Annotated in this window: 50 protein-coding genes and 2 pseudogenes (1 of these 52 only partly in view); 28 read left to right on the top strand and 24 right to left on the bottom strand. The window is 68.1% G+C overall.

The window, feature by feature from the left end:
• Both RUMESO_RS04090 and RUMESO_RS24910 read left to right on the top strand, forming a co-directional pair.
• A partial coding sequence (locus RUMESO_RS04090; RefSeq protein ID WP_169791129.1) for a calcium-binding protein occupies positions 1-1121 on the top strand: 1121 nt, incomplete at its 5' end.
• 660 nt (positions 1122-1781) lie between these two features.
• Positions 1782-1943, top strand: coding sequence for a hypothetical protein (locus RUMESO_RS24910; protein WP_156362673.1), 162 nt, complete (start codon positions 1782-1784; stop codon positions 1941-1943).
• Between the two features lie 163 nt (positions 1944-2106).
• On the opposite strand, the pseudogene RUMESO_RS28345 reads toward RUMESO_RS24910, so the two are convergent.
• Positions 2107-2723: pseudogene (locus RUMESO_RS28345) on the bottom strand (TIGR03032 family protein).
• 797 nt (positions 2724-3520) lie between these two features.
• Between RUMESO_RS28345 and RUMESO_RS04105 the strand changes: the two are divergent.
• From RUMESO_RS04105 to RUMESO_RS04130, 7 genes are all read left to right on the top strand, one after another.
• Positions 3521-5311, top strand: a complete 1791-nt coding sequence (locus RUMESO_RS04105) for a PAS domain S-box protein (protein WP_037278201.1) — start codon at positions 3521-3523, stop codon at positions 5309-5311.
• A 179-nt stretch (positions 5312-5490) separates the two neighbouring features.
• The gene (locus tag RUMESO_RS04110; RefSeq protein WP_051521008.1) at positions 5491-8034 is read left to right on the top strand and encodes a PAS domain S-box protein; all 2544 of its coding nucleotides are present in this window, start codon (positions 5491-5493) and stop codon (positions 8032-8034) included.
• Between the two features lie 577 nt (positions 8035-8611).
• Positions 8612-9037, top strand: coding sequence for a TadE/TadG family type IV pilus assembly protein (locus tag RUMESO_RS04115; RefSeq protein ID WP_082483349.1), 426 nt, complete (start codon positions 8612-8614; stop codon positions 9035-9037).
• Entirely contained in the window at positions 9022-10521 is a 1500-nt protein-coding gene (locus RUMESO_RS04120) for a pilus assembly protein TadG-related protein (protein WP_156362675.1), read from the top strand. Before RUMESO_RS04115 ends, RUMESO_RS04120 begins: the two co-directional genes overlap by 16 nt.
• Before the next feature lie 21 nt (positions 10522-10542).
• A complete protein-coding gene (locus tag RUMESO_RS04125) occupies positions 10543-11058 on the top strand; it encodes a hypothetical protein (protein ID WP_037278204.1) in 516 nt (171 codons plus the stop codon).
• A 206-nt stretch (positions 11059-11264) separates the two neighbouring features.
• Positions 11265-11396, top strand: a complete 132-nt coding sequence (locus tag RUMESO_RS27675; RefSeq protein WP_281177528.1) for a hypothetical protein — start codon at positions 11265-11267, stop codon at positions 11394-11396.
• 546 nt (positions 11397-11942) lie between these two features.
• Positions 11943-12647 carry a hypothetical protein gene (locus tag RUMESO_RS04130; protein ID WP_037278205.1) on the top strand — a complete coding sequence of 235 codons (705 nt, stop codon included), beginning with the start codon at positions 11943-11945 and terminating at the stop codon, positions 12645-12647.
• Between the two features lie 90 nt (positions 12648-12737).
• Here RUMESO_RS04130 and RUMESO_RS26125 read toward each other — a convergent pair whose 3' ends face one another.
• The 14 genes from RUMESO_RS26125 to RUMESO_RS04195 form a co-directional block, all read right to left on the bottom strand.
• Positions 12738-13289 carry a recombinase zinc ribbon domain-containing protein gene (locus RUMESO_RS26125; RefSeq protein ID WP_211262779.1) on the bottom strand — a complete coding sequence of 184 codons (552 nt, stop codon included), beginning with the start codon at positions 13287-13289 and terminating at the stop codon, positions 12738-12740.
• A gap of 349 nt (positions 13290-13638) precedes the next feature.
• Positions 13639-13980: an FAD-dependent oxidoreductase gene (locus tag RUMESO_RS27680; RefSeq protein WP_281177529.1), complete on the bottom strand. Its 342-nt coding sequence runs from the start codon at positions 13978-13980 to the stop codon at positions 13639-13641.
• 19 nt (positions 13981-13999) lie between these two features.
• A complete protein-coding gene (locus RUMESO_RS27685; RefSeq protein WP_281177530.1) occupies positions 14000-14530 on the bottom strand; it encodes an NAD(P)/FAD-dependent oxidoreductase in 531 nt (176 codons plus the stop codon).
• Positions 14520-14975 carry an Rrf2 family transcriptional regulator gene (locus tag RUMESO_RS04145; protein WP_037278206.1) on the bottom strand — a complete coding sequence of 152 codons (456 nt, stop codon included), beginning with the start codon at positions 14973-14975 and terminating at the stop codon, positions 14520-14522. Before RUMESO_RS04145 ends, RUMESO_RS27685 begins: the two co-directional genes overlap by 11 nt.
• A gap of 896 nt (positions 14976-15871) precedes the next feature.
• Complete coding sequence (locus RUMESO_RS04150; protein ID WP_037278208.1) at positions 15872-16615, bottom strand: SDR family NAD(P)-dependent oxidoreductase; 744 nt, start codon at positions 16613-16615, stop codon at positions 15872-15874.
• A 15-nt stretch (positions 16616-16630) separates the two neighbouring features.
• The gene (locus tag RUMESO_RS04155; protein ID WP_037278209.1) at positions 16631-17392 is read right to left on the bottom strand and encodes an SDR family NAD(P)-dependent oxidoreductase; all 762 of its coding nucleotides are present in this window, start codon (positions 17390-17392) and stop codon (positions 16631-16633) included.
• On the bottom strand, positions 17385-18878 hold the full coding sequence (locus tag RUMESO_RS04160) for an FGGY-family carbohydrate kinase (protein WP_037278211.1): 1494 nt from the start codon (positions 18876-18878) through the stop codon (positions 17385-17387). Before RUMESO_RS04160 ends, RUMESO_RS04155 begins: the two co-directional genes overlap by 8 nt.
• Positions 18879-18912: 34 nt before the next feature.
• Positions 18913-19248: a carboxymuconolactone decarboxylase family protein gene (locus RUMESO_RS04165; RefSeq protein ID WP_037278212.1), complete on the bottom strand. Its 336-nt coding sequence runs from the start codon at positions 19246-19248 to the stop codon at positions 18913-18915.
• Positions 19245-20498, bottom strand: coding sequence for an alpha/beta fold hydrolase (locus RUMESO_RS04170; protein WP_037278213.1), 1254 nt, complete (start codon positions 20496-20498; stop codon positions 19245-19247). Before RUMESO_RS04170 ends, RUMESO_RS04165 begins: the two co-directional genes overlap by 4 nt.
• Complete coding sequence (locus tag RUMESO_RS04175) at positions 20495-21469, bottom strand: alpha-ketoacid dehydrogenase subunit beta (RefSeq protein ID WP_037278214.1); 975 nt, start codon at positions 21467-21469, stop codon at positions 20495-20497. The genes RUMESO_RS04170 and RUMESO_RS04175 overlap by 4 nt, the downstream gene beginning before the upstream one ends.
• 5 nt (positions 21470-21474) lie before the next feature.
• Positions 21475-22527 carry a thiamine pyrophosphate-dependent dehydrogenase E1 component subunit alpha gene (locus tag RUMESO_RS04180; RefSeq protein ID WP_051521009.1) on the bottom strand — a complete coding sequence of 351 codons (1053 nt, stop codon included), beginning with the start codon at positions 22525-22527 and terminating at the stop codon, positions 21475-21477.
• A gap of 8 nt (positions 22528-22535) precedes the next feature.
• Entirely contained in the window at positions 22536-23528 is a 993-nt protein-coding gene (locus RUMESO_RS04185; protein ID WP_037278216.1) for an ABC transporter permease, read from the bottom strand.
• On the bottom strand, positions 23525-25033 hold the full coding sequence (locus RUMESO_RS04190; RefSeq protein ID WP_037278218.1) for a sugar ABC transporter ATP-binding protein: 1509 nt from the start codon (positions 25031-25033) through the stop codon (positions 23525-23527). The genes RUMESO_RS04185 and RUMESO_RS04190 overlap by 4 nt, the downstream gene beginning before the upstream one ends.
• Positions 25034-25107: 74 nt before the next feature.
• Positions 25108-26055 carry a sugar ABC transporter substrate-binding protein gene (locus RUMESO_RS04195; protein ID WP_037278219.1) on the bottom strand — a complete coding sequence of 316 codons (948 nt, stop codon included), beginning with the start codon at positions 26053-26055 and terminating at the stop codon, positions 25108-25110.
• A gap of 207 nt (positions 26056-26262) precedes the next feature.
• On the opposite strand from RUMESO_RS04195, the gene RUMESO_RS04200 reads away from it, so the two are divergent.
• The 8 genes from RUMESO_RS04200 (at position 26263) to RUMESO_RS04235 (ending at position 34663) form a co-directional block, all read left to right on the top strand.
• The gene (locus RUMESO_RS04200; RefSeq protein ID WP_037278344.1) at positions 26263-27237 is read left to right on the top strand and encodes a sugar-binding transcriptional regulator; all 975 of its coding nucleotides are present in this window, start codon (positions 26263-26265) and stop codon (positions 27235-27237) included.
• Between the two features lie 191 nt (positions 27238-27428).
• Positions 27429-28439: an autoinducer 2 ABC transporter substrate-binding protein gene (locus RUMESO_RS04205; protein WP_037278346.1), complete on the top strand. Its 1011-nt coding sequence runs from the start codon at positions 27429-27431 to the stop codon at positions 28437-28439.
• A gap of 52 nt (positions 28440-28491) precedes the next feature.
• Positions 28492-29982, top strand: coding sequence for a sugar ABC transporter ATP-binding protein (locus RUMESO_RS04210; RefSeq protein ID WP_037278220.1), 1491 nt, complete (start codon positions 28492-28494; stop codon positions 29980-29982).
• Positions 29979-30968 (top strand): ABC transporter permease, encoded by a 990-nt coding sequence (locus RUMESO_RS04215; RefSeq protein WP_037278222.1) that lies wholly within the window; start codon positions 29979-29981, stop codon positions 30966-30968. Before RUMESO_RS04210 ends, RUMESO_RS04215 begins: the two co-directional genes overlap by 4 nt.
• On the top strand, positions 30965-31996 hold the full coding sequence (locus RUMESO_RS04220; RefSeq protein WP_037278225.1) for an ABC transporter permease: 1032 nt from the start codon (positions 30965-30967) through the stop codon (positions 31994-31996). The genes RUMESO_RS04215 and RUMESO_RS04220 overlap by 4 nt, the downstream gene beginning before the upstream one ends.
• Positions 31993-32994, top strand: a complete 1002-nt coding sequence (locus tag RUMESO_RS04225) for a dihydroxyacetone kinase subunit DhaK (RefSeq protein WP_037278226.1) — start codon at positions 31993-31995, stop codon at positions 32992-32994. Before RUMESO_RS04220 ends, RUMESO_RS04225 begins: the two co-directional genes overlap by 4 nt.
• Complete coding sequence (locus RUMESO_RS04230; protein ID WP_037278228.1) at positions 32991-33599, top strand: dihydroxyacetone kinase subunit L; 609 nt, start codon at positions 32991-32993, stop codon at positions 33597-33599. The genes RUMESO_RS04225 and RUMESO_RS04230 overlap by 4 nt, the downstream gene beginning before the upstream one ends.
• Positions 33599-34663 (top strand): aldo/keto reductase, encoded by a 1065-nt coding sequence (locus RUMESO_RS04235; RefSeq protein WP_037278230.1) that lies wholly within the window; start codon positions 33599-33601, stop codon positions 34661-34663. Before RUMESO_RS04230 ends, RUMESO_RS04235 begins: the two co-directional genes overlap by 1 nt.
• Positions 34664-34665: 2 nt before the next feature.
• Here RUMESO_RS04235 and RUMESO_RS04240 read toward each other — a convergent pair whose 3' ends face one another.
• Genes RUMESO_RS04240 through RUMESO_RS04265 form a run of 6 tightly spaced genes read right to left on the bottom strand, consistent with a single transcriptional unit; the run spans position 34666 to position 41322 of the window.
• The gene (locus RUMESO_RS04240) at positions 34666-35778 is read right to left on the bottom strand and encodes a RuBisCO large subunit C-terminal-like domain-containing protein (RefSeq protein WP_037278231.1); all 1113 of its coding nucleotides are present in this window, start codon (positions 35776-35778) and stop codon (positions 34666-34668) included.
• Positions 35775-36776, bottom strand: coding sequence for a transketolase family protein (locus RUMESO_RS04245; RefSeq protein ID WP_037278236.1), 1002 nt, complete (start codon positions 36774-36776; stop codon positions 35775-35777). Before RUMESO_RS04245 ends, RUMESO_RS04240 begins: the two co-directional genes overlap by 4 nt.
• A gap of 1 nt (position 36777) precedes the next feature.
• A complete protein-coding gene (locus RUMESO_RS04250) occupies positions 36778-37707 on the bottom strand; it encodes a transketolase (protein ID WP_037278237.1) in 930 nt (309 codons plus the stop codon).
• A gap of 50 nt (positions 37708-37757) precedes the next feature.
• Complete coding sequence (locus RUMESO_RS04255) at positions 37758-38807, bottom strand: substrate-binding domain-containing protein (RefSeq protein WP_211262780.1); 1050 nt, start codon at positions 38805-38807, stop codon at positions 37758-37760.
• A gap of 23 nt (positions 38808-38830) precedes the next feature.
• Positions 38831-39820: an ABC transporter permease gene (locus RUMESO_RS04260; RefSeq protein WP_037278242.1), complete on the bottom strand. Its 990-nt coding sequence runs from the start codon at positions 39818-39820 to the stop codon at positions 38831-38833.
• Positions 39817-41322 (bottom strand): sugar ABC transporter ATP-binding protein, encoded by a 1506-nt coding sequence (locus RUMESO_RS04265; RefSeq protein ID WP_037278245.1) that lies wholly within the window; start codon positions 41320-41322, stop codon positions 39817-39819. Before RUMESO_RS04265 ends, RUMESO_RS04260 begins: the two co-directional genes overlap by 4 nt.
• Before the next feature lie 132 nt (positions 41323-41454).
• On the opposite strand from RUMESO_RS04265, the gene mtnK reads away from it, so the two are divergent.
• Both mtnK and mtnA read left to right on the top strand, forming a co-directional pair.
• Positions 41455-42633 (top strand): S-methyl-5-thioribose kinase, encoded by a 1179-nt coding sequence (gene mtnK / locus RUMESO_RS04270; protein ID WP_245639137.1) that lies wholly within the window; start codon positions 41455-41457, stop codon positions 42631-42633.
• Positions 42634-42706: 73 nt separating this feature from the next.
• Complete coding sequence (gene mtnA / locus RUMESO_RS04275; protein WP_037278247.1) at positions 42707-43819, top strand: S-methyl-5-thioribose-1-phosphate isomerase; 1113 nt, start codon at positions 42707-42709, stop codon at positions 43817-43819.
• Here mtnA and RUMESO_RS04280 read toward each other — a convergent pair.
• On the bottom strand, positions 43816-44745 hold the full coding sequence (locus RUMESO_RS04280) for a sugar-binding transcriptional regulator (protein WP_245639138.1): 930 nt from the start codon (positions 44743-44745) through the stop codon (positions 43816-43818). The genes mtnA and RUMESO_RS04280 overlap by 4 nt on opposite strands.
• A 118-nt stretch (positions 44746-44863) precedes the next feature.
• Between RUMESO_RS04280 and RUMESO_RS04285 the strand changes: the two genes are divergently transcribed.
• Positions 44864-46927, top strand: coding sequence for a bifunctional aldolase/short-chain dehydrogenase (locus tag RUMESO_RS04285; RefSeq protein ID WP_037278250.1), 2064 nt, complete (start codon positions 44864-44866; stop codon positions 46925-46927).
• Between the two features lie 152 nt (positions 46928-47079).
• Here RUMESO_RS04285 and RUMESO_RS04290 read toward each other — a convergent pair whose 3' ends face one another.
• Positions 47080-47880, bottom strand: coding sequence for a PfkB family carbohydrate kinase (locus tag RUMESO_RS04290; protein WP_281177534.1), 801 nt, complete (start codon positions 47878-47880; stop codon positions 47080-47082).
• Positions 47881-47916: 36 nt separating this feature from the next.
• Entirely contained in the window at positions 47917-48930 is a 1014-nt protein-coding gene (locus RUMESO_RS04295) for an SIS domain-containing protein (RefSeq protein WP_037278258.1), read from the bottom strand.
• Positions 48931-49190: 260 nt separating this feature from the next.
• On the opposite strand from RUMESO_RS04295, the gene RUMESO_RS04300 reads away from it, so the two are divergent.
• The 8 genes and pseudogenes from RUMESO_RS04300 to RUMESO_RS28350 form a co-directional block, all read left to right on the top strand.
• Complete coding sequence (locus tag RUMESO_RS04300) at positions 49191-49880, top strand: GntR family transcriptional regulator (RefSeq protein WP_037278348.1); 690 nt, start codon at positions 49191-49193, stop codon at positions 49878-49880.
• 108 nt (positions 49881-49988) lie between these two features.
• A complete protein-coding gene (locus RUMESO_RS04305; protein ID WP_051521017.1) occupies positions 49989-51329 on the top strand; it encodes a M20 family metallopeptidase in 1341 nt (446 codons plus the stop codon).
• 1 nt (position 51330) lies between these two features.
• Positions 51331-52095 (top strand): ATP-binding cassette domain-containing protein, encoded by a 765-nt coding sequence (locus tag RUMESO_RS04310; RefSeq protein WP_037278261.1) that lies wholly within the window; start codon positions 51331-51333, stop codon positions 52093-52095.
• Positions 52092-53105, top strand: coding sequence for an ABC transporter permease (locus tag RUMESO_RS04315; protein WP_037278263.1), 1014 nt, complete (start codon positions 52092-52094; stop codon positions 53103-53105). Before RUMESO_RS04310 ends, RUMESO_RS04315 begins: the two co-directional genes overlap by 4 nt.
• 32 nt (positions 53106-53137) lie before the next feature.
• The gene (locus RUMESO_RS04320; RefSeq protein WP_037278264.1) at positions 53138-54085 is read left to right on the top strand and encodes an ABC transporter substrate-binding protein; all 948 of its coding nucleotides are present in this window, start codon (positions 53138-53140) and stop codon (positions 54083-54085) included.
• A gap of 76 nt (positions 54086-54161) precedes the next feature.
• Positions 54162-55112: a substrate-binding domain-containing protein gene (locus RUMESO_RS04325; protein ID WP_037278266.1), complete on the top strand. Its 951-nt coding sequence runs from the start codon at positions 54162-54164 to the stop codon at positions 55110-55112.
• Positions 55113-55196: 84 nt separating this feature from the next.
• Positions 55197-56645, top strand: a pseudogene (locus RUMESO_RS04330) (hydantoinase/oxoprolinase family protein); the annotation flags it as partial.
• 230 nt (positions 56646-56875) lie between these two features.
• Positions 56876-57003: the beginning of a hypothetical protein gene (locus RUMESO_RS28350; protein WP_425414868.1), read on the top strand. The gene runs 244 nt beyond the window's last position; 128 of the gene's 372 nt are visible here — the first part of the coding sequence; it begins with the start codon at positions 56876-56878; its stop codon lies beyond the right edge, outside the window.

Consider the following 57003-nt stretch of genomic DNA (forward strand, 5'->3'; position numbering starts at 1 on the left):
CCGACACCCGGCACGTGCAAGTCACGGTGCACATGGAGAACAGCGCCGGCAAGCACATCCGCAACCTGGACCGCACGATGGTGGATCTCGGCTTCAACGCCGCCGCCAAGGCGCACAAGTACGACATCACACTCACCGGCAAGAGCGCGGTCTTCCGGGTGGACGGCGGAGCGGTGGCCACCTTCGACGCCTCCGACATGCCCGGCGGCGTCTGGTACAGCGGCAACCTGCGCAGCGTCGTCAACCTGTGGGCGGGCGACTCGCGCTACAACACCTGGTCCGGCGTCTACTCGCCTCTGTCTTCACCCATCAAGGCGCGCATCGTCGACGCCAGCGTGCGCGATGGCGACGTGTCCAGCACGCCACCGTCGCAGGGCACCAGCGGCGCCGACATTCTCAAAGGCACCAACGGCAACGACGTCTTGAGTGGGTTGGGTGGCAACGACTCGCTCGCCGGCGGCCTCGGCAACGACAAGCTGTATGGCGGGGCCGGCAGCGACAAGCTGAGCCTTGATGATGGCAGCGATTACCTCGACGGCGGCGCGGACAACGACTGGCTGGTCGCCGCAGGCAGCACGGGCGTGACGGTGAACCTTGGCGTGACGACCGCGCAAGGGACGGGACGGGGCTGGGATACCATCCGTGGCATCGAGGACGTTGAAGGGAGCTCGGGTGCGGATACGCTCCTCGGCAACAGCGGTGGCAACTCCCTCAAGGGCGGGGCCGGAAACGATGTCCTCCGCGGTCAGGCCGGCGCCGATACCCTCAACGGCGGTCTAGGACGCGATGTCCTGTCGGGTGGCTCGGATTCGGCGCGCGACGTGTTCGTCTTCAACGCGGTCGCGGAAAGCGCCCTCGGAGCAACGCGGCACGATGTCATCAACGATTTCAGGCGCGGCGTTGATGACATCAGCCTGAGCGGCATTGATGCCAACACCCACGTGGCCGGCAACCAAGCTTTCCAGTGGGGCGGCAGCACCGCCAAGGCCTATGGGCTCTGGACCGTCGACAGCAGCAGCAGCATCCTGCTCAAGGGCGATGTGACGGGCGACCGCGTGGCCGACTTCGAGATCCAGGTCAACGGGATCCATGCCCTGGACACAGGCGACCTCCTGCTCTGATCGGGCGGGCGGCCGAGAGGGGTGGCTGCCCTGGGCCACTCCCGGTCGTCTGACCGGGAGTGGCTCTTCCCATTAGGCCGCCAGCACCGTCAGCAGAAGGATCATGCCGCCGACCACGAACAGGACAAGCTTCACCCAGACCTCCACAGGCGGCCCAGCACCGAGCGGGTCCCACGTCCGGGGACTATAGACCAAGGGCAGGGTTTGCGGACAGGGTGTCCACCCGGCCTGTCTGGGAGGCCGGGACCGGGCATTCTGACCTAAAAGGGCGTAGGCCCAGTGCTCCCGCATACCACGAGCTGCATGCAGGTCGCCGATGGGCCGAGCGAGTCCGTTTGTCTGCTGAGCATCAGCGGCACGCGTCAGGCGGATGCAGACGATCAAGACTCACTCGCCGACAGCCGCGCGACCTCTATGTGCCGATCGTGAGGGTCCGTGGTCCCCTCGCATGGTGATGTCCAAGTCGCATTCCCTTGGATGCCGCCACAGACTCCTGCGCTCAGAACACTGGGGCGCGGGGGTCTGGCTCTCCGGGGGCAGGAGGGTCGGCGTCGGCGATCCGCTGACAGCCAGCAGAGGGTCCGTCGAGCGAATCGACCAAAAGGCGCTGACGCGCTATCCTCACGAGGGCGTGAGGAACCCGGACAGGGAGAAACCAACATGGGACGCAATCGTCTCGTCACGATCATCGTGGCCGTTGTCATCGTGCTGCTTCTGCTTTGGCTCTTTGTAGGCATTGGCGATGAAGCGGCCGAGACGGCGACCGAGGGGGTCGATGCCACGGCACCCGCGGCAGAGGGAGCGGCCGAGCCGGCCGACTAGACACGCACTCCGGAACAGCATCGCGCGATCGATCGGCCAGTTCAGCGGACACGCTGTCCGCCATGCCTGTCGGTGGTGCCTTCCCTCAGCCCATGAGCCGGAGTGCGTTGGTGGAGGCCTGTGCCCCCGGCATCTGTGCCTCTGACCTCTGGTCGCCTGTGGCTCACTCGGGCAGCTCGCTGTCGACGGAGAGGACGCGGCGGATCTCGTCCGAGCGGAAGCCGATCATCGAGGGGGTGCGGCGTCCCGGCAGGAGGGCCACGTCGTAGAGCTCGCGCACGACGCCCTGGAGGCGCAGCCAGTGCACGACGTCGCCGGTGGCGAGGTCCACCACCATCAGCCCGCACCGGGGCGCCACCCGCTCCCGCTCCAGCCGGTCCTGGAGCGGCAGGCCCGCGAAGGTGCGGTTCTCGCGCGGCTCTGAGAGGCCGACCACCGCGCAGCCCCCACAAAGGCCAGCCCGCGCAGGAAGCCGGGCAGGAAGGCCAGGGGTGTGAACCGTCCCGCCGCCAGATCCACCCAGCCGAACTCCCCCGTGCCGGAGTTGAGGACGTAGAGCCGCCGCCCGTCGGTGTGCCACCGCGGCGAGTGGGGCATGGAGAGCCCTTCGCAGACCACCTCGCCCGAGGGCACCTCCAGGACGACGCCGCCCTCGGTGCGGTGCTCGCGCCAGCCGTCGGTCACGTTGGTGGTGGCCACGGCCGTGGCGTAGGCGGGGGCGCCGTTGCGCAGGGCGAGGCCGTTGAGGTGGCAGCGGTCCTCGGCCGCCAGGCGCGACAGGAACGGCGGCTTCCAGAGCGCGGTGAAGCTGTGGGTCTCGCTCGCCCGCGCTGCCCTTGGGCGCGCTTCACCAGCAGGTGCGCCCGCTCGAGAGGATCACTGGCCTCGGTCAGGGCCGCGTCGCAGGCGAGCAGGCGTGCCGTGGAGGATAGGCCAAGAGGCGTCAGGCAGGTCCCTGGAGCGTCGGCCAGAGCGGCTCCAGGCCCCGAGGAAAGGACAACAAGAGAGAGAACACAGCGCAGGACCTTGGGGGTAAGCATCGACAGAACCTCGCATGGGCCCGGCCAGAGTAGATGCCGCTCCCAGTGACGCAAGCCACCGTTGGGTCCCAAGCTGTGGAGACGCAAGCGGGTAGCTTGGCCGCCACCCTGCTCTTTTGGGGTCGTGGTTGCTGCCGTGAGGACTGTGTGACCGGAGGCGAACATCTCCGGCACGCGAATTGCAGGACTTGGAATCTCCCCACGTCGCCATGGTTGAGGCGCTGAGGGAGTTTGGTCGCCCCCTCGTCGCGGCAGGACCACCGGGAGTCAGCTCCTCTCAGCCCGGAGCCGCGGCCCCTGCCCCTCGCACCGTCGTATTCAGCTGAGCACGGGGGACAGGGGCCTGAACCAGCATGAATGTGCAAGCTGGTACCCAGGGTCTCACGGCACCCTTGCAACCATTTCCTGCCTGAGGAGTTGCTTCAGATTACGCCTCTTCGGTCGGAAGGACGGGGCCCGGCGCGAGCCGAGGGGTTTGGACAGGTGGAGCAGGTGGCTCCCGGGTTTGGGGCAACGACATTGTCGCAAAGCGATTCGATGGCTGGGGCGGGGCTGCTGGCCGCGTTGCCGGTCCCCGTCTACACGACGGACCCCGAAGGGCATCTCACGTTCTTCAATGACGCGGCGGCCGAGCTTTGGGGCCACCGGCCGGAGATCGGCTCGAGCCGGTGGTGCGGATCGTGGAGGCTGTTCCGGCCCGACGGGGAGCCACTGGCGCACGAGGATTGCCCGATGGCGGTGACCTTGAGGGAGGGCCGCCCCGTGCGCGGCCTCGAGGCCGTGGCCGAGCGGCCGGACGGCACGCGGGTCCCGTTCAGGCCCTATCCGAGCCTGCTCAGGGACGCGGATGGGCGCGTCACCGGCGCCATCAACCTCCTGGTCGACCTCACCGAGCAGAGGCAGGGCGTCATCGCGTCCGAGCGGCTGGCGGCCATCGTCTCGTCGTCCGACGACGCCATCATCAGCAAGACGCTGAGCAGCGAGATCACGTCCTGGAACGCGGGCGCGACGCGCATCTTCGGCTATGAGCCCGAGGAGATGATCGGCCAATCCATCCTTCGGCTCATTCCTCCCGACCTGCAGCACGAGGAGGCGGAGATCCTGTCGAGGCTCCGCCGTGGCGAGCGCATCGACCACTACGACACGGTGCGCGTCACCAAGGACGGACGGCGCATCGACGTCTCGCTCACGGTCTCTCCCGTGCGGGACGGCGCCGGCGTGATCGTCGGGGCGTCCAAGGTGGCCCGGGACGTCAGCGACAGGAAGCGGCACGAAGAGATGCAGCGTCTGCTGTTCGACGAGCTCAACCACCGCGTCAAGAACACGCTGGCGACGATCCAGTCCATCGCCAGCCTGTCGCTGCGCCGGTCGGCCAGCCCGAGGGAGTTCGTCAGAAGCTTCAACGGCCGGGTGCAGGCGCTGGCCAAGGCGCACGACCTGCTCGTGCAGGGCAAGATGCGATGCGCATACCTCCATGACCTCGTGCGCGAGCAGGTGACCCTCGGCTCAGCCGACGCGAGCCGCATCAGCCTCGCCGGACCGGTCGTGAAGCTCGATGCCCGGTCCGCGGTCCAACTGGCCCTGGTGCTGCACGAGCTGGCCACGAACGCGCACAAATACGGTGCCCTCTCCGTGGCGAGCGGTCATCTCGCGATCGGCTGGCAGCTCCAGGCGGGCGCGACGCCGCACCTCGGCCTGGACTGGACGGAGACAGGGGTGCCCGGCGTGGGCGCGCCGACCAGGCGCGGGTTCGGCAGCACGTTGATCGAACGCTCCCTGGAGGCCCTCGAAGGCCAGGCGGCCATTCGCTACGGTGCCGATGGCCTCGTCTGCGAGATCAGGATGCCGCTGGCGGAGCTGGACGAGCGGGCGCCCGGCGACGAGGAGTGGAGCCGAGGCGCGACGGACAAAGGGGCGGGCCTGTCGCAGAGGCGGACGGCCGAACTCCAGGGCACGCGGGTCCTCATCGTCGAGGACGAGCCGCTGGTCGCCATCGACATGGAGGAGCAGTTGAGCGCCTGCGGCGCGGCGATCGTCGGCCCAGCCGCATCGGCCGACCAGGCGCTGCAGATCATTGCGGAGTCGTCGTTCGACGTGGCCCTGCTCGACGGGAACCTGGGCGGCCATGGCGTCGACGAGATCGCGGCCGCCCTGACCAGGAGGAACATCCCCTTCGCCTTCGCGACAGGCTATGGCGCCGAGGGGCTGCCGCGATCGTTCCAGCAGGTCAGGGTCCTTGCGAAGCCGTTCAGCGAAGAGCAGTTGATCAGCATGGTTCTGATCCTACTGGAGGAGCGCCAAGGTCCGCTGCGGGTGGTCTCGGGATAAAGGCGGTCCTGATGCCTGGGTCTATGCCACTCTAACAGGCGCCCCCGAGAGGGTCATGGTCGAGCCACAAGAGGTCACTGGCAGCCTCCCTTGGAAGGTACTTCACTTCAGTCCAAGGGAGACTGAAGCTGACCCCTGGCGACAGCTCCACCGCAATCGGATCGTCAGGAACTCCGATATTGACCGGCCGCGGAGGCGAGGGTTGGGTGATCTTGGGGGAATTCGGGGGCACCATGACGGAGCGATTGCATCCGGCCATCACCGGAGCTGGTCAAGATGGGCTGGAGCCGGCTCTCCAGACCATACTGGATGCGCTTCCCACGATGGCTTTCATCACGGATGCGGAGGGTGCGGTCCTTTACGCGAACCGACTTTGCCGGGACTACGCCGGTCTCTCGGTCGAGGCGCTGGCGGGAGAAGGGTGGAAGCCTCTCGTCCACCCTCATGACCGCGAGCGGGCGGAAACTGCATGGGCTGCGGGTTTGGCCCTCGGCGCACCGGTCGAGATTGAGTACCGCCTTCGGCGGGCCGACGGCGCGGAGCGCTGGTTCCGAGGTCGTCTGGCGCCACAGGCCGACAGCAATGGCAACGTCGGGAGCTGGCTGGGCACGCTGTCCGACATCCACGACCTGAAGATAGCCGAAGCCAAGGCACGTGAGGCAGAGGCTTGGCGGCGCCTAGCGCAGGAAGCCTCGGGGGTGGGCACATTCGACTGGAACCCCATCACACAGGAGCTTCGCTGGTCGGCCGAATGCAAGACCGTCTTCGGCTTCCCAAGCGAGGCGGAGATCACCGATGGGCTGTTCCTGTCCCGCCTGCATCCCGAGGATCGTCCTCTGGTCGTCGAACGGATCGAGCGTGCATTCGATCCGGCGGGCTCGGGTGAATACCGTAGCCAGCATAGGTCGCTCTGGCCTGACGGCACCATCCGCTGGATCGAGGCGCGCGGTGGCGTGAGCTTTGAGGAAGTGGATGGCCAGCGTCGCGCCGTCCACTTCATCGGCACCGTCCTCGACATCACCGAGGCCAAGCGCATCGAGGAGACGCTGGCGCGGCAGCGGCAAGAACTCCAGATGCTGACCGATGCCCTGCCGGTGCTGATCTCCTACATCGACGCCGATCACCGTTACCAGTTCGTCAACAAGGTCTACGAGAGCTGGTTCCCGCGGCGGCGGGAGGAGGTCATCGGCCGACCCGTGCGGGACATCATCGGCGAGGCGGCCTATGCCTTGGCCGCGCCTCACATCGACGCAGCCTTGCGTGGCGAGAGGATCCGGTTCGAGCAACTGATGCCGTACGCCGATACAGAGCCTCGCCACATCGAGGTGGAATATGTGCCACGGGTCGGTGTCGATGGGAATGTCGAAGGCATCTATGGCCTGGTGCAGGACATCACCGCCCGCAAGGCCAGCGAGGCTGCCCTCCAAGATATCAATGATGTGCTCGAGCACCGGGTGGCCAATGCTATCACCGAGCGCGAGCAGGCGGAGGAGGCGCTCCGCCAAGCCCAGAAGATGGAGGCCATCGGCCAGCTCACCGGTGGGATCGCGCACGACTTCAATAATCTGCTCACGCCCATTGTGGGTGGGCTCGACGTCATCCGGCGACGCGTCACGGACGAGCGATCTCAGCGCCTCATCGAAGGAGCTCTTCAATCCGCCGAGCGGGCCACCACTCTGGTCCAGCGGCTCCTTGCTTTTGCCCGCCGTCAGACCCTGCAGCCCCGTGCCGTGTCTGCGGCGGGGCTTCTCCAGGGCATGCAGGAGCTGATCGACCGTAGCCTCGGCCCAACAATCGAGGTGCTGGTCGACGTCCCTGTTGACCTTCCACCGGTGCTCGTGGATCCCAACCAGCTCGAGCTCGCGCTCCTGAACCTTGCGGTGAATGCCCGCGATGCGATGCCGGAGGGCGGACGGCTCACGATTTCAGCCCAGGCTCTACCGGCCTCGGACTGCCGGGTCCCGGGCTTGTCGCCAGGAACATACGTGCGCCTGTCGGTAACTGATACCGGGGAGGGAATGGACGAGGCCACACTGAAGCGAGCGGTCGAGCCCTTCTTCAGCACCAAGGGCACTGGTAAAGGCACGGGGCTCGGACTCTCGATGGTTCATGGCCTCGCCGCTCAGTTGGGCGGGCTCTTCAAGCTGTCGAGCCGCGTGGGCGAGGGCACCATGGCCGTGTTATGGCTCCCAGTGGCAGAAACGCCGGCCCAGTCTCAGATCTCGAGAGAGGACGTGGCCCCAGGGTCCTCGCAGCCTGCGATGATCCTTGTGGTCGATGACGAGGAGCTGGTGCGCCAGTCTGTCGAGGAGGGGCTGCAAGAGCTCGGGTATAGGGTCGTTCCAGCGAATTCTGCCGAGAAGGCCCTCGAGTTGGTGCGGGCCGGACTTCGGCCGGATGCTCTGGTGACCGACCACATGATGCCTGGGATGTCGGGGGCGCAGCTCGCCTCGGAACTCCGTAGGTGCTTACCTGGGCTTCCCGTGCTCCTGATCACGGGGCTACGACTGAACCCTTCCCCCGCGCAGGTACGAAGGGCTTGTTGTCCTTGCCAAGCCGTTCCGCCACGGCGATATGGCGGTGCTGCTAGCGGAGATGCTGACAAGGGACAGCACCGTCGTGCCGCTCCGAACGTCTGTCAATGCAGGCTCGAATGTAGGGTCCGCGGGATCGACGTAGGCCATGTCCGACGGAGCTGCCCGCCTGGGGCATACCCTAACTGACCCAGGACCTACTATCCGAGACCTGGTTCCGTTGGTGCAAAAGGTGCCGAGAGACGCACGTCGATCGGCATGACCTTCGGCCCGGGCCGAGTTGGCTTGGGCGATTGTGATGCAGTCACTTGCGGCAGGCGAATCGCCTCGGTGCAGTGTCCTTGGCCGGCCCAGGCCTGCCGGCTGCAGCCCTCAATCCGGCTGAAGCATTGTTCCACAGTTGTAACCATTATCTTGCGTGAGTTGGCAATAAGACCATCGATGCAACACAGGCGAATTTCTCCACCGCAGGTTGCAGTTGTTTCAGGGATCTCAGTCAGCTGTTCGCCGATCTCAATCAATCCGTCATTGCTCGAAAGCAGAGACGAAATTCTAGCTCAGATTGAGTGGATTGCGCCCAAAACTCGCGCCGAAGTTGAACGACGTAACGCCCGGATGACAACGCTAGGGCTTTGTATCAGCGTCTAGAACAGTCCTGGGGTATGACCACGGGTGGCACCCTATGACGGGCCTTTACCGCTGGGAAGACGGCCATAAAAAGGCAATACCATGACAGGCAGTCGGTCACCCCAAAAGGAAGTCAGACTTGCGAGAACCATGTGTTTGCCTGACCCGCTTCGCCAGACGGTTTGCCCGTGACGAGAATGGCGCGGTTACCGTCGAGGCGGTTATCTGGATCCCGTTCTTCTTCTTTATCCTGATGCTGATCACGGATGCCTCGCTGGCCTTCTTCAGCCGAGCTGAAGCCTTTCGCATCGTCCAGAACTACAACCGGGCCTACTCGGTCGGTGACCTCACCAAGACAGGTGATGTTGAGACCCGGATCGAAGGGGCGTTCACGCGAAGCAAGAACGACGACGCCACCACGACCGTGAGCGCGGACAAGACGGTCGTTACGACGCAACTGAGCTACCCGATTGGGGATGTGATGGTCTTCACCACGCTGGGGCTGCCGAGCACCTGGAGGATCTCGGTGAGCTCGGAGCATTACGTGGAGTGGCCCAATCCATGAGTTTGCGTCGCGCTCTGTCCGCTTCTGTTCGCCGGCTTGGTGGCGACGAGCGGGGTGTCATCAGTGCCTTCAACCTTTTCCTGACAGTGGCCTGCTGCGCCGTCGGCGCGGCGGCGGTGGACGTCACCCACTTCTATGCCGCACAGACCCAGCTCCAGGTGGGTGCGGACCTCGCCGCGCATGCGGCGCTCTACACGCGTCGCTACGGCCGGTACGAGGGTGGGACCTATTACGCGCTCACCGACGACCAGGCCAAGACGGCCGCGGTCGATGCCGTGCAGCACGGAATGCCGACCCAGGTCTATGGCACGGTGGTGGCCGGAGCGGACATCGTCTTGGGTCGTCTGAACTTCGAGACGGGCCAGGTCATCGCCGATGCCGCCAACCCGGAGGCGGCACAGGTTCTCACCCACCGTGCAGGTGCGAACCCGGTGGGCAGCTTCCTGTTCCGGATCGTCGGCATCGACTCGATGAACGTGAACACCTCGGCGGTGTTCAGTCTCGGACCGGGAGAATGCCGCATGGATCAGGGCTTCTTCTCCCAGACCCAGGTGGCCATCAACGGGGGCAACACCTTCTATCCGGGATTCTGCATCGGCACGCCCAAGTTCTGGGTGCGGAACCAGAACTCCTTCCGGCCGGGCATGACCACCTTGATCCCGAATGGGTCGGGGCTGGATCTCTCGGGATCCGACGTCGACAAGCACAACCCGGGCCTGATGCAGTCCGTCCAGTATGGCGCCCTGGACCTGGCGACCACGCTGAACCTCGTCAACAACGACAATCATTCGCTGAACACAAACCTGCAGCACTTCCAGTCCCATGATTATGCGCGCTGGCTCCTGACCCAGCCCGACTGGACGCAGGTGGTCACTGATCTGACCAGGACGAACCCGATCACCGTCACCTCGAACAAGGCGACCTTCCGTCCGGGCGACCTGGCGACCAACACGGTCCACGTCATCCGATGTCCCTCCGACAAATCCAGTATCGTCCTGCGCGACAGCTCGTCAGCCGACACCTTCCGCAATATCGTCATCCTGACGAACTGCCCCGTGAGCTTCGACGGCGACGTCAAGCTCGAGGACATGGTGCTGTCCTCGACGTACATCGACAAGAACAGCGCCTCGATCACCGCCCCGTCGAGCAGGAACGGTCTGACCATCGGCAAGAACGACAACTGCGCCCCGGGAGGCGGGGCGGCGTTGATCACGCGGGGCCGCTTCGATGCGGCCGCCAAGGTGAACTTCTACGGCGCTCAGATCCGGGCCGGAACCGAGGTGGACTTCCAGTCAAACGCCACGGGACAAGGGGTGTCCATCATCGCAGGAGATCGGGTCCGGACCAACTCCAACGCAGAGATGCAGGTCTGCGGTCCCACCCGGGGGCGCTGCCGCGGAACGTGTCCCTCCGGCTCGTCCGGTAGCGAGCGGCACCCCTTTCCGTGCCGGGGCGGAGCACCCGGAACCTTAACTACGACTTGAGATCAACAGGAGATAGACGGGATGTGGACGAGATCGTTGGCTGCTGCAGCTCTGGTGGCGTTGGCTGACACCGCTAGTGCAGCGGCCATTTCGACCCTGAATGACGCAAGCGGTCAGGCCATCTACTGGGGTCTGACCAACACCCCCACCTACGGCCAGACCGTGACCCTGGACCATGCAGCCACGCTCCATACGTTTGAGTTCCGAGCCGACGACAACGGCGCACCGGTCAGCTATGAGTTCCAAGTCTACGCCTGGAGCGGCAGCAGCGTGACAGGCCCGGCCCTCTACACGGGCTCCGGCCAGACCCAGGGAGTTCCGGGCTTCACGGACTATGCCATTGATGTCGGCGATCTGTCACTCGACCCGGGGCAGTACGTGCTGCTCCTGGTGGCCACCTCGGAGGGTGCGGTCGCGTTTGCCACCTCGGAGGGCACCTACAGCGAAGGGTCATGGGTCTACCAGGACGACGCCTGGCATGTTGACGACCAGATCGACCTCGGATTCGAGGTCACCTTCGACGGCGAGGGTAGTTGAGCGCCAGACAGGCGCCTTGGTGGTCGTCCTCCGACCATACTGATCGCCTGCAAGGCCTCGAACTCGGGGCTGAAGCCGGTCCGACAACGGAGGTTTGCTGAGGTCCGCCCTCTTGTCGACCCAATGCAGCCATCACGCCGCGAGAGGGTCGAGCCGACCTGCGGTTGACGCAGTGCGGCTCACTCGTCCTGTTGTGAGGCACCCGAATGTATCAGATCCAACGCACCCTTGAGCGACTGCTCGATCTTTCCTCGGCCCACATCACCGCCACCAGCGCCGTGGTCTTTGTCGGCAGCATCGTGGCTCTCTGGGTCGTCTGTAACGGCTGGGGCAAGTAGGCAGCCCCATCGTGCCAGCAGGGCATCGTGGTCCAGGTTCAGCTCGGTCCTGAGCCCTTCCTCAAGGTTGCGGAACCCGATCTCGCGTTGTCGAACCCAGGACCCGGATCGAGCGTGCCCTCAGGCCTGTGCGCCAGGGCGACACCAAAGCGCCCTGGCTTGTCCCACCTGAGGCCGCAATCGTCGGTCTACCTCCATCTTGGCACTGCACGTCGAGGGGAGGGGGCCCGAGGTTGAACAGGCCGCGTGGTCCTCTCCTCATCACCTGTGTCTTGCGTCCGCCTGTCGGGCTCGACGGCATCTGCGGAAGGTGGTCCGTGCCTGCCCGACGGCGCCTGCCGGGCGCAGATCTTCAAGCCTGACCGTTGGCTCCAGACAGCTGAACAGGACCGACGATCAGAAGATCTCCCGTCGGTTGAACCGGTTGCCTGGCGCCGAACCGATTGTCCGCGGACGGCGGGGGACGGATCCGCCCAGACGGGGGTATCATCGGCCCCGCCGCCCATGACGGCGGCACGTAGGTCTGAGTAAGAGGGAATTGCTGCCATGCTCCGCGCCAAGGACACACCTTTCGACCTGCGGCTCAACCGCCTCAGCCGGGTGAGCCAGGAGGAGGCCAAGGTGGTCCGGGTCCAAGTCGTGGACGGCGTGCTGGTCCGGTTCGAAGAACCGCCCGACACCGCTGGCCGGACCAGTCTCAGCGATATGTCATCGGCCCGGTTCATTGAGGCGGGCCTGCGACACGTGTCGATGCTGGGCCTCAACGGCGACGCCGATGCCGTCGTCATCACGCCACAGTGGCCACCCCAGGAGAGTCCTCTCTCGAATCCGTCGCTATCGCTGGATGTGCAGGTCGTGGAGAGATCGGCCGTCGCGCCTGAGCGGCCCGGGATGGGGCCCTCTCCCCTCTCACCAAGCTCCAAGGATATGAAGGGCGACTACCCCACCGAAGCGTGCCTCAACGCCTTAACAGCTCTGGTGGGGTTGGGAGGTCTGGCTGCCTTGATCGCCGCCTTCAGCCTCGGGGATCAGGAGCCGGGTCTGAGTGTCTTCGGTGGGGCCACTGGGCTCATCCTGGCCAGCGTGCTCTTGGTGGCCGTCGAGCTACGGCGTACCATCCGCGGCCACACCCGAGGGGTCGTCAGGCCAGGTCGTGGTCATCGCGGTCTCGCCCAGAGGGACCAGACCCGCAAACCTGCAATACTTGGACACAGGAACCCTGCCACTGGTCACGAGACCTGGTCATGCTGACCAAGGCTAGTTGCCCGTAGGGTAAGATGGCAGCAGTCTCTTGTGATCTGGGTTACTTGCTTCGGTTTTCAGCTACAACAGGCCGTCGGCTCAGGGCGAGCAGCGAAGCTTCTGGACGAAGTCCCAAGTCGGCCACGCTGTCGCTCTCAAACTGCAAGAATCCTCAGGCGTGGGCGCGACCGATCGCGGGCGGTGCGCGGCGATACGGGCCCAAATCTCGTCGCGTTCGGCCTCGCGCCTGGTGAGGCGGTCCAGGAGGAGCGGCCTCGGGTCGTCCTCGATCTGGTCGAGGAGTGACTCGATCCGCCTCTCCACTTCGGCGAGAGCAGGCGCGAGGTCGCTCGTTTGCGCCTCGGCCTCCGCCTCGTGGGCAGCCAGGAGGCGGCCCACCTCGGCCGCGAAAGCCTGGGCCAGCTCGGGCGTGAGCAGCCCCCGGCGCACGCGGCGCAGGACGCGCTCCTCGAGCTTGAAGCGCGAGACGGTCTTGCCGTTGCCGCAGACCGAGGTGCCCTTGGACCTGTGGGTGAAGCAGCCGTACCGGTCCTTGCCGACTACGGTGTAGCCGCCTCCGCAGCAGCCGCAGGTCAGGAAACGCGCCAACAGGAACTTCGCGCGGTGTGCCTTGTTCAGCGGGTTCGTCATAGGCTCCTGCTCCTCGCCGACGAACTGTTCCCGGGTAGCCTCGAGCCGATCCTGCACGTCGTTCTGTGACCCCAGTGGGCCGAGCGTGGCGCGGGCCAACTCCAGCATCTCCGACGAAGGGTCAACGCCGACGAGGCGCCAGCGCGGCTGCGCCTCGGAAGGCCTTCAGCTCAAGGCCGCCCCCGGCGCCCAGGACCAGGACGCGCCCGTCCTCCGGGACCCGTTCTGCCAGGAGCAGGGCGACCATCCGGTGCAGGTCGGAAAGACCCGGCACGAGGCGCGCAGTCCTCTCGGCATAACCGGAAGCGGCGTCTGGGCCCGAGACGGCCGACGCTGCCGCCACCATCCCTCAGCGCTCCGGCCAGACAAGGGAGCGATGGATGTGGATGCCGGTCATGGCGCCACTGCCCACGGCGAGCGAGACCGAATGGGGCAGAGAGGCCGCGTCCCCGCAGGCGAAGACGCCGGGCACGGTCGTCTCCTGGGCCGCGTCCGTGCGGATCTGAAGACCCATGGGCGTCTCGTCCAAGGCGCAGCCCATAGCCGCGGGCAGGGGACTCGCGGGCACACAGCGGGTTGCGGTAAAGAGGCCCGCAAAGGGCAGCCGACGCCTGTCCGACAGAAGGACATCCGCCTCGTTCTCAATCCGGTCGATGGGGCGCTCCTCGACCGTGACGCCTCGGCCCTGCAAGCTGCGCCGCGTGCTTGGGTCAAGCTCGAGAGCGGCGTTGGTCAGGAAGGTGACGTCGCCCCACTTCGGTTAGGAGCTCAGCCTGATGCACGGATATCGGCCCCGTCGCGATCACGCCGACGCGGCCCTCGTTCAGCTCGTAGCCATGGCAGTAGGGACAATGGAACACCGACCGTCCCCAGCGTTCGGCCAGCCCCGGGATCGCGGGCAACTGGTCGGACACGCCGGTGGCCAAGAGGATTCGTTGGCCTTGGTGGACCTGCCCGTCGTCGGTCGTGACGACGAAGTTGTCAGGCCCGCCAGAGGCCGCAACGGCCCGCCCCACGACCCAGGTCAGGGTCGGGTAGGTTCCGAGCTGCCGGCGTGCGGCCCGCGCGATCTCGGCCGGATCGACCCCATCCTGGACCAGGAAGCCGTGCGCATGGCTGGCGAAACGGTTACGACGCTGGCCCGAGTCGATCACCAGTACGGAGCGACGCGCCCGAAGAAGCTGGAGCGCAGCCGCCATCCCGGCGTAGCTGCCGCCGATGGCGATCACATCATACGGCATGGGCCGTCCTCTCTGGCCGCCGCTCCGCATGCCGTCGCGCGAAGTCGGCGGCGAGGTCGGCGAGGGTGATGGTTCCGAAGCGCTCCAGCAGCAGCGCCTCGGTTTCCGCGAAGGCGCTGTCGAGGGCGGCATTCACCGATTGCTCCACGAGGCATTCCGGGGTTTCGTTGCGGTTGCCCAGGGCGAAGACCGCCGGCTCGCCCAGGATTTCATGCAGTTGGCGCAGGGTGATGGCCGATAGGTCGGCCGCGAGGCGCCAGCCACCCCCATGGCCGCGCTCGGAGGCGACGAGGCCTGCCTCGCGCAGGAGGCCCATCGTGCGCCGCACGACGACGGGGTTGGTGCCCAGGCACTTGGCGAGCGCGTCGGAGGTCATGAGGCCCTCGTGATCGGCCATATGCAGGAGCACATGGAGGACGGAGGAAAGGCGGCTATCACGATACATGTAACTTCATGTGTTACATTTAATGCCTGGCGTCAAGCCGAGGCATTGTCCCGCACTCTTCGACGAAGGCGGGGCTCAACTCGCGATGGGTCCTGCCCCCCAACCAGATCGAGCGAACTCACGAGGAACAGCGACAGCCCGCGCCGGCTCCCCCGCAGACCTGGCGACCGAAGCCACCGTCGCAGAATTGCGCGGGGACTCCGTCGCTTATGCGGATCCGCGAGTCGGCTGCTCGACCTGGGGTCGATGGCTTGGCCGTTCTGGCCGTCCCCCTCTGATCTAAAGAGACAGGTGGTCCGCCCTAGAGACGCGCAAGCACATACACCAACGGCCTTGGGCCCCCTCCCGGATTTCCTCGGGCCGGAGCCGGACCGAGGAGCCAACTCCATGCGGTGGGCCCCGACGGTCCGAGACGTCCGATGCCGGGTAGCCCGGACCCGGAATGCCAGCCAGGTCGCCTGCAATCCGCATGGACTGCTCCCCGGCGGTGCGTTCCGAGCGACGATGATCCTGTCAGGAACCGGGTGGGGCGTGCTGGCGACGCGGGTCATCGCGATGATGGCGAAGAACAACGAGGCTAGGGCGCTGACACGAATCCGGTGAACAGACAACAGATTGCCAGAGAACTACAGTATCTGAGAAGCGGTTTCGGCGTGCTGGCCCAGGCGCTTCTTTAGGTTGGCCTCTGCCTCGGCAAGGCTGGCGCTGCCAGCAACCTTTTGACCATCCTTGGCGACGGAGCATGGGTCTCAAGCCGACTTGCACCGCAACTGCTCGTCACTTGGGTCATCCCCATGAGCAGCGCCCGCAGGTTGTCGTCCGGCCTGCGGGCGCCGGCGCACCCCGGGTAAGCCGAGGGGTCGGCACGCCTGCCGACGCCAGGAACTGCCTTGACCTCAGCTGAAGACGATCCCGCCGTCCACATTGAGCGTCTGACCCGTCACGAAGGCCGAGTCGTCCGAGGCGAAGAAGGCCACCGGGCCCACCACGTCCTCCGGCGTGCCGATCCGGGCCATGGCCGTCTTGGCCTGCCAGGCGGCACGGACCTGCTGGTCGTCGAGATTCACCCGGCCCATGTCCGTGTAGATGATCCCTGGGCATACGCAGTTCACGGTGATGCCGAGCGGCCCGACCTCCTGCGCCAGCACTCGGCTGAAGCCCATGACCGCAGCCTTGGACGCCGAGTAGTGCGCCTGCTCGGGGGCCCCGTGCTTCCCGCCGATCGAAGCGATATTGACGATCCGTCCGTACTTCTGCCGCTTCATGGCGGGCAGGACGGATTGGATGACGAGGAACGATCCCTTCGCGTTCACGTCCATGACGCGGTCCCAGTGCTCCTCGCGGAGGCCGTCCACCGCTCCGGCGATGAGGATGCCGGCGTTGTTCACCACCGCGTCGATGCGCCCGAAGACCTCGAGAATGCGGGCGGCCATGGCCTCCACCTGGGCCTTGTCGCTGACGTCGCCGAGGACGACCTCGACCCTGCGGCCCATCGCAGCCGCCCGGTCAGCGACTTGGCGCAGGTGTTCTTCCTGCCGCGAAATGTCGTTGAGCGCAAGGTCATGGCCGCGCTCGGCGAGCCCCAGCGCGATCGCGGCGCCGATGCCACGACTGGCTCCGGTGACGAGGGTAACGGGCATGGGTCGGGTCCTTTCTCAAAGGGCGGTGTAGCCACCATCCACTGTCAGCACCGTCCCGGTGACGAAGCTCGACGCGTCGGAGGCAAGGAAAAGAGCGCAGTTGGCGATCTCCTGGGGCTCGCCCAGACGCCCTATCGGTGTCCGGTCGATCCAGGTGCCATACCACTCGGGTCTCGACCTTCCCGCGAGGGTGAGCTCGGTGGCCGTGTAGCCGGGCGCGATGGCGTTCACTCGCACGCCCTGCGCCGCCCATTCCACGGCCAACGACTTGGCGAGCAGGTTCACGCCGGCCTTGGCGGCGTTGTAGGCAGCTTGCGGCTGCGGCCAGACGACGATCTCACCGCACATGGAGCTGACGCAGACCACGGATCCCGAGCCCCGCTCTACCATCCCCGCCCCGAAGGCGCGGCAGGTGTGGAAGACGCCCGTGAGATTCACGTCGAGAACCCGCGACCAGTCGGCGGTCCGAAGCTCGGCCGAGGGCGCGTTGTGGACGATGCCGGCGTTGGCCACGACGACGTCGGGCACGCCGACCTCGGTCGCGAGCCGCTTGGCAGCGACTTCGACCTCGTCCGGTGCCGTGACGTCGAGGCGAAGGAAGATCCCGCCGAGCTCCTCGGCCAGAGCCCGGCCGCCAGCCTCGTCGATGTCGGCCACGACGACGCGTGCCCCGGCGGCGGCGAAGGTCCGCGCGATGGCGGCCCCGATCCCCTTGGCGCCCCCGGTCACGAGGGCCAACCGGCCCGGAAGGCCGAACTGGGCGGTGCCGTCAGGCATTCAGGACTTCCTTCAGGGCTGGATAGAGCGCGAGATACTTCGGATAGATCTCCGCGTAGCGTTCCACGTTGGCGGCGATGGGCTCGACCTGCCGGCCGGGCCGGATCATCGCGGCGATGCCATCGCCGATGGTCGGGAAGTGACCAGCCCCATGCGCGGCGAGCACCGCGGCGCCTGTCGACGGCGCATCGCGGCTCTCAGGGACCCGGACCGGGAGCCCTGCCGTGTCGGCATGGACCTGAAGCCAGAGATCCGAGGCCGCTGCGCCGCCGCCGATGGTGATCTCGGACGAGGAGTAGCCCGCCCGGGCGAAGGCATCGAGGATGGCCCTGGTCCCGAACCCGATCCCCTCCATGACTCCGCGGAAGACGTGGTGCAGCTCGTGGGCGAGGGTAAGTCCCACGATGGCGCCGCGCGACAGCGGGTCGGTGTAGGGCGTGCGGTTCCCCTGAAAGTGATCCTGCACGATCAGCCCCTCGGCCCCTGGCGGCAGGGCGGCGGCCTTCCGGTTCAGCGTCTCGAAGTCCAGCGGACTCCCGGTCAGCCGCGAGAGCCAGTTGATGATGGACCCCGTCGAGGTCTGCCCCCCTTCGACGATCCAGAGCCCCGGATAGACGATGTCGGCATACGCGCCCCAAACGCCGGGGGCCGAGAGCGGCGCCTCCGTCACGCCGAACTGGAGATGCGACGACCCGGTGATGAGCGCGAGCTGCCCTGGCCGGTGGACGCCCAGCCCGATCATCCCGATCAGCGCATCCGCTCCGCCCTGCACCACCTTGACGGAGGTCGGCAGGCCCAGCTCGTCGGCGGCCCTGGCCGTCAGGGTTCCCACGACCTCGCCGGGCGCCACGACCCTCGACGGCCATTTGTCGAGGATCGCGCCCATGCCGAGTGCCTCGACCAGCCCCTTGGCCCAGCCGCCCTGGCGTGAGCGGTAGTGCCAGCGCAGGCCCGCGTTGTCGAGGCTCGCCGCCCACTCGCCGGTCAGGTGATAGGTCAGGAAGTCCTGATACTCGCAGACCCGGTGCGCCCGGTCGAAGACCTCGCGCTCGTTCCGAAAGAGCCAGAGTGCCTTGGGGATCATCCACTCCGCCGATACGGGTCCCTGTCCCGCGCCGTTGAGTTGGAGCGCCTCGTCTCCGGTGGCCAGGACCAGCCCCGCCTCCTCGCTCGCCCGCACGTCCATCCAGATGAGCGCCGGGCGGAGCGCGTTCCCGTTCTCGTCCAGCACCACCACCGAGCAACTCGTCGTCGCCGTGCAGATCGCCTCGACCTGGGCAGGGTCGATCCCCGCCTCGGCGATGGCCCCTCGGCTGGCCTGCACGAAGTTGCGCCACCAGTCCGCCGGGTCCTGCTCGGCCCGCGCGCCGGAGCCGAAACGGGTCTCGTAAGGCAGGGAGCAGCTGCTCAGACAGCGCCCCGTCAGGTCGTAGATCCGGGCGCGCAGGCTCTCGGTGCCGCCGTCGGCTGTCAGGACATAGGCCACGGTCGTCTCCCCCGATGTGTGGCAATCGTTGCGGTCAGAGCGCCTTGAAGGCCTCAAGCGCCTTGGCGCCGTACATCACGGACGGTCCACCTCCCATCTCGACGGCGACCTCCAGGGCCTCGATCAGGCCCTGTTCGGTCGCGCCGTGCCGCTTGGCGCCGGCCACGTGATAGACGATGCAGTCCTCGCAGCCCTGCGAGACCGCGATGGCGACGGCCATCAACTCGCGCTGCGCCGCATCGAAGGTGGAGCCGGGGGCGGTCGCTGCCTTGCTCACGGCGGCAAAGCCTCCGAAGAGCTCGGGAGCGGCCCTGGAGAACGTCTGGATACGGGTCCGAACGGTACGGAGCCTGTCTGCGGCATCGGTCATTCTGCGAGTGCCCGTGAGATGATGTCGAGGACCTCGGCCGGATGATCCCAATGGGGCATGTGTCCGGCCGATGGGAAGTGATGCACCGCGATGCGCGGAGAGAGGGCAAGGACGTCCTGCCAGTCGAGGATCCGATCCCGGTGGCCGGTCAGCACCCGCACGGCCATCTGGCGCGAAAGGGCTTCCAGATCGAGCGTGAGGTCGACCGTCTGGCCGCCCCGGCCCAGGAGGGCCCGTGAGAGCTCGGCCAGGCGACCTTGCCTTTGTGCCTCATAGATCGTGCCGATGACCTCGGCCGAGAGGCTGTTCGGCCGGTCCGAGAGGCGGCGGAGGAGGTGAGAGACCTCCCCGACGCTGGCCGGGTCGGCCATGCCCCGGATGAACTCCGCGTCGATCGCCAGGCCAAGCCCTGCCGGCGCGATCAGCGTGAGCGACGCCGCCTGCCCGGCCTGCGCGAGCCTCGTCGCCGGAACGGACCCCAGGGAGTGGGAGACGACGTGCGGCGCCTGACCCCCGAAGACCTCTCGGACCACCGTGCCCAGGCCAGCTCCCGAGATCGTCCGCCGAGGCTGCCTCGCGCGAGGTCCGCCCATGGCCCGCAGGTCGACCGTCACCACCTTCATGCCCCTGCGGGCAAGGCCCGAGGCGAGCGTGGCCCAGGTGCTGCGGTCCCCCGCATAGCCGTGGAGGAGCAGCACCGGGGTCCCAGTCGGGGAGCCCGAGACCGCGTAGGAGATTCCGTCGACCGAACTCTCGCCCTCGGCCGCCGCGTCCGGCATCCTTCGCATCACGTCGCGGAGCTCGATCCGCCCACGCCGGCCGGAGCCCGACAGGGACGAAAGGTCGATGCCGGCCCGCCGCGCCGCGCGGCGCGCGACAGGAGTGGCCCGGGGGAGGGCCCCTTCATGCCCAGAGGTCACGGCCGATGCCGGCGCGGTCGCTGCGGCCGGCGTCGTCGTCGCAGCCTCGGACGGAGTCTCCTCCTGGCCCTCGCCGCCGGTCCAATCCTCGGCCCCGCCCAAGTCGATTTGGGCGATGGGATCGCCCACGGTCACCCGGTCGCCCGGGCCCACGAGCGTCTCGGTCAGCATTCCCGGCCCCAGGGCCGGAAACTCCACGGCGGTCTTGTCGGTCTCGATCTCGATCAACGGGTCGCCACGCTTGAAGCTCTGCCCCGGCTGGACGAGCCAGGCGGAGACGACTCCGTCCTCCATCGTCTCGCCGAGGCGCGGCATGGTCAGGATGGTCATGCCACGAGCCTTTCCGCCGTCTCGCGCAGCAGGGCGGGCGTCGGGACCGAAGCTGCCTCCAGCGCGACCGAGACCGAGATCGGGATGTCCTCGCCCGCCACCCGGACGACCGGGTCATGAAGGAAGTCGAAGCACTCCTCATGGATACGGGCGGACAGCTCCGCGGCGACGCCGGCGGTCATGACGCCTTCCGAAACCACCATGGCGCGCCCCACACGCTCGACTTCCGTCCGGACCGTATCGAAATCGAGCGGATTGAGCGTGCGCAGATCGATCACCGTGGCCTCGATCCCGCGCTCGGACAGATCCTGAGCCGCCTTGAGCGCATTGTGGACCTGCCGGGAGTAGGTGACGATCACGAGGTCGTCGCCTCTGCGCCGGATGGCGGCCTTGCCCCAGTCCGGCACGGGCGACGAGAGGTCCACCTCCTCCTTGAGGGTATAGAGCGCCTTGTGCTCGATGAAGACCACGGGATCGGGTTGCCGCAGGGCGCCACGCAGGAGGTGATAGGCGTCCGCCACGGTCGCGGGCATGGCGAGCCGCAGCCCCGGCGTGTGCAGGACATAGGCCTCAAGGCTCTGGGAATGCTGCGCGCCCGCCGACCGACCCGTGCCCCCTTGGGTCCGCAGGACCATGGGCACGCCGATCTGGCCGCCGAACATGTAGCGGATCTTGGCGGCCTGGTTGCCGAGCTGGTCCATCGTCATGCCGATGAAGTCCACATACATGAGCTCGGCGACGGGCTTCAGCCCCGCCATTGCCGCGCCGACGGCCGCCCCCACGATCGCGGGCTCGCTGATGGGCGTGTCGAGGAGACGATCGGGGCCGAATTCCTCGATCAGGCCCTTGGTCACCCCGTAGGCGCCGCCGTAGCGGCCGACCTCCTCGCCGATCACGAGCACGCGGTCGTCCTCGGTCATGGCGTCCCGCAGCGCCTGCCGCAGCGCGTCCCGATAGGTCATCTGAACCATGCTTCTCACTCCCTCGCCAGGACGCGGTCGATGCGGGTCCGAACCGGCTCGGGCTCGGGCTCGTCGGGGCCGTAGACGTCGCGGAACATGGAGGCGAGCGGCGGCTCGCCGGAGGCCACGGCAAAGTCGATGGCCTGGTCCATCTCCGCCTCGATCCCCCGGTCGAGGGCGTCGAGATCCCCCGCCTCGGTGCCGGACTCGATCAGGGCGGCGCGGGCGTGCAGCACCGGGTCCTTCTGCCGGCCCAGCGCCTCATCCTCGTCCTTGCGGTAGGGACTCTTGTCCATGCGCGCATGACCGAAGAAGCGATAGCACTCGACGGCCAGGAAGCCGGGCTGGCCCGTCCGGGCGCCATCCATGACCTCCTGGGCGGCCTCGCGCACCTCGGTCACGTCGAGCCCGTCCACGGTCTCGCCCTGCAGGCCGAAGGCGCGGGCGCGCAGGTGCAGCTCACGCCCTTTCGTGGCCTGGTCGATATGGGTTCCCATGCCGTACTGGTTGTTGATGCAGACGAACAGCACCGGCAGGTCCCACAGCGCCGCCATGTTCATGCTCTCGTAGAGGATGCCCTGCTGCATCGCGCCGTCGCCGAAGAAGGCGACCGAGACATCGCCCTTGCCGGCCCGCTTCGACGCGAGACCTGCGCCGACGACGGCGGGGATGCCGCCCCCGACGATGGCGTTCGCGCCCAGGTGGCCGAGCCCCATGTCCGCGATGTGCATGGAGCCGCCCTTGCCATGGCAGTAGCCCGTCTCCTTGCCCCCGATCTCGGCCATCATGCGGTTCGGGTCGGCGCCGCGCGCAAGGAAGATGCCGTGCCCGCGGTGGTGCGTGGTGAAGGTGTCGCCTTGGCGCATCGTGGCGCAGACGCCGACCGCGGCGGATTCCTCGCCGATGGACAGGTGGAGCATGGAGCCGGCCGACTGGCCGCGGACGAAGAGCTCGCCTACCCGTTCCTCGAAGGTGCGGACGCGCCGCATCTGGGTATAGAGCTCGCGCAGGTCGCTGTTATGGCGCGGCGCCGGGCCGGATGTGGCCCTCAGGGCGGTCTGGGTCATATGGGATCTCACAGGAGGCTGAGCTTGGTGGTTCGCGACACGATCGCGACGGCCGCGAGGATGATCACGCCTTTGACGATGTTCTGGACATAGGTGTCGAGGCCCACGAGGTTCAGGCCGTTGTTGATGACGCCGATGAAGAGGGCGCCGCAGAAGGTGCCCGCGACCGTGGCCGTGCCGGGGCGGAACATGGTCATGCCGATGAAGACGGTGGCCAGGCCGTCGAGAAGGTAGCGCTCGCCGACGTTGGGCTGGCCGGAGCCGAGGCGTGCGGCCAGGAGCGCCCCTGCCACCACCGCGAAGAGCGACACGATCGCCAGGGCGGACATCCGGTAGAACGTGATGGGGAGGCCGGAAAGCTCGGCCGCCTTGCGGTTGCCCCCCACGGCGTAGATGTAGCGGCCGAACACCGTCCGCTCCATGACGAACCAGGCCACCAGGGCGGACGCCAGCATGAAGATCGCCAGCGTCGGCACCCCAAGGATGCTGCCTTGGCCGAGGTCGAGGTAGGACTGCGGCAGGCCGCCGTAGATGGCCCGTCCGCCGGTCAGCACGAAGTTCACGCCGAAGAGGATCGAGCCGGTCGCAAGCGTCGCGATCAGGGAGGGGATGCCGACCTTGGTCACGAGCAGGCCGTTCACGATCCCGACGACGAGCCCGGCGATCAACCCCGCGCCGATCGCCGCGGCAAGCGGCCAGTCCAGCGTGAGCAGCAGGGGCACCAGGATGCCCGACAGGCCGACCGTGTAGCCGACCGACAGGTCGATCTCCTTGGCGGCGAAGCCGAAGGTCAGGCCGCATCCGACGATGGTCAGGATGGCGATCTGCTGGAAGATGTTGGACACGTTGAGAGGCGTCAGGAACCTGTCCACGAAGAGCGCGAAGCCCAGGAACATGAGCACGAGGACCCCCAGCGTCGAGTAGCGCTGGAGCCAGTCGCCCTTCCCCTTTCGCAGGGTCTCGGCGTGGCCGGGGGCGGAAATACCTGTGTTGATGGTCATGCGGCCTCTCCCGAGATGGCTGCGATGAATCGGGCCTCGGAGAATTCCGAAGCGGGAATGGGTGTGCCGAGGCGACCATGGGCAAAGGGCAGCGCGATGTCGCAGACCTGCGCGATCTCGATCAGGTCGGAGGAGGCGATGACGATGCCGGCGCCACCGGCGGCCAGGCGCCGGATATGGGCATAGATCTCCTGTTTGGCGCCGATGTCGACACCTTCCGTCGGCTCGATGAAGATCAGGACGCGGTACCGGTCCCCGGCTCCGTAGAGCCACTTGCCGATCGACACCTTCTGCTTGTTGCCGCCCGACAGGTTCCGGATCAGTTGCCCGTCCCCGGGGGTCTTGATGTTCAGGAGGCGGATGATCCGCCCCGCCTCCGCATGCTCGGCCCGGCGGGACAGGATGCCGGAGCGAGCGGCGGTGTCGGCATGGACCATCGACAGGTTCTCGAGCACCGAGCCTTCGCCGCTGAGCGCGTTCTCCATGCGGTGGTCGGGCACCAGCGCCACGCCGCTCTGCTGCATGGCGCGGACGCCGCGAGCCTCGACGGAGCGCCCGGCCACCTCGATGCGACCCGAGCTCACGCCCTGTCGCGTGTAGAGCGATCGCGCGAAGCCGAAATGCCCGGCGCCGGTCAGCCCGATGAGGCCGACGATCTGGCCGGCCTGCAACGTGAACTCTGGGACGGTCACCCCGCCTACGGTCCAGTCCCGTACCCGTAGGACCGGGGCCCCCACCGAGCGGGAGCGCGTCTCGGCGACGATCGCGGGACCCAAGGCCCCCTCGCGGCGAAGCATGAGATCGACGAGCTGCGCCTCGGTCGCGTCCTTGGCCTGAAGCGTGGCGACGTGCTTGCCGTCGCGCAGGACGGTGATGCGGTCCGAGAGATCGCGGACCTCGGAGAGGAAATGGCTGATGAGGACGACCCCGACGCCGCGCTGCGGCAGGCCGCGGATGATGGACCAGAGCCGACGCTTTTCACGCGCCTCCAGCGTGGCGGTCGGCTCGTCCAGGATCAGGAGGCGTATGTTGCCACGCAGGGCGCGCACGATCTCGATGACCTTCTGCTCGGCCATCGGAAGCTCGCCCACGGGGCGGTCGAGTGGCAACGCCAGACTCGGAAACCAGTTCTCGACCAGCTCTGCAGCCCGGCGATTCAGCTCACGAGATCGAAGGACGCCACCCGCACGCCGGGGTTCAGCGCCAAGGAGGATGTTCTCTGCTCCCGTCAGGCCGGGGACCAGGCTGCCCTCCTGGCTCACATGGGCGATGCCATGCGCCAAGGCCGCGCGAGGCGAGTCGAGGGTGACCGGGCGGTCCTCAAGGTTGAGCTGGCCCGAGGTCGGTCGGAGCGATCCGCCGAGGACGTTGACGAAGGTCGACTTGCCTGCGCCATTCTCGCCGATGAGGCCGTGGACCTCGTCGAAGCGAAACTCGGCCGAGACTCCGTCGAGCGCCCGGGTGCCCGGGAAATCCATGACGATCTGTTCAAGCCTGCAACTCATAGGGTCCTCCCCTGGCGGAGCTCGCCGGTCCCGCAGGACATCCACCCCCACGCGAGGTGGGGGTGGACTAGGTCCTATTGCATGAACTCTTGGCAGTTCTGCTTGGTGACGAGCGGCGCGTCCATGTAGACCGTGTTGGAGGGGATCACCTCCTCGCGCGGCTTGCCATCGACGACGGTCGCGCGGATCCACTCTCCCACTTGCGCGCCCATGCCCTCGAAGGGCTGGGCCACGGTGGCGATCATCATGCTGTCCGGCTTGCAGACCTCGGCGATGGCCTGCGGGTGCCCGTCGATGCCGATCACCTTCACGTCGGTGAGGCCGGCGGCGGCGAGGACGTTGATGGCGGCCTGAGCGGGCTCGTCCCAGGGAGCCCAGACGGCGTCGATGTCCTCGCCATAGCGGGCGACGTAGTCCTGCATGGTCGTGGTCGTGTCCTCGAAGAAGGCCGTGTAGTCGATGTTGTGCTCCTCGAGCACCTTGACCCCTTGGTACTCCTGCAGGACGTCCTCCATCACGTCGCCGCGTTTGCGGGTCCCGTGGTGCTCCGCCATGCGGAGGAAGATGATGTTGCCTTCGCCGCCCATCTGATCGAGCAGGTAGGGCGAGACCGAGGACGACATGGCCCAGTTGTTCGTCGTGACGTCCACCATCACCCCCGGGATGTAGCCCGAGTCCACTGAGAAGATCGGGATGCCCGCCTGCACGGCCGCCTCGATGGCGGCCCGACTCGCCCGGAGATCGGACATCGTGATGATGATGGCATCCACCCCGCGCGAGGCCGCGTCCTGGAGGTTGGTCGCCGTCGCCTCGCCCGATCCGCCCGAGTCGAGGAAGCTAACGTTCCAGTTCAGGCCCTGCTCGGCCAGCCAGGCTTCGAAGCCAGCCTTCACGCGTTGCTCGGACTGCGCTGCGGCGTTCGAATGGACCCAAGCGATATCCATCGCGTCGTCCTGGGCCATGGCAGCACTGGCCAGCGAGCTGCCGGCCAGAAGCAGTCCGGCAAATAGAGTCCGTGTCATGTGGTTCCTCCCATCCTCCTTGAGTGGCCTGACACCGCGAAGGGCCTTCGTGCCGTGATGTCCCCCGTTCGGCGGGGGTTCGTGGTGCTGGACACGGGCACATCCTCGACGAGCCTGTTACAGATGTCAAGTTATATGACATTTGTAATTTGCGGCGTGGCCGGGATCATGCCAAGACGAGCCGGAACCGGCGGGGAGAGCGAGGACATGGACGTGGTCAGCGAGAGACAGCTGATGAGCCGGGCCGCTTGGCTGTACTACCTCGGGGGCCTGACGCAGGAGGAGGTTTCGGCTCGCCTCGGGGTGACGCGCGCCCGTGTGAACAAGCTGCTCCAGCAGGCCCGGGCGGAGGGGGTCGTTTCGGTGACGATCGATCATCGCGAGCTCGGGCTCCTGCCCACGGAGGAGGCTCTCGCCCGTGCCTTCAAGCTCGACCTCTGCATCTGCACGCCGCCGCTTGGCCTGCCTGAAGGCGGGACAGAGGGAGCCTTGGCCGAGTTTCCTCGCCGGGCCGTGGGAGCTGCCGCGGCAAGGTTCCTGCGTGAACGGCTGGCCGAGCGCCCCGATCTCGTCATCGGCACAGGCTGGGGTCGAACGCTCGAGCAGATGACGCTCCACGTCGCAGGGCTGTCCGCGCCTCTAGCCCGCTTCGTGAGCCTGATGGGATCGCTCACCGCCAATTCCGCCTTCAACCCGTTCGAAGTGGTTCAAGCCCTCGCGCGCAGCACGGGCGGACAAGGATGGTTTCTGCCGGTGCCCTTCATCGCCGATAGCCCCGCCGACAAAGAGATCCTGATGTCTCAGCGGACCGTGGCGGAAGCCTTGAGATTGGCGCGAGGGGCGGACTTGGCGCTGGTCTCGGTCGGCGAGCTTACTGAAAGGTCGCTCTTGCGCCGAAGCGAGATGATTTCCTCTCGGGAGCTTGAGGAACTGCGTCGCTCCGGCGCTGTGGGTGACACGAACGGCATCTTCTTCAACGCGGAGGGTCATCCGGTTTCCCACGGCCTCAACGTGCGCACCTTGGCAGTTGGATTCGACGACCTGCGGCGCAGCTTTACGGTTCTGCTGGCGGCCGGAGCCGAAAAGGAAGAGGCCACCCTCGCACTCCTGCGGAGCGGCTTGGCCAAAGGCCTCATCGTCGATGGCGATACGGCGATTCGCCTGGTTCGGCGGGTGACCTAGCCGATCCTTTCCGAACAAGCGCCCTATTTGGGTGGCCTCCGTTCGTTGGCCGCCAGCCCTTCGGGGCGGTTTCCGTGCCTGCGTCCCTTAAGGCGGCATGGCACTTGGAAAACGGAAACGCCTCATTATGATCGTCCGTACAGAATGTATCCGGATTGAACCGGATGCGTGCCACGGGAGGAAATCCAATGATGACACGTACGACCCTCTGGGCCGCCGCTTCGCTGCTGGCCTTGACCCTACCGGCCGCGGCCCAGGAGGCTGCCGAGGGCGCTGCTGCCGAAGGTTCAAGCGGCCCTTACGATATCGCGACCGTGGTCAAGATCGCAGGCATCCAGTGGTTCAACCGCATGGAGGAAGGCGTCAAGCAGTTCGCTGCCGACACCGGCAACAACGCCTTCCAGGTCGGGCCCGCCCAGGCCGACCCGCAGCAGCAGGCCGCCCTCATCGAGGACATGATCGCTCAGGGCGTGGACGCGATCGCCGTCGTGCCCATGTCCCCCGAGGCGCTGGAGCCTGTGCTGGGCCGTGCGCAGGAGGCCGGGATCGTCGTCGTCTCGCACGAGGCGGCGTCCCAGCAGAACGTCAGCTACGACATCGAGGCCTTCAAGAACGAGGACTTCGGCGCGACCCTCATGGAGAACCTCGCCCAGTGCATGGGCGGCGAGGGCGAGTATGCGGTCTTCGTGGGCTCCCTGACCTCGCAGACCCACAACCAGTGGGTGGACGGCGCCATCGCCTATCAGCAGGCGAACTATCCGAACATGACCCTCGTCGGGGACAAGAACGAGACCTTCGACGACCAGCAGCAGGCCTATGCCGCGGCGCAGGAGGTCCTGCGGGCGCACCCGAACATCAAGGGGTTCCAGGGCTCGGCCTCGACGGACGTGGCGGGAATCGGCCTCGCCATCGAGGAGCGAGGCATGGAGGACCAGAGCTGCGTGGTCGGCACCTCGCTGCCCTCGATCGCCGGCCAGTACATCGAGACTGGAGCCGTGGACATGATCGGCTTCTGGGACCCGTCCCTTGCGGGCTACGTGATGAACAGCGTGGCCCAGATGGTCCTGAACGGCGAGGAGGTGACCTCGGGCATGGACCTGGGGCAGACCGGCTACGAAAGCGTGACGCTCGACGGGAAGGTCATCTACGGTCAGGCCTGGGTCGAGGTGAACAAGGACAACCTGGCCGATTATCCGTTCTGAGCCGAGGCGCGGGCGGACCCCCGCCCGCGCGTCGCCTGACCCGGGACCCCCAATGACCGATCGGCAGCCCCTCGTCGTGATGACGGGCGTCACCAAGACCTACGCCGGCATCACGGCGCTCGACGACGTCGACTTCGTCGTCCGCGCCGGCGAGGCGGTCTGCCTCGCGGGGGAGAACGGGTCGGGCAAGTCCACTCTCATCAAGCTTCTGGCAGGGGTGGAGAAGCCCGACCGTGGCGTCATCTCCCTCGACGGCGTGCCTCATGCCGCGATGACGCCGACCGCGGCCGCTGCGTCGGGGATCGCCGTCATCTTCCAGGACTTCTCTCTCTTCCCGAACCTGTCGGTGGCCGAGAACATAGCCTTCGGGGCCGAGCTGGCCGAAGGAGCGAGGTTCGTCCGTGGGCGGCACGTTCGGGAGTTGGCCGCCCGGACGCTGGAGCGGGTGGGCGTTCCTCTGGACCTGTCGGCCACCGTGGGCATGCTGCCCGTCGCCCAGAAGCAGCTCGTGGCGATCTGCCGGGCGCTCGCATCCGAGGCGCGGCTGATCGTCATGGACGAGCCGACCACCGCCTTGACCGAGCGCGAGGTGCGGGCGCTCCTGGCCATCATCCAGCGTCTCAAGGCGGATGGCGTGGCCGTGATCTTCGTCTCCCACAAGCTCGCGGAGGTGCTGGAGGTCTCCGAGCGCGTCGTGGTCCTGAGGAACGGCCGAAAGGTCGCCGAGGGGCCGGCCGCGGAGTTCGACGCCCGGAGCCTCACGCGCCACATGACGGGTCGCGACCTCGCCGAGGTGGGAGCGGCCCCCCTCGACCCCTCCGCGCCCGTCCTCCTGACCGTGGAGCGACTGTCCAAGGCGGGCGCCTTCGCGGACATCGGCTTCACGCTTCGCGCGGGCGAGGTGCTGGGAATCTCGGGTCTGCTGGGCTCGGGACGCACGGCACTCGCCAAGGCCCTGTTCGGCTTGGTCGTCCCCGAGACCGGCCGGGTCACTCTCGATGGCCGCGAGGTGCCGCTCGGCGATCCGCTCCGAGCAGCCGGGGCGGGGATCGGCTACGTTCCCGAGGACCGACTGACGGAAGGGTTGTTCCTGACGCAGTCCATCCTTCGCAACGTCGGTGTGGGGCGCATCGAGGCGCATGGTCGAGGCCCGTTCCTGGACATGGCGGGCCTGGTCGAGGACGCGCGCGACTGGCTCGCCCGGCTGCGCGTCAGGGCCCCCGATCCCGAGGCTCCGGTGCGGTCGCTCTCGGGAGGCAACCAGCAGCGCGTCGTCCTCGCGCGCTGGCTGGCTCGTGCCCCGCGCATCCTGATCCTGAACGGGCCATCGGTGGGCGTGGACGTGGGATCCAAGGCCGAGATCCATGCCATCATCGCCGATCTCGCGGCGCACGGACTGGGCGTGATCGTGATCTCGGACGACCTTCCGGAGCTTCTGGCGACCTGCCACCGCATCCTTGTCATGGTGGAGGGCCGCATCGTGGAGGACATCCCGAGGATGGATGCGACCGAGGAGGGGCTGGCCCGGAGGCTCGCGTCATGAGCAGCCTCCTGGGACGGAACGAGACGCTGGTCGCCGGTGTGATCCTTGCCTTCTGCATGGTGGGCGCGCTGGCGGACCCCGGGTTCCTGTCGATCCCGACCCTCATGGATCTGCTCAGGGCCGGGATCGTGCTCGGCATCCTGGCCGTGGGCGTGCTGGTGGTCCTCGTCTCGGGCGGGATCGACGTGAGCACGACCTCGCTCGCCATCGTCGCGCTCTACGTCACGACGCTCTTCGTCCAGAACGTCACCCCCGAGATGGGCTGGCCCCTGGCCTTCCTGCTGGCCGCCGTCGTCGGGGCGCTGCTTGGGGCGATCAACGGCTTGCTGATCGCCGGGCTCGGCCTGCCCACCCTGATCGTGACGCTCGGGACGCTCTCGGTCTTCCGAGGGTTTCTCCTCACCTTCGTGGGCTCGCGGCTGATCTCCAACCTGCCGGGAGGACTCAGGGACTTCTCCCGCGCGATGATGATTCGGGGCACCAACGCGGACGGCTCGTTCTACTCTCTCCCTTGGGCCTTCGCCTTCCTCGTGGGCGTCGTGGTGCTGACATGGTTCCTGCTCTACCGCACGATGCTCGGCCGGCAGGTCTTCGCGATCGGCGGATCGATGGAGAGCGCGCGACGGATCGGCATTCCGGTCCGGCGGGTGCAGTTCCTCGTCTTCGTCTACGTGGGCGCCTTGGGCGGCCTCGCGGGGATCATCCACGCTTCGCTGGCCCGGGTCGCGAATCCGCAGGACCTGCTCCTGAACCAGCAGCTCCCGGTGCTGGCCGCCGTCGTGCTGGGCGGGGCGCGGCTTGAGGGCGGGACGGGGACCTTGACAGGAACGCTGCTGGGGGTGAGCCTGATCGTTCTGGTGTCGAACAGCCTGATCGCTCTCGGCATCCCGAACACCTTCCAGTCCATCGTGATCGGTTTCCTTATCCTGCTGGGAACGGGGCTCCCCGCCTGGCAGGCCCGGCGCGCCCAACGGAGGGCCGCATGACCGCCGCGCCCGCTCCCCGCGTATCGCGCCTCCTGGCGCAGCCCGAGGCCCGGCTGGCCCTCATCATGGTGCTCGTGTTCGCGGTGATGGCAGCGCTGGCGCCGGAGCGGTTCCTCACGCCGCAGAACGCGACCTCCATGGCCTTCCAGTTCCCGGAATTCGCGATCCTGGCCTTGGCCATCACGATCACGATGCTGACCGGCGGGATCGACCTGTCGATCGTCGGCATCGCCAACTGCTGCGCCATCGTGGCGTCGCTGCTCTTGACCCGGCTCGCGCCCGGCGCGGAGGCCGGGGTCGGATGGCTCCTGCTGTCCTATGCCGCGGCTCTGGCCGCCGGGGCGGCAGCGGGGCTGTTCAACGGGGTGCTGATCGCCTTCGGGGGGCTGCCGCCGATCCTGGCGACGCTGGGCTCGGGATTGATCTTCACCGGTCTCGCCGTGGCGCTGACGGGCGGCACCGCCATCATGGGCTTCCCGGCCTCGGCGGCCTGGCTCGGCAACGGCAGCGTCCTGGGCCTACCCGTGCCGCTGGTCGTCTTCGGACTTCTCGCGGCGGGGCTGAGCCTGGTGCTGTCGCGCACGGGGTTCGGGCTCAAGGTCCAGATGTTCGGGGCGAACCCGCTGGCCGCCCGCTACGCCGCCGTCGACATCGAGCGGCTGCTGCTCAGGGTCTACGTCGCATCGGGGATGCTGGCGGCCATCGCGGGCCTCATCATCATGTCCCGGGCCAACAGCGCCAAGGCCGACTATGGGCAGAGCTACACGCTGCTGGCCGTCCTCATCGCCGTCTTGGGCGGCGTGAACCCTTACGGCGGCTACGGTCGCGTCGTCGGCGTGGTCCTCGCGGTGCTCACCATGCAGTTCCTGTCCTCGGGGCTCAACATGCTCCAGGTCTCGAACTTCGCGCGCGAGCTCATCTGGGGGGCGCTGCTCATCCTCGTCATGGTCATCAACACGCGCACTTGGGGATTCCGGCGCTTGCGGCGCCGCCTCCCCACTGCCGCGCCGCAAGGAGAGACACGGTGAAGAAGATCCTCAATGCCCCCGCCGACTACGTCGACGAGATGCTCGACGGCCTCGTGGCGGCGCATCCCGAGTTCTACCGGCTGCACGGCGACAGCCACCGCGTGATCGCGCGGGCGACGACGGGTCGGACGGGCAAGGTCGGGATCGTCACGGGCGGCGGATCAGGGCACCTGCCGGTCTTCACCGGCTATGTCGGTCCGGGACTCTTGGACGCCTGCGCCATCGGCGACGTCTTCGCCTCGCCCTCGGCCGAGCAGATGGCGGACGCGATCCGCGCGGCGGACATGGGCGCGGGTGTGCTGCGGCTCTACGGGAACTATGGCGGAGACGTCATGAACTTCGACATGGCGGGCGATCTCGTGGAGTTCGACGACATCCGCTGCACCACGGTCCAGCTTGCCGACGACGTGGCCTCGGCCCCACCCGGGGAGCGGGAGAAGCGCCGAGGCGTGGCCGGCATGGTCTACGCCTTCAAGATCGCGGGTGCCGCGGCCGAGGCGGGGCTGGACCTCGACGGGGTGACCCGGGTGGCGCAGAAGGCGGCGGACGCCTGTCGGTCCGTCGGGGCCGCGCTGTCGCCCTGCACGGTCCCTCAGGCGGGGCGGCCCACCTTCGAGATCGGCGAGGACGAGATGGAGATGGGCATGGGCATCCACGGCGAGCCCGGCGTCTGGCGCGACAAGCTCAGGCCCGCCGACGCCATCGCCGAGGAGATGATGGATCGGCTTCTGGCCGACATCCCCGTGGGCCGGGGAGACCGGGTCTCGGTCCTGGTGAACTCTCTCGGCGCGACACCGCCGGAGGAGCTGTACATCCTCTACCGCGTCGTGAAGGCACGGCTGGAGGAAGCCGGGGCGTCCATCGTCATGCCGCTGGTGGGCCGCTACGCCACATCCATGGAGATGGCGGGGGTGTCCTTCACCCTCATCAAGCTGGACGAGGAGCTGGAAGGCTTCCTCCGGGCTCCTTGCGACTGCGCCTTCTGGAGGGTCGGATGATCGACCGCGACGCCCTGCTCGGCGCCATCGCGCGGCTGACCGCGGCCATGGAGCGCGAGGCGCCCGCGCTCAACGAGATCGACGGGGCGCTGGGGGACGGGGACCTCGGAATCACGATGACGCGGGGGATGCAGGCCGTGGCGTCGGGAGCGGCGGAGATGCCCGCCGACCTCGGGCAGGCGCTGCTGAGATGCGCGCAGGCCTTCACCAAGACCTCGGGGTCGTCCTATGGGACGCTCTTCGCCACCGGGCTCATGTCGGCCGCGAAGGCGCTGAAGGGGCGGGAGTCCCTCGACGCCTCCGAGGTCTCGGGCTTGATCGCCGGGGCGCGCGACGCCATGCAGCAGCGGGGCAAGGCGGAGATCGGCGGCAAGACGGTGCTCGACAGCCTCGATGCCATGGCCAAGGCGACGGTAGGGCTGTCGGACCCGGCGGAGGTCGCCCGCGCCGCCCGCAATGCCGCGCAAGAGGCGATGGAGGCGTTCAGGGAGAAGCCGGCCACGGTCGGGCGCGCCCGCATCTTCGCGGATAAGAGCCGCACGATGCTCGATCCGGGGATGCTGGCCATGACGCGGATCGTCGAGGCGGTCACGGGAGAGGCATGATGGAGTATCGCTATCTGGGCCGATCGGGCCTCAAGGTCTCGGCGCTGGCGCTCGGCACCTTCACCTTCGGTGGGCGGGGGCCCTTCGGGATGCTGGCGGACCAGCAGGTGCCCGAGGCGCGCGCGCTCTTGGACCTCGCCGTCGAGCGGGGCGTGAACCTCGTCGATACGGCGAACATGTACTCGCTGGGGCTCTCCGAGGAAATCCTGGGACAGGTGATCGCGGGACGGCGCGAGGACCTCGTGATCTCCAGCAAGGCCCGGATGCCGATCGGTCCGGGTCCCAACGACGGCGGCTCGTCTCGGCAGCACCTGTTGCGGGAATGCGAGCGGTCGCTGAAGCGGCTCGGGACCGACCGGATCGACATCTATCACCTTCACGAATGGGACGGGACCACGCCGGTCGAGGAGACCTGCGAGGCGATGGACACGCTCGTCCGCCATGGGAAGGTGCGGTACTGGGGCTTCTCCAACTTCTGCGGATGGCAGGCGATGAAGCTGATCCATGCCGCCGAACGGCTGGGCACGATCCGGCCCGTCACGCAGCAGATCCATTACACGCTGGAGGCCCGGGAGGCCGAATACGAGCTGATCCCGCTGTCGGTGGACCAGGGGATCGGGGTGACGGTGTGGTCGCCCCTCGCGGCCGGCCTGCTCACCGGCAAGCACCGGCGCGACCGCGACCCGGCGCCAGGGAGCCGGCAGGCGAACGGCTGGACCGAGCCACCCATCCGCGACCGGGAGCGGCTATGGCGCATCGTGGACGTGCTGACGGAGATCGCGGGGGACCGGGGCGCGCCGATCCCGCAGGTGGCGCTGGCCTGGCTCCTGTCCCGCCCCGCCGTCGCGAGCCTGATCGTGGGCGCCCGGACGGCCGATCAACTGGCCGAGACGCTGGGGGCGGTGGACTTGACGCTTTCGGAGGAGGAGCACGGGCGGCTGGACGAGGTGAGCCGCCCAACGCTCATCTATCCCCACTGGCACCAGAACCAGTTCGCCAAGCCCACCTTCTCGGAGGCGGACTGGGTGCTGCACCGCGGCCAGCCCGAGACGCCTTGGGGCTGAAGTCAGGCATCGAGCGCGCGGCGCATCCGGGCGATCTCCTCTCCGATGGCTTCCCCGCTCCGGAGGAGGCTGCCGCCGAGCAGATACACCACGTCGCTGCCATACATCGCGCGCATGTCGCTGGCCCGGTCCACGCTCATGCCACCGCCGGGGCTGGGCAGGATCGGGCGGCCCGGGCCATGGGGGTCGAGGCAGGCGGCCGCGATCGAGCGGCACTCCGCTTCCGAGAAGCCGAACCGGCCCCCCACGTTCGGGAAGACCGAGATGTCGGAGCCGGCGAGGCGCTGGATCGTGCCGAACATCACGCCGTGCGCGATGCCTGCGTCCTCGGGCAGGACGAAGGAGCCGAGGAAGCTCGGATGCGCCATGACGGGCATCGCCAGGGCCTCGTCCCGCGCGATCCGGGCGATCAGGCCGAAGCCGAAGAGCCCCGGCATGGTCAGGAGCCCATCCACCCGAGCCGCCTTGGCGAAGGCGATGGCCTCCTCGATCCGCTCGAAGGGTCCCGGCAGGGTGGCAAAGTAGAGCGGCCGCCGCCCGGTCTCGGCCTCGGCCCGGTCAAGCGCGGCTACGACCGCCTCGACGCGGGGCCGGAACGGCGCCATGCGCTGGTCCGAAAGGCCGTGATCCTCCTTGACGATGTCGGCGCCCCCGAGGGCGCAGAGATAGGCGATCCGGGCAAGCTCCTCGGCGCCGATTCCCTGGGGCTTCAGGACCGGCGCGATCAGGCCGCTTCCGGGCCGTCCAGCCAGGCGTTGGAGGCCCTCCACTCCGAAGCGGGCACCGGGATGGCGTCGAAGGATCTCCTCGCCCGGGTCGAGGTGGATGACGCGGATGCCTTTCTGGATCGAGGAGTTGCCGAAGACGACATTCAGGAGCTGGGCTATGTCCGGTCCCGCGCTGTCGGGGCTGTAGGAGATCGCCGCACGAAAGACACTGTCGCCCTCCGGACCGAGTTCCTCGATCCGGCCCACGATTTCGTCCCGGACATAGCCCTGGGGCACGACATCCGGGGGAACCTCCACCGTCTGCTCATGGGCGATCCCCTGGGCACGGGCGAATGCTTGCCGCGCATCGCTTGCCGTGATCCGGTAGGTGACGGTGAAGCGCGTCACAGGGCCTCCGCCTTCACCACGGAATGCACGGCCTCCACGCGCACGGCGTCGAGGTCCTCCTCCGTGATGCCGGTCTCCTGGCCGGTGAGTCGCTCGACCCCCCGAACCAGCGCGAGCGCATCGAGCCCGTAGTGTCGCATCAGGTAAGGGCGCGAGCCGCCGTGCGCGTAGGTGTCCTGAAGACCGAGCCGGACGAGCCGTTTCGAAAGCCCGGCCTCGGCCAGGGCCTCGGCCACCATGCTTCCGATGCCACCGGTGACCAGATGGTTTTCCAGCGTCACGACCCCATGCCGCACGCTGGCCGCGTGCTCCACGACCTGCCGGGCGTCGAATGGCTTATGCGTGCTAAGGTGCAGATGCCGTACCGAGACGCCCGCGCGGCCGAGGGCACCCCGCGCGCGAAGGGCCTCCTCCGTGGTGATGCCCGCGGTCACCACGAGGACGTCCGACCCCTCGGCCAGGACGCGCATCCGCCCGATCTTCAGCGGCGTCTCGAAGAGCCGGGGAACGGAGCCCCGCAGGATACGGCAGTAGACCGGCCCGTCGACGTTGTCCGCCTCGGCCACGATGCTCTCGACCTCGGTGGCGTCCCCGGCCTCGAGGACGGTCATGTTCGGGATCGCGCGCATGACCGAGATGTCCTCGATCGCCTGGTGCGTCATGCCGCCCGGCGTGGTCACGCCCGGCAGGAAACCCATCAGCCGCACCTTTCGGCGCGGATACGCGATGGAGGCCATGAGCTGGTCGTAGGGCCGGCGATAGAGGAACACGCCGAAGCTGTGGAGGAACGGCCGGAATCCGGCGAGCCCCAGGCCGCCGGCGAAGCTCAGCATGTTCTGCTCGGCCATGCCGAGGCTCAGGAACTGCTCCGGGTGGCGGTCCCGGAAGCCGTCCACCTCGCAGGAGGAGGTGAGGTCGGCAGACAGGCAGAGCACCTCCGGGTGCTGCACCGCGTAGCTCTCGAAGGCGCGGGCGTAGGGGCGGTTCACCATTTCCATGTCAGTGGACGCCCATATTGACGGGCGCCACGCCCAGTTCGGCCGCGATGGCCTCGTTCATCTCGCGCCGTTCCTCATCGCTCTTGAAGCGGACGTAGTGGAGGCGCGGGAAGCGGCGGCGGAGGAACTCCATGCCCTGCGTGGGCGAGGAATGGGCGAGGACGATAAGGGGCCGCCCTTCGTGCGGGGTTGCTGCGGCCTCGCGCAGCGCGCCCACGTCGTGCGCGTCCACCTCGGCTACCACGGCCCCGAACTGACGGAGCTTGGCCGCGATGTCGCCCACCTCCATGACGCTGTCCATGGCGCCGTCGCATTGCTGACGGTTGACGTCCATGATGGCCCAGAGATTGTCGATCCGGTGGAACGCTGCCGCCTGCACGGCCTCCCAGGTCTGCCCCTCCTGCACCTCGCCATCCGACATGAAGACGCAGACCTTGCCTGCCTCGCCCTTCCACTTCCGTCCCCAGGCGAGGCCTGCGGCGGTGGACAGGCCGATGCCGAGCGTACCGTTGTGCACCTCCATCCCGGGGCTGTGCTCGGCTCCGATCATCTCGACCGAGCTGCCGTCCCTGTTGAACTGCTCGAGCCCTTCGGGAGCCATCCGGCCGACCTCGATCAGGCAGGCGTAGGCCACGAGCGCGTAATGCGCCGGGGCGATGAAGAGGCGGTCGTACTCCGGCGCGAAGGGACCGTTGTAGCCCGCGCCGGTGACGTAATCCGGGTTCGAGGCGGAAGGCACCCCCGAGAAGGGAGGCGGGACCATCGGCCGCGTGGATGGGCCAAGGTTCAGCGCCTCGTTGTAGAGGAAGGCGAACTGTTCGGCCGCCGAGCAGGCCTGGCTCAGGTAGCCGCCGTTGTTGCGGATGGAATGCTCGAAGACCCGGCGGCGGATAGCCCCGGCGATGTCCTCGGTCGCTTTCTCGTTGCGCACATGAGCCTCCTCGGTTTGGGGGCGCGGGTGGCCCGCGCCCCCGAAATCGTTCAGTTCTGCGCCGGCGCGCTGGGCAGCGGCATCCAGTCCGGCGCCGCCACGTCAGCATGAGCGAAGGCGGGCAGCTTCGCCGCCAACTCTTCCATGTTGGTGATGCTCTCGTCGTTCAACTGGGCCTGCGTGATGAGAGTGGGGGGCACGATCACCTGCGCGCCCGGGTCCTCGTCGGCCATCAGCATGGCCAGCGCCCGAACCGAGACCTCGCCCACCACGGCGGGGTTGGTGGCGGCGGTGGCCTTCCAGGCCGAGCCGGGCTCGCGCATGGCGGCGATGTCGGCGGTCGAGATGTCGGCCGAGTAGATCGACACCTGGCCGGACATCCCCGCCTCGTCCACGGCGATCTTCACGCCCTTGGCGAACTCGTCGTAGGGGGCGAACATGACGGTGATGTTGGGATTGGCCGAAAGCACCGAGCGGGCCTGGTTCGCGACCGAGTTGGCGATGGGGTTGTCGAGGGTGCCGAACATCGCCACCTCGTCGATGCCCGGATACTTGGCCTTGAACTCCTCCCAGGTCTCGTTGCGACGGTCGAGGGGGGCGATGCCGGGGACGTAGACGTAGCCCGCCGTCCAGGCTTCGCCGTTGTCCGCGATGGCCTGCTCCAGCGCGAGGCGGGCGAGGTCGCGGTCCGACTGCTCGATCTGCGGGATCTTCTCGTTCTCGACGTTCACGTCGAAGGCCACGACCGGGATGCCGGCGTCCAGAGCGCGCTGTGCGGCGTCCTTCATGGACTCGGTGAGACCGTGCTGGATGACGATGCCGTCCACGCCCAGGGCGATGGCCTGGTCCACCATGTCGGCCTGGAGGGCCGCGTCCTGGCGCGAGTCGAGGACACGGAGGTTGATGCCCAGCGCCTCGGCCTGCCGCTCCACGCCCGACAGGTAGGCCTGGAAGAAGTCGCCCGTGGAAAGGTAGCGCACGAGCGCGATCTCCACCTCGCCGGGGTTGTCGAAGGGCGCGGGACGGTCCTGCGCGAGGGCGAGGCCCGGCGCGAGAGCCGCGCCCGCTAGAAGCGCCGCGAGCGTTCTTCTGTTCATCATCTCTCTCCTCCCATGGTTGGTCGTCAGGCGCGCCGGATCTGCTGTCCGGTCAGCGCGAAGGTGAACACGAGGGCCACGACCAGGACCGCGCCCTTCACGAAGTCCTGCGTGTAGTAGGGCGCGTTCAGCATGGTCAGGCCCTGGAGCAGGATGCCCACGAAGAGCGCGCCGATGGCCGTGCCGAAGGCGTTGGGCTTGGAGGCCCCCAGAACCGCGTAGCCGATCAGCGCCGCCGCAACCGAGTCGAGCAGCAGGTTGTTCCCCGAGGCCACGTCCCCTCGGCCGAGCCGCGCGGCGAGGAGGATGCCCCCGACCGAGGCTAGCACCCCCGAGATGACATAGGCCGCGACCTTGTAGCGTTCGACGTTGGTCCCGGCGAGCGCTGCTGCCTGCGCGTTCGACCCGATGGCATACATCAGGCGCCCGTGGCGCGTGAGCTCCAGGAATCCCCAGACGAGCACGGCGATCACGAGGAGGAAGACCACCGACAGCGGCAACACGTTCCAGAGCCGCAGGCGGCCGAGCGCGAGGAAGGCCGGGGAGAAGACCCCGGTCGCGTTGGTCCCGTCGGGGAGCGCCATGCCAGTGGCGATGGAGTTGCCTTCGGTGGGGATGCGCTGGACGCCCAGCAGGACGAACATCATGCCCAACGTGGCAAGGAGGTCGGGCACCTTCATCTTCACGATCAGGAAACCGTTGATCATCCCCACCGCCGCACCCATCAGGAGGCACAGCACGACAGCCGCCAGCGCGCTCATCTCCCAGACGACCATCACGTAGGCCGACAGCATCAGGGCCGAGGTGGCGACCGCTCCGATCGACAGGTCGAAGCCGCCCACGACCAGCGTGCAGGTCACGCCCAGGGCAAGGATGCCGGTGATCGCCACCGACTGGAGGATGAAGATCGCGCTGGGCAGAGTCAGGAAGCCACTCGCGGCCAGACCGAAGAAGGCCACGAGCCCTAGCATGAGCAGGATGAACCCGTAGCGGATCGCGAGGTCCCGAACGCTCATGCGGCGGCTCCCTGCTGGGCTTCGGTGACCTGCCGCATGACGGCGGAGAGGTCGAGGTTCTGGTTGCGGTGCTCACCTGCGAGGCTGTGCTCGGCCATCACCAGGATGCGGTCCGCGATCTCCATGGCCTCGTCGAGCTCGGCCACGAGGACGACGGTGGCGCGGTCCTTCGCGGTCGCCCGAACCTTGGCGCCGATGTCGCGGCGGGCCTGGATGTCGACGCCTTGGAAGGGCTCGTCGAGAACGAGGAGGCGCGAGGCCTCGGACATCCAGCGGCCGACGGCGACCTTCTGCTGGTTGCCGCCCGACAGCGTCAGGATGCCGTCCCGGGGCGAGCGGCAGATCACTCCCATCTCGCCCACCATGCGGTTCGCCATGGCGGCTTCCGAGCGCCAGCGGATGAAGCTGCCCCAGGAATGGCGGCGCAGGAAGGGGAGCGACAGGTTCCGCGCGATATCGAAGTCCGCCACCAGCGCGTTGGCGCGCCGATCGCGGGGCGACAGGAACACGCCCCGCGCGACGGCCTCGATGGGCGACGCGGGCGCATAGGGCGAGCCGTCGAGCGTCATCGTCCCGGCCAAGGGCGCCGACTGGCCGAAGAGCGCCGCAGCCAGGGCCGACTTCCCCGACCCAACGAGGCCGGTGATGGCCACGACCTCGTTCGCGCAGGCCGTGAGGTCGAAGGGCAGGGCGTCCTGGCGCAGGACGATCCCCGCCATCGACAGGATCACCCGCCCCGCTGCGGGGATGGAGATCGCCGCATCCGACAGGTCGCGGCCCAGCATGGCCCTCACGGCTCCCGCCGTGTCGAGCGGCTTCTCCTCGAACAGCCCGGAGACGACGCCGTCCCGCATCGACACGATCCGGTCTGCGATGCGACGGATGTCGGACATGCGGTGCGAGATGTAGAGGAGCGCCACGCCCTGTGCCCTGAGCCGATCGATCAGAGCGAAGAGGCGGTCCGCCTCGGCGGCGGACAGCGAGGAAGTCGGCTCGTCGAGGATCAGGAGCCGGGGCTTGTGCGCCATGGCGCGCGCGATGGCCACGAGCTGCCTGTCCGCGAGCGGGAGGCCTGCGACCGGTCGACCGAGATCCAGCCTGAGGCCGACCGCCTCGGCCACCCCCCGCGCACGCTGCCGGAGGGCCCGGCCCGAGGCTACGCCCACCGATCCATCGGCGATCTGGTCGAGAAGCAGGTTCGAGGCCACATCGAGATCGGGAACCACGCCATCGTTGATGTTCTGGTGGACCGTCACCACTCCGGCGCGCAGAGCTTGGGCCGGGGAAGCGGGCGCGAAGGGCCGCCCATCGAGCGTTACGGTCCCGGCATCGGCCGAATGGACGCCGCAGAGCACCTTCACCAGCGTGGACTTGCCCGCTCCGTTCGCGCCCATCAGTACCGTGACCGCCCCTGAGGGCAGGTCAAGGTCGATGCCCCGGAGCACCTGGTTCGGACCGAAGGCCTTGCGCAGGTCCCTGATGCGGATTGCCGGTCCCTCCAATGTTCCCTCCCCTGCCTCGGCACAGGCGAGCTCATCATCCGTCAAAAGTCAATGCGCTTTGACAAAAGACAAGATTGAGCCGATGCTCTCGGAAGGGCCCGGGGGAGGGGCCCGACGACTGGGAGGACGCCGATGAAGCCGGATGCCTATGTGCCACTCACCGCGGAGACGCTGCCGCAACGGCTGGGCGGCCTGCCTGTCCTGCGCGAGCGGTCGGGCGATCCCAGCACTTGGCGCGTGCGCGAGGTGGGCGACGGCAACCTGAACCTCGTGTTCATCGTCGAGGGCGAGACGGGCGGGATCGTGGTCAAGCAGGCTCTCCCTTACGTCCGGCTCGTGGGGGAAAGCTGGCCGCTGCCGTTGCGCCGGTCCTTCTTCGAGTACCATGCTCTCCGTCGCCAGGACGCGCGCGACCCGGGCCGGGTGCCCGAGGTGATCCACTTCGACGAGCCGCAGGCGATGATCGCGATGGAATACCTCGACGGCCACATCATCCTGCGGCGCAGCCTGATCGAGGGGAACCGGCACGAGGGGTTGGGCGAAAGCCTTGGGACCTTTTGCGCTCGCACGCTGTTCCGGGGCTCCGACCTGAGCATGGGCGCGGCGGAGCGGAAGGCTGACCTCGCGCTTTTCTCCGGGAACGTGGAGCTTTGCGACATCACCGAGGCACTGGTCTTCACAGAGCCGTATTTCGACGCGCCGCTCAACCGCCACAGCCCCGCCCTCGACCCCATCGTGCGGGAGCTGCGAGCCGATGCGACGCTGAAGATCGAGTCGCAGCGGCTAAAGACCGCCTTCGCCGCGCGGGCCGAGACGATGCTGCACGGGGACCTCCACACCGGATCGGTCATGGTGAAGGGCGACCTCGCCCGCGTGATCGACCCGGAGTTCGCGACCTACGGCCCGATGGGCTTCGATGTGGGAATGCTGGTTGCGAACTTCCTCATGGCCCACTGTGCCCAGCCGGGTCACGGCCCGGACCGTGCGGATTACCAGGAGTGGATCCTTTCCGTCGTCCGTACTCTCTGGGTCGGCTTCGAACGCGAGTTCACCCGACTCTGGCGCGCCGAACGCACGGGGATGCTGTTCCCCCGGACGCTGTTCGAGGACCAGGGCCAGGCCTGGGCGGCCGAAGCGGCGCGCGAGCGGTGGCTCGGACAGGTCTGGCGCGACGCCCTGGGCTTCGGGGACTGGAGTGCCACCGTCGCATCCTCGGGCTGGCCCACAACGCCGACTTCGAAGGCATCGAGGACGAGGGCCTTCGGGCCCGCTGCGAGGCCAAGGCGCTGGTGCTTGGCCGCGCGCTGCTGATGGGGCAAGGCGACATCGCAGGAGTGGATGCCCTCCTGGAACTTACTCGGACCATCTCGGAAAGGGACTGGCTATGAAGATCGACGGGAAAGCCTTCCGGTCCATCTGGCGCGAGGACGACGGCTCGCGCCGGGGGGTGGTGAAGATCATCGACCAGCGCTGGCTGCCCCACGATCTGCGGATCGAGCCCCTGCGGGATCGTGCGGCCTTCGCCGTTGCGATCCGCGACATGTGGGTCCGTGGCGCGCCGCTGATCGGGGCCACGGCGGCCTATGGCGTCGCGGTGCAGATGGCCCAGGACCCCTCGGATGCGTTGCTGGACGAGACCTGGGACGTCCTTCACGAGACGCGGCCCACCGCGATCAACCTCCGCTGGGCGCTGGACGACATGCGGACCCGCCTCCGTCAACTCCCGCCCGAGGAGCGCGCCGAGGCCGCCTATGCCCGCGCGGACATGATCTGCGAGGAGGACGTGGAGATGAACCGGAAGATCGGCGAGCATGGGCTCGCGATCATCCGCGACATCGCCGCGCAGAAGGCCCCGGGCGAGCCCGTCCGCATCCTCACCCATTGCAACGCGGGCTGGCCAGCGACGGTGGACTGGGGCACGGCCACCTCGCCCATCTACCAGGCGGTCGCGGCGGGCATTCCCGTCCATGTCTTCGTGGACGAGACACGGCCCCGCAACCAGGGCGCGCAACTCACGGCCTGGGAGCTGAACTCCCACGGCGTGCCCCATGACCTCATCGTGGACAATGCGGGCGGGCACCTGATGCAGCACGGCGAGGTCGACATGGTGATCGTCGGCACCGACCGGACGACCGCGAACGGCGACGTCTGCAACAAGATCGGCACCTACCTCAAGGCGCTCGCCGCCAAGGCGAACGGGGTGCCCTTCTACGTGGCGCTGCCTTCGCCCACGATCGACTGGACGGTTGGGGACGGCGTGAGGGAGATTCCCATCGAGGAGCGTTCGGGCTCGGAGGTCACGCATGTCCAGGGACGGGACGCTCAGGGCAGGATCGTCACCGTGCAGGTCTCGCCCGACGGCACGGGCGCGCGGAACCCAGCCTTCGACGTGACCCCCGCGAACCTCGTCACCGGCCTCATCACCGAACGCGGCGTCTGCGAGGCCAGCCCCGATGCGCTGGCCGCCATGTTCCCGGACCGCGCGCCCGGCCGCTAGGCGACGAGCATGGCCTCGGCCACGCTCGCCCCGGTGACAAGGTGCGAGACGTAGCCCCCACGGATCGCGGCGATCGAGGGGGCCACCTTGTCGTGGCCGGGAGTGACGAGAATGCCCATCTCGAGCCCCACGAGATGACCGAGCGGGATGCCGATCATGCGCTCCTCCATGTCGTCGGGGATCGGCTGCCCCTCGGCGTTGACGAAGCGTCCGCAGATCACGCCGGCCGCGCCTTTTGCGATGTTGCGCTCCAGATCGCCGGGCGTTGCGAGCCCCGACAGCACGATGTGGCTGTCGGGGAGGGCCGTGCCCGTGGAGAAGAGGAGCTTGTTGACGGTCAGGAGCTGATCGAGCTGCGCCCGGATGATCGGCTCGTTGCGGAGCTCGGCGGCCAAGGCGGGGCGGCTCAGGATCGCGGGGGCGTGCAGGTTGACGCACCGCGCGCCCAGTTGCTGGGCCAGCAGGGTCGAGCAGGTCTCGGACGTGAAGCCGTAGGGCGTCGCCATCGAGCCCACGAGCTGGAGGACCGTCATGCCGGGGATGCTGTGGGGCTCCAAGGCCTCGGCGAGGTCGTGGATCGTGCGTCCCCAGGCGACCCCGAGCCGGTCCCCGGGGGCGAGAAGCATGGGGAGCCACAAGGCGCCCCCCGTGACGACGCGGCGGAACCGCTCCTCCACGTCCAGGCCCTCGTCCGGGACCACATAGGCGGCGCGGAGGCCGAACCTGTCGCAGAGCGCCCGGGCGAGGCCATGCTGGACGAAGGCGGGGGAGGTGAGGGTGATGCGGATCAGTCCCTGCGCCCGCGCCTCCTGAAGGTGGTTCACCACGGTCGCGCGCGAGAGGCCCAGTCGGTCTGCGATCTCCTTCTGGTTCAGTCCGTCTTGGTAGTAGAGCCAGGCGACTTCGACCACGATATCGGGTCCCATGCCTCCCGCTGAGCGCCGTCGTCCCGTCGACATCCTGCATTCCCCGCCATTTGTCAGGCTTCCTTGACTTTTGTCGAAAATGGACCTCACGTCAAACCAAGACGAGAGAGGGGCAGGGATGTTCGAAAATCTGTGGCGCGACGAAGCGGCGGCCGAGTTCGAACGGGCGGCAGGTCCCGATCCAAAGGCCCGGGCCCTTGCGTTGCGAGTCTACAGCTCGCGCCTGATTGGCGGTGTGCCGGACCTCGTCATGCATGGGGGCGGGAACACCTCGATCAAGCTCACGGCGCAGGACGTCTTTGGGGACACCGTGGAGGTCCTGCACGTCAAGGGCTCGGGAGCGGACCTCGACTCCATCACCCCTTCGGGGTTGCCAGCAGTGCGCCTCGATCCCCTGCGCCGGCTGCGGACGCTCGACTCCCTTTCGGACGAGGACATGGTGAACGTCCAGCGAGCCAATCTGCTCGACAGCGCCGCGCCCAATCCTTCGGTGGAGACGTTGCTCCATGCCTGGCTCCCGGAGCAGGTGGTGGACCACACCCATGCAACGCCGTTCCTGGCATTGGCCAACCTCCCCGAGGCCGAGGCGGCGCTGCGCGAGATATTCGGGGAGCGGCTCGCCTTCGTGCCCTACATCATGCCCGGCTTCGCGCTCGCCAAGGCGGCCGCGGCGGTGCGGGACGCGCATCCTGGGGCGGAGGGGCTCCTGCTGGTCAACCATGGCCACTTCACCTGGGGAGCGACGCCGCGCGAATCCTACGACCGCCTGATCGACCAGACCAACGAGGTCGCGGCGTGGCTCGCGGAACGATCCCGCCCGGCGGCTCGGCCGGCGCGCGCGCGGCCGTCCGGGACCGACATGGCTTCCACCCTGGCGGCCCTCCGTGGCGTCCTGGCCTCCGCTCTGCCGAAGGATGCGGCCCTCCCCGTCCTCGACCTGCGCGACGACGACGCGACGCGCAGCTTCCTGGAGCGGCCCGACCTCGGAGAGCTCGCACGGCGGGGGGTCGCGACGCCGGACCATGTGATCCGCACGAAGGCCTTTCCGCTCCATCTCGACCGCGCCGCATGGGACGGCGGTCCCGAGGCCATGCGCACCGCGGTGGAGGCCTACGCTGCGCGCTACCGCGACTACTTCGACAGGCAGGCCTCCCGCGCCACGGGGCCCAAAACCATGCTCGCTCCAATGCCGGGTCTCGTCTGGGCCGAGGGGCTGGGCCTCGTGGGCGTGGGGGTAACCGCGGCTGCGGCGCGGATCGCGGCCGATCTCGGAACGCAGACCCATCGCGTCATGGCGGCTGGCGAGGCCGTGGGGGGCTTCATTCCCATCGGGGAGGCCGACACCTTCGACATGGAATACTGGTCGCTCGAGCAGGCGAAGCTCGGCAAGGGGGCGCGGCCGCCGCTCCAGGGGCGGGTCGTGCTGATCACGGGCGGCGCCGGGGCCATCGGGCGGGCGGCCGCCAAGGCCTTCGCCACCCAAGGCGCAACCGTCTTCCTGACGGACCGGGACGAGGAGGCCCTCAATGCAGCGCGCCGGGAACTGGGCCGTGACCATGGCGGGATCGCGGCCGACGTGACGGCCCCCGGTGCTGCGGCCGGGATCGTCGCAGCCTGCGTGCGCCGCTTCGGCGGGGTCGATATCCTGCTGTCCAACGCGGGCGCGGCTTGGCGTGGCGAGATGGCGACCCTCCCGGACAGCACCCTCCGCGAGAGCTTCGAACTCAATTTCTTCGCCCACCAAGCCATGGCGCAAGCGGCGGTGTCGGTCTTTCGGCAGCAGACGAAAGGCCGCGGGGCGCCCGCCATGGGCCAGATTCTGTTCAACGTCTCCAAGCAGGCCGTAAATCCCGGAAAGGGCTTCGGCGCCTATGGGCTGCCCAAGGCCGCCACCTTCTTCCTGCTGCGCCAACTCGCGCTCGAACTCGGCTCGGAGGGGATACGCGTCAACGGGATCAATGCGGACCGCATCCGCTCTGGCCTCCTCGACGAGGCGCTCATCGCGGCCCGCTCGGAGGCACGAGGCGTTACGCCCGAGCGCTACATGGCCGGCAACCTGCTGGGGCGCGAGGTCGAGGCAAGGCACGTAGGCGAGGCCTTCGTGATGCTGGCGCGCGCGGAGCGGACGACAGGCCATGTGATGACGGTCGACGGCGGCAACATCGAAGCCGCCCTGCGCTGAGCGCCCAGGCGTTCGGATCGGGCCCCCCTCGCAACGCTTCGAACCCCCGCCTGTGGGAGCATGCATGAGCTTCGGAAGCTCGTCTCCCACCACTGGCTCCTCGGTCGTGCGGGAACCCATGGCCCGACGCGGGGCCCAAGACGGCCGTCAGGCTACGTCTGCTGGCGGAGCCAATCGCCCCCATGTTGCGGGAAGCCTCCCTCGTGAAGGCAGGTCAGGCGAGCCTGGCGGGCGCCCGAGCGCGCGGCCGCCTCGGGTGGCGCGCCGCGCAGCCAGGCGGCGATGAATCCCGCGATGAAACTATCGCCCGCACCCGTTGTGTCGACGGGATCGACCCGCTCGGCCGGGATGTGCCACCTCCCCTCCGCTGCGATCACGGCAGCTCCGTCGGCGCCCCGCGTGACGACTGCCATCCGCGCTCCCTGACCAAGCCATTCGCGCCCGAGCCGCTCCGCGTCGTCGGCCGTCCCGGGATGAGAGCCAAAGGCAATCGTGAGCCCTTCGACCCCGAGGTTCCGGGGATCGGCATTGACGGTCAGGTCCTGCGACACGGACCTCCCCTCGAGGGCGAGCCGACGGCGCAGCGCGCCGCCGTCGTCGAGCCACCCGAGGTGGACGTGGTCGGCTTGGATGAGGCGGGAAAGCATCTGGGCATCCGGAGCATATCCCCGACAGACCCCGAAGTCCTCGTGCGCCAGCACGCGCTCGCCGTCGCGGCGCACCTCGATCTGCGTGACCGAGGTGTTGCCCGGCCGTACGACAAGGCCGCCCACGTCCACGCCTTCCTGCTCCAGGGAGCGGCGGACAAGGTCCCCATCATCGTCGGGCCCCACGGCGCCGAAATAGGCGGCAGCAACGCCTGCTCGGCGCGCCTGGACGGCCACGTTGAGCGCATTGCCCCGACGAGGCGCACCACGCGCCCATCCGAGGCGTAGCGCAGCCGGTCGATGCAGTTGTCGCCGACCGCAGCCAGTCGCGGCGCGCGCGCCTCAGTAGGCGACACGACGGTAGTAGCGGCGCGTGGTCAGGGGATGGTTCCGCATCACCTCGAGATGCGCGCTGATCCGTTCAAGGAGCGTCGCGAGGAACGCCGGGCCGAGAAGGCCGCGCAACTCGGCTGAAAGGCCTTGGGTCGGATAGTCGGCGGTGTCGATCACCGTGAGCTCTCCACCAACGGTGGGCACGAAGCGCTCCACCCGCTCGGCCAGCGGCCGCGTCTCGTCCTCGCCCTTCAGGACGACGACGCTCACGCCCTTCTCCACGAGTTCGAGGGTGCCATGGAAGAAGTCAGAGGCGTGAACCGGTCGCGTGCGGATCCACTGCATCTCCTCCAGGATGCACATCCCGAAGTAGAAGGTCTCGGGCCAGATCGGGCCGGCGCCGGTGAAGATGTGGTAGTCATGATCGGCGATCCGGCGCGCGAAGGCATCGGCCCGTGGTTCGATAGCCTTCTTCATGGCCAGGAGCTGCCACGGCAGGCCCTGCATCTCGGCGAGAAGAGCGTCGTAGTTGTCGATCTCGCCCCTGTGCTTCAGGACGGCGAGCGCGATCAGAAGCGACTGGATGTAGAAACTCTCGGACGAGGTGTCGTCGGCGGCGTAGTTGACCAGGACGTGGTGGTCACCTTCGCCGAGGGGTGTCGCCGCGTGACCGATCAAGGTGATGATGGTGGCGCCCCGGGACTTGGCCAGGGCCAGCATCTCCACGCTCTCCTTGGTCGTGCCCGAGAGCGAGGGGATCACCACGATGGATGCTTTCGTCAGATTCGGCGAAGGGGTGACGAGGAGCTCGGCCGTCAGGTCGTCGAAGACGGGGAAGGTCGAGCGCCGGCGCAGCAATTGGGCTGCCGGCTGCATCAGGATCGCCGCGCCTCCAGCGCCCAGGAAGTGGATGTTCGGAGCCCCAGCCGCCAAGGCCTCCCCGATGATCGCGTCGATCCTGGCCGCGAGGGCTACAGCCCCGCCTTGAATCGACAGGAAACGTGACTCGTCGAAGTTGAGCATATCCGAATGTCCTGGTTGATCGCCTGTGTAGATGCCCAGGCGAGGTCTGAAGTTGTCAGACAACATCCTCCTGTGCGAACCTTGACCTGTCAAGTCTCCGGGCAAGCAACGGCGCGAGTGAAAGCGTTTTCTCTCTCGGATCAGGGCCGCGTTGCTTTGCAGGCAGAAGTCTGACAACGCTTTCGGGCGGTTAGCGCGGATAGGGGCGGGGACTGACAATGGGCACCCAAGTCCGGAATGGCAGAACGGCTGTGCTGGAGATGCGGGATCGCATCCTCGCGCTCGTGAAGTCGGAGGGACTCCGGCCCGGCGACCAGATCCCGACGGAGGCCGAGCTTGGCATCCGATTCGGAGGCTCCCGGCCGATGATCCGCGAGGCCCTGAAGCTTCTCGAGCAGGACGGTGTCGTCGATGTGAAGCATGGGCGGGGCCGGTTCCTGACGGCCACGGGCGTTCTGAACGTCCATCGCCCCATCACCCGGTTCGAAAGCATCACGGAGATGGGGCAAGCCCTTGGGCTTCAATACGATAACCGGGTCCTGTCGGTGTCCGAGGAGCGGCCGAGCAAGGAGATCGCCCGGACGCTCGGCCTTGCTGCGGGCGAAGGTGTAATCCGGCTCGAGCGCCTCCGGCTGCACAGGAAGGAGCCGCTGATCTACGGCCTCGCGCTGATCCGGCGCTCCGTTGTTCCCGATCGGCTCTATGAGGTGGACTGGAGCGGGTCGCTGCTCGACCTGCTCGAATCGTATGGCAGCCGGCCGCGAATGTCGGTGGCGAAGGTTCGTGCTCTGACGCTTCCCCCGGATGTGGTGGAGCGCAACGACCTGCGGGATTTCGGCCCGGCTCTGGTCATCGAGGAGACAGCTTACAACCTCGCGGGCGATCCGGTGATCTGGGCCTCTGACTATCATCGAGGCAGCCACTTCGCGTTCGACTTCGTGCGGAAGTAGAAAACGGCCAGGGCACGGCCCTTCGTCGATTATAGCTTGACAGACGTCTGACAACTGGATCGGATCGGGCAAGAGGGCTCCCCGTTGAGCCAGATGCAGCCGGAAACGATGATGCTCGATGTCACCGACCCTCTAGAGCCGCAGACTGCCGCGAGGCTGGACGCCAGCCTCGACGCGCTCTTCCCGGAAGCTCTGTCACTTCTCGAGGACCTGATCGCGATCAACAGCATCAACCCGCTGTTCCCCGGCATCCGACGCGAGGATGTCATCGGCGGGGAGACCGCCTGCACGTCGCGCCTGGGCGCCTGGCTTGCCGAGGGGGGATATTCGACCGAGTCGGTCGCCCCGGATCCGGGCCGGGCCAACTTGGTGGCCTGCCGAGCCGGGGTGGGCGGAGGACGCTCGCTGATCGTCAACGGCCATGTGGACACCGTTGCCCCGTTCCGCCCCCGCGACTGGCTGTCGGGTGATCCCTGGCGGCCGCTTCGGCAGGATGGGCGGCTCTACGGCCTCGGCGCCACCGACATGAAGGGGGGCCTCGTGGCCGCCGCGCTGGCCCTCCGCGCGATTGCGGCCGCCGGGATCCAGCTCAAGGGAGATCTTCAGCTTCACGCCGTCGTCGGCGAAGAGACGATGAGCCACGAGTTCGGCACCTCGGCGGTGATCGAGGCGGGCTTCGGCGGCGACGCGGCCATCGTGGTCGAGCCGACCTCCAGCCCGCGTCCGCTCTCGGTCAATCCGATCTCAGGGGGGAATTTCAACCTTCAGGTCGATGTGAAAGGCTTCGGGACGCACTCCGGCAATCGCGCCGCGACGATCCGCGCCGGAGGCGCAGGCGACGCGGCCGGGGTGAATGCCGTGGAGAAGGCCATCCTCGTCGTCCAGGCGCTCCAGCGCCTCGAACAGGAATGGGGGATCACCAAGCAGCATCCCGCCTTCCCGCCCGGGCTCTTCTCGCTGGTCCCCGGCGTGTTCCACGGCGATGCCGGTGTCCCCTCGGTCGGCTACATGGCCGAGAGCGCGACCGTGGGCTATCTGGTCTGGTACCACCCTCACGAGGCGCCCGAGGCGGTCCGGGCCGAGATCGAGCGTTTCGTTCACCACGCCTCGCAACTCGACACCTGGCTCAGATCCCATCCGCCGGCCTTCCGCTGGGAGAGCAACTGGCCGGCCTTCGAGACGTCGACCGACCACCCGCTCGTCCGGGCTCTCGTGGCGGCTCGCGCGGACGTGCTCGGACCGCTGCCCGAGGGGCTGCCGGAGACAGCCGCGTTCGCCGCGGTCTGCGACGCTAGCTTCCTTGCGGCCAAGGGGATTCCCGCCGTGGTGTTCGGGCCCGGAGACCTGCGCGAGGCCCACGCGATCAACGAGTCCGTGGAGATCGAGGAAATCCGGAGCGCCGCCAGGGTCATCGCCCGCGCGGCTGTCGGCTGGTGCGGGGTGGCCTGAGGTGGCGTGGGTTCTCGAAGCGCGCGACATCCACAAGAGCTATGGGCATGTCCGGTCGCTCCAGGGCGCCTCGCTCGAGGTCGGCGAGGGCGAGGTGGTCGCCCTGATCGGCGACAACGGCGCGGGAAAGTCGACCCTGACCAAGTGCCTGTCGGGGGTCGTCCCGGTCGACTCCGGCGAGATCCGGGTGGACGGCCGCCCGGCCGCGTTCCGCAACGCGCAGGACGCGAGGGAGCACGGGATCGAAACGGTCTACCAGGACCTTGCGCTCGCCGTCGATCTCAACGCCGTGCAGAACATCTATCTGGGCCGCGAGATCATGGCGCCCGGTCTCCGGGGGCGGCTCGGCTTCCTCGATGGCCGAGCGATGCTTGAGCGGACCCAGGCCTCCTTTCGCGAGCTCGGCGTGAACGTCCCCGACATCCGCAGCGCCGTCGCCAACTTCTCCGGCGGGCAGCGCCAAGGTGTCGCGGTGGCGCGGGCGCTGATGTGGGCCCGGCGCGTCGTGTTCATGGACGAACCCACCGCGGCGCTCGGCGTGGCGCAGACCCGCAACGTGCTGAACCTCATCCGCAAGGTGAGCGAGCGGGGAGTCTCCGTCGTCCTCATCAGCCACTCGATGCCCGACGTCATGGCCGTCGCGGACCGCATCGTCGTGCTCCGCCAAGGGCGGACGGTGGCGCGCTTCCGCGCCGGCGAGGTGCGCTCCGACGACCTGGTCGCCGCCATGACAGGCTCGCTCGAAGTCGAAGGGGCCGCAGCATGACCACGAGCGCCAGCACCGAGGGCCTGGACTCGCGGCAAAGCCGGGGCCTCGGGCGGCTCCTCCTCGACCGACCCGAGCTCATGATCCTGGTCGCCCTCCTGATCATGATCGTCGTCTTCGCCACGATGCGGCCCGACGCCTTCCTGTCGGCCATCAACATCCGCAACATGGCCATGGAGGCGGGGATGATGATGTTCCTCGCCACGGGCATGACCTACGTCATCGTCACCGCCGGGATCGACCTGTCGGTCGGCGCGGTGCTGGTCTTCTCCGGCGTTTGCTCCGTGCTGGTCATGCGGCTGATCGGAGTGGACAGCCCGCTTGCGCCGTGGATCGGGCTCGTCGTGGCGGTGCTCGCCGGAGTGGCTTGGGGAGCCCTGAACGGCGTGCTCATCGCTCGCGCCAACCTCTCCCCTCTCATCGTGACGCTCGCCACGATGGGGATCGCGCTCGGCGCATCCAGGCTTCTCGTGGGCGGTGTCGACATCACGGGCGTGCCGTCTTCGCTCGTCAACACGATCGGCGTAGGGCGCATCTGGGGGATTCCGGTGATCTTCCTCCTGTCGCTCGCGTTCGCGGGCCTGATGGGGATCGTGCTCCACCGCACCCGCTTCGGCCTGCACACCTTCGCCGTCGGGTCGAACCCTCAGGGTGCCGAGCGGGCGGGGATCGACGTCGCCCGGCATCTGACGCGCATCTACATGATTTCCGGCCTCTGCGCGGGCATTGCCGGTTACCTCACGCTCAGCCGCTTCGCCTCCACCACGATCGCCGGCCACGCCATGGACAACCTGAAGGCCATCACCGCGGTGGTCCTGGGCGGCGCCAGCCTCTTTGGCGGTTCGGGGACGCTCGTGGGAACCGGCATCGGCGTCCTCATCCCGGTCGTGCTCGCCTCCGGCCTCGTGATCGTGGGCTTGCCGAGCTTCTGGCAGGAGGTGGCCGTCGGCATCGTTCTCCTCGCAGCCGTCATGATCGACCAATGGCGCCGGACGAGGCGTAGTCGCTGATCCGGTCCTGAACCAATCAGGGAGACGTTCAGATGAGACCCCGCAGCATCCTTCTCGCCGCCTTGGCGGCTGCCCCGGAGATGGCTCTGGCGCAGGAGGTCGGCACCGTCGCCCTGGTGCTCGGCCAGCGGGGCAGCGGCTTTCACCAGGCCATCGCCTGCGGCGCGCGCTCGGCCGCCGACGAGCTCGGCGTGGAGGTCGAAATCCAGGCCGCCGCGAACTACGCCGCGACCGAGCAGATTCCGCTGCTCAACTCGGTTCTCGCCACGGGTCCGGCGGCCGTCGTGCTCGACCCGACCAGCAGCACGTCCCTCGTCGCGCCTCTTGCCGAGGCGGCCTCGCAGGGCGTCGTGATCGTCGCGGTGGACACGACGGTGGACGATCCCTCGATGCTGTCGGCCGAGATCGCGACGGACAACTTCCAGGTCGGTGTCGAAACCGCCAAGGCACTTGTCGGGCTGCTCGATGGCCGGACCGGTGCGGTGGCGCAGGTGAACTCCATTCCCGGCATCTCGACGGTGGACGCCCGCATTGCCGGATTCGAGGACGAGATCGCCAAGCACCCCGAGCTGACCTACATCGGCAATCAGTTCGCCAGCGAGGACGTGGCGCAGGCGCAGCAGGCCTTCGGCTCGCTGATGTCGGCCCACCCGGATCTGGTGGGTGTGGCGGCTCAGTCCAACAATCCCGCGATCGGCATCGCCGGCGGCATCCGGGCGGCCGGAGTTGCCGACCAGGTCGTGGCGGTGGGCGTGGACGCCGACCCGCCGGAGATCGAGGCCCTCAAGGAGGGGCTCCTGGATGCGCTGGTGATCCAGCAGCCTTGGGAGATGGGCCACCAGGGGGTCACGCAGGCGGTCGCCGCGTTGCGCGGGGAGCCGGTCACCACCCCGATCGGCACCGGCACGGTGACCGCCACCGCCGAGACCATCGGTGCGCCCGAGGTGATCCGCTTCCTCTACGAAGGTGATTGCATGTGACTCGGCCGCTGGCCGGGCAGCGATGTCCCGCCTCGAAGGACAAGAACGAAGAGCCAGCAAGGGAGAAACAGATATCATGACCCCATTCGTGCGCCTTGTCGGTGCGGCCGCGGCCACCCTCGTGGCAACCGCGGCCGCTGCCCAGGAACGGCCGCATGTCGAGCTCGTCCTCGGCATCCAGATCGGCTTCCACGAAGCGATCGCCTGCGGCGCGCGTGCGGCCGCCGAAGAGTTCGGCGCCGACATCGGCGTCCAGGCTGCCCAGAACTACGGGCCTGCCGACCAGATCCCGCTCCTGAACTCGGTGCTGGCCACCCGGCCCGACTTCGTGATCCTCGACCCCACGAACCGCACCGCCATGGTGGCGCCGCTCGCCGACGCCGTGGCACAGGGCGTCAAGGTCATCGCGGTGGACACGACGCTCGACGACACCTCGATGCTGACGGCTCGCATCGGCACCGACAACGTGGAGGTGGGCCGCCAGCTTGCCCGTGGCCTCGCCGAGCAGCTCGGCGACCAGGCCGGCAAGGTCGCGATGGTGGCATCGAGCCCCGGCATCTCGACGATCGACGACCGCATCAAGGGCTTCGAGGAGGAGATCGCCAAGTATCCCAACCTCGAGTTCATCGGCACCCAGTATGCCGGCAACGAGGTGGGCCAGGCCACGTCGACCTTCAGCTCGCTGCTCGCGGCCAATCCCGACCTGATCGGCGTCGCCGCTCCGTCGGAGAACCCGGCGATGGGCGTCGCCGCGGGCATCCGCGGAGCCGGCGTGGCCGACAGCGTGGCGGCGGCCGGAGTCGACGCGTCGGAAGCGCAGATCGCGGCTCTGCGCGAGGGACTCCTCGACGCGCTAGTCATGCAGCAGCCCTATGAGATGGGCTACGAAGCGGTGAAGGCGGCCGTCGCGGTGACCAACGGCGAGGAGGTGCCCGCCGAGGCCGCCACCGGCGCGGTGATCGGCACGGCCGAGAACATCGATGACCCCGAGGTCGCCAAGTATCTCTACGTCGGCCACTGCATCTGAGACGACCGGTGAGCCTCCAGCCGCGGTCCCTGGGATGGCCCGCGGTTGGATCTGCGCGACCTTTCCACGGAGCTCCGTGATCTCATGAACGACGTCCTCGGCATCGATATCGGCGGCACCTTCACCGACATCATCCTGATCAGTCGGGATGGCGCCCTGGTCGAGAAGGTGCCGAGCACGCCGGACGCCCCTGCTCGCGCCATCGCCGACGGCATCCGCGTGCTGAGGGACCGGCATGGAGTGGACCTGTCGAGCATCGGGCTCTTCTGCCATGGCTCCACCGTGGCGACGAACGCGCTCCTCGAGGGCAAGCTGCCGCGCACGGGGCTCGTGGTGACGGCCGGGTTCCGCGACGTTCTCGAGATCGGCTCCATGATGCGGCCGTCGCTCTTCGACCTTCGCGTGTCCAAGCCCGTCCCCATCGTCCCGCGACAGAGGGTCTTCGAGGTGGCGGAGCGGATCGACCGGGAAGGACGGGTGGACCTTCCCCTCACGGAGGCCGAGATCGCCAGGGTCGTCGCGGACCTGCGCGAGGCCCAAGTCGAGGCGGTGGCGGTCTGCCTGCTGTTCAGCTTCTACAACCCCGCGCACGAGCGAGCGCTGGCCGCCGCCATCGCCGCCGCCTTGCCCGACGTCTCGGTCACGGTCTCGAGCGAGGTGGCCCCCGAGATCAACGAGTATCCCCGTGCCTCGACCACTGCGATCAGCGCGGCTCTGACGCCGCTCGTCGCGCGGTATGTCAGCCAGATCGGGGGCAGCACCGCCTCGGAGGGCCTCGCGGCGCCCCTCTACGTCATGCAGTCGTCCGGCGGCGTCATGACCGCCGAGGAGACGGCCGCGAACGCCCATCGGATGATCCTCTCCGGTCCCGCCGCGGGCGTGCTCGCGGCGCAGCGCCTCGCCGAACAGTCCGGCTATCGCGACATGATCACCTTCGACATGGGCGGCACCTCGACCGACATCTGCCTGATCAAGGATGGGCGCGCCGACCTCGAACGCGAGAGCATGTTCGAGGGGCGTCCGCTCCTTGTGCCCCAGTTCGCGATCCACACGATCGGCGCAGGGGGCGGATCGCTCGCCCGGGTCGATGCCGCGGGCCTCCTCCGCGTCGGGCCCGAGAGCGCCGGCGCGATGCCGGGCCCGGCCTGCTACGGTCGCGGCGGCACGCGCCCGACCGTGACGGACGCCCATGCGGTCCTCGGCCGGATCGACCCCGACCGCTTCCTCGGGGGCGACATGCGGCTCGATGTCGAGGCTGCGCGCCTGGCCGTGCAGACCGGCATCGCCGATCCGCTAGGCATGTCCGTCGAGGAGGCCGCGCAAGGCGTCCTCGACATCGCCGACGCGGCCATGGCGCGCGGGGTGCGGGTGGTGAGCGTGAACAAGGGCTATGACCCGCGTGACTTCGCGCTCGTCCCCTTCGGCGGGGCGGGGGGGATGCACGCCCTCACCGTCGGGGCCATCGTGGAGGTGGGCCGTGTCGTGGTCCCCCCGCGTCCCGGCATCTTCTCGGCCGTCGGGCTCGCGAGCTCGGATGTGAAATACGATTTCATCCGCACGATCGAGCGCCCGCTCGACCAGGTCGGCGCCGGGGGCGTCGCGGCCGTCCTGTCCGAACTGGAGCAGGAGGCCTCCGCCCGCCTCGCGGCGCGACTTCCTGCCGGCGTTGCGGTGGAGATGCGGCGAACGGCCCGTCTGCGCTACGTGATGCAGGACAACAAGGTCGAGCTGCCGTTCCCCGAAGGGCCGGTCGAGGGGCGGCCATGGCCGCGCTCGTGGCCGAATTCCACGAAGCGCACCGCTTTCAGTTCGGTCACCACAACCCTGAAGGTCGTGTGGAGCTCGTCTCCCTCGGGGTCGAGGCATTCGGGCGGCTCGGGCGCGGTGGCCT

This window comes from Rubellimicrobium mesophilum DSM 19309, from assembly GCF_000600335.2.
Lineage (GTDB): Bacteria > Pseudomonadota > Alphaproteobacteria > Rhodobacterales > Rhodobacteraceae > Rubellimicrobium > Rubellimicrobium mesophilum.

What these genes read in the sequence shown, in the direction of transcription:
- RUMESO_RS04325 (WP_037278266.1), top strand. Translation starts at nt 54,162, where the DNA reads ATGACCCCATTCGTGCGCCTTGTCGGTGCGGCCGCGGCCACCCTCGTG.
- RUMESO_RS04190 (WP_037278218.1), bottom strand. Translation starts at nt 25,033, where the DNA reads ATGAGTTGCAGGCTTGAACAGATCGTCATGGATTTCCCGGGCACCCGG.
- RUMESO_RS04315 (WP_037278263.1), top strand. Translation starts at nt 52,092, where the DNA reads ATGACCACGAGCGCCAGCACCGAGGGCCTGGACTCGCGGCAAAGCCGG.
- RUMESO_RS04205 (WP_037278346.1), top strand. Translation starts at nt 27,429, where the DNA reads ATGACACGTACGACCCTCTGGGCCGCCGCTTCGCTGCTGGCCTTGACC.
- RUMESO_RS04245 (WP_037278236.1), bottom strand. Translation starts at nt 36,776, where the DNA reads ATGGAAATGGTGAACCGCCCCTACGCCCGCGCCTTCGAGAGCTACGCG.
- RUMESO_RS04105 (WP_037278201.1), top strand. Translation starts at nt 3,521, where the DNA reads ATGGCTGGGGCGGGGCTGCTGGCCGCGTTGCCGGTCCCCGTCTACACG.
- RUMESO_RS04185 (WP_037278216.1), bottom strand. Translation starts at nt 23,528, where the DNA reads ATGACCATCAACACAGGTATTTCCGCCCCCGGCCACGCCGAGACCCTG.
- RUMESO_RS04125 (WP_037278204.1), top strand. Translation starts at nt 10,543, where the DNA reads ATGTGGACGAGATCGTTGGCTGCTGCAGCTCTGGTGGCGTTGGCTGAC.
- mtnK (WP_245639137.1), top strand. Translation starts at nt 41,455, where the DNA reads ATGAAGCCGGATGCCTATGTGCCACTCACCGCGGAGACGCTGCCGCAA.
- RUMESO_RS04280 (WP_245639138.1), bottom strand. Translation starts at nt 44,745, where the DNA reads ATGGGACCCGATATCGTGGTCGAAGTCGCCTGGCTCTACTACCAAGAC.
- RUMESO_RS04285 (WP_037278250.1), top strand. Translation starts at nt 44,864, where the DNA reads ATGTTCGAAAATCTGTGGCGCGACGAAGCGGCGGCCGAGTTCGAACGG.
- RUMESO_RS04230 (WP_037278228.1), top strand. Translation starts at nt 32,991, where the DNA reads ATGATCGACCGCGACGCCCTGCTCGGCGCCATCGCGCGGCTGACCGCG.
- RUMESO_RS04130 (WP_037278205.1), top strand. Translation starts at nt 11,943, where the DNA reads ATGCTCCGCGCCAAGGACACACCTTTCGACCTGCGGCTCAACCGCCTC.
- RUMESO_RS04295 (WP_037278258.1), bottom strand. Translation starts at nt 48,930, where the DNA reads ATGCTCAACTTCGACGAGTCACGTTTCCTGTCGATTCAAGGCGGGGCT.
- RUMESO_RS04195 (WP_037278219.1), bottom strand. Translation starts at nt 26,055, where the DNA reads ATGACACGGACTCTATTTGCCGGACTGCTTCTGGCCGGCAGCTCGCTG.
- RUMESO_RS04170 (WP_037278213.1), bottom strand. Translation starts at nt 20,498, where the DNA reads ATGACCATCCTGACCATGCCGCGCCTCGGCGAGACGATGGAGGACGGA.
- RUMESO_RS27685 (WP_281177530.1), bottom strand. Translation starts at nt 14,530, where the DNA reads ATGCCGTATGATGTGATCGCCATCGGCGGCAGCTACGCCGGGATGGCG.
- RUMESO_RS04175 (WP_037278214.1), bottom strand. Translation starts at nt 21,469, where the DNA reads ATGGTTCAGATGACCTATCGGGACGCGCTGCGGCAGGCGCTGCGGGAC.
- RUMESO_RS04210 (WP_037278220.1), top strand. Translation starts at nt 28,492, where the DNA reads ATGACCGATCGGCAGCCCCTCGTCGTGATGACGGGCGTCACCAAGACC.
- RUMESO_RS26125 (WP_211262779.1), bottom strand. Translation starts at nt 13,289, where the DNA reads ATGACGAACCCGCTGAACAAGGCACACCGCGCGAAGTTCCTGTTGGCG.
- RUMESO_RS04155 (WP_037278209.1), bottom strand. Translation starts at nt 17,392, where the DNA reads ATGCCTGACGGCACCGCCCAGTTCGGCCTTCCGGGCCGGTTGGCCCTC.
- RUMESO_RS04260 (WP_037278242.1), bottom strand. Translation starts at nt 39,820, where the DNA reads ATGAGCGTTCGGGACCTCGCGATCCGCTACGGGTTCATCCTGCTCATG.
- RUMESO_RS04300 (WP_037278348.1), top strand. Translation starts at nt 49,191, where the DNA reads ATGCGGGATCGCATCCTCGCGCTCGTGAAGTCGGAGGGACTCCGGCCC.
- RUMESO_RS04150 (WP_037278208.1), bottom strand. Translation starts at nt 16,615, where the DNA reads ATGCCCGTTACCCTCGTCACCGGAGCCAGTCGTGGCATCGGCGCCGCG.
- RUMESO_RS04235 (WP_037278230.1), top strand. Translation starts at nt 33,599, where the DNA reads ATGGAGTATCGCTATCTGGGCCGATCGGGCCTCAAGGTCTCGGCGCTG.
- mtnA (WP_037278247.1), top strand. Translation starts at nt 42,707, where the DNA reads ATGAAGATCGACGGGAAAGCCTTCCGGTCCATCTGGCGCGAGGACGAC.
- RUMESO_RS04255 (WP_211262780.1), bottom strand. Translation starts at nt 38,807, where the DNA reads ATGATGAACAGAAGAACGCTCGCGGCGCTTCTAGCGGGCGCGGCTCTC.
- RUMESO_RS04145 (WP_037278206.1), bottom strand. Translation starts at nt 14,975, where the DNA reads ATGTATCGTGATAGCCGCCTTTCCTCCGTCCTCCATGTGCTCCTGCAT.
- RUMESO_RS04305 (WP_051521017.1), top strand. Translation starts at nt 49,989, where the DNA reads ATGATGCTCGATGTCACCGACCCTCTAGAGCCGCAGACTGCCGCGAGG.
- RUMESO_RS27675 (WP_281177528.1), top strand. Translation starts at nt 11,265, where the DNA reads ATGTATCAGATCCAACGCACCCTTGAGCGACTGCTCGATCTTTCCTCG.
- RUMESO_RS04220 (WP_037278225.1), top strand. Translation starts at nt 30,965, where the DNA reads ATGACCGCCGCGCCCGCTCCCCGCGTATCGCGCCTCCTGGCGCAGCCC.
- RUMESO_RS24910 (WP_156362673.1), top strand. Translation starts at nt 1,782, where the DNA reads ATGGGACGCAATCGTCTCGTCACGATCATCGTGGCCGTTGTCATCGTG.
- RUMESO_RS04320 (WP_037278264.1), top strand. Translation starts at nt 53,138, where the DNA reads ATGAGACCCCGCAGCATCCTTCTCGCCGCCTTGGCGGCTGCCCCGGAG.
- RUMESO_RS04180 (WP_051521009.1), bottom strand. Translation starts at nt 22,527, where the DNA reads ATGACCCAGACCGCCCTGAGGGCCACATCCGGCCCGGCGCCGCGCCAT.
- RUMESO_RS04165 (WP_037278212.1), bottom strand. Translation starts at nt 19,248, where the DNA reads ATGACCGATGCCGCAGACAGGCTCCGTACCGTTCGGACCCGTATCCAG.
- RUMESO_RS04200 (WP_037278344.1), top strand. Translation starts at nt 26,263, where the DNA reads ATGGACGTGGTCAGCGAGAGACAGCTGATGAGCCGGGCCGCTTGGCTG.
- RUMESO_RS04215 (WP_037278222.1), top strand. Translation starts at nt 29,979, where the DNA reads ATGAGCAGCCTCCTGGGACGGAACGAGACGCTGGTCGCCGGTGTGATC.